Genomic DNA, 57671 nt, shown 5'->3' with positions numbered 1-57671 from the left:
TGCATCCATTGGTCTGTCCGGCGTTCAACGCCGACTTCGATGGCGACCAAATGGCCGTTCACGTTCCCCTCTCCATGGAGGCCCAAGCCGAAGCGCGGTTGTTGATGCTCGCGTGTAACAATATCCTCTCCCCGGCCACCGGTCGCCCGATCGTGACGCCGTCCCAGGATATGGTTCTCGGATGTTACTACCTGACGGCGGAAAATCCGGCTGCTGCGAGCGATCGCGAACGGACGTTCAGCAACCTCGAAGACGCGACGATCGCCTACGAGCAAAAGCAAATCCAGCTCCATACCTATGTTTGGGTGCGCTATGACGGTGACATTGACAGTGCCAACTCACACACCGAACCCTCCGAAGTACTCACCTCTGACGACGGCGTCGTCACCAAAATCTATGCCGACCGGCGGCAGCGCTGGGATGCAGACGGCAATCTCCTGAGCCAATACATTCGCACCACCCCCGGTCGGATTATTTACAACCAAGCGGTGGTCGAAGCCTTGAGCTAACAACGCGCAGTTCGATTTGAAGATATCTAGCTTGGGGAAGCCACCTCAAGCTAGTGAGCCCCCTGCGATCGCCCCCGCAGACATTCGCCCCCATTAGCCCTCAGCCATGAATACGATCTTTCGCAACCGAGTCGTCGATAAAAAACAACTTCGAGCCTTAATTGCTTGGGCGTTTACCAACTACGGAACCGCTCGCACTGCTAAAGTCGCCGATGCCCTCAAAGACTTGGGCTTCCGATACGCCACCCGCGCCGGCGTGTCCATCAGCGTGGAAGATTTACAAATTCCTCCGAGCAAACAGCAACTGCTCGCCACCGCTCAAGAAGAAATTGACGAGACCGAAGCCCGGTATACCCGTGGGGAAATCACTGCAGTGGAACGATTCCAGAAAGTCATCGATACCTGGAACATCACCAGCGAAGCCCTCAAAGATGAAGTGGTGACCAACTTCCGCAGCACCGATCCCCTGAACTCCGTCTATATGATGGCGTTTTCCGGCGCGCGGGGAAATATTTCTCAGGTGCGCCAACTCGTGGGAATGCGGGGTTTGATGGCCGATCCCCAGGGACAGATCATCGACCAGCCGATTAAAACCAACTTCCGGGAAGGGTTGACCGTCACCGAGTACATCATCTCCTCCTACGGTGCCCGTAAAGGTCTGGTGGATACAGCCTTGCGAACGGCCGACTCCGGATACCTCACCCGCCGCCTGGTGGACGTGTCTCAAGATACGATCGTCCGCGAAATCGACTGCGGCACCGAGCGCGGCATTAGTATTAAGGATATGACCAGCGGTTCAAAAGTCCTGATTCCCCTCAAAGATCGGCTTCTGGGTCGGGTGTTGGCTCGAGACGTGGAAATCGATGGCAAAACCATCGCCACGCGCAACCAAGCCATCTCCGAGGAGATGTGTTTGGAATTCGATCGCGTTGGAGTCGAAGAAGTGATCGTCCGCTCTCCCCTCACCTGCGAAGCTGCCCGCAGCGTTTGCCAGCATTGCTATGGCTGGAGTCTGGGTCACGCCAGTTTCGTAGACTTAGGGGAAGCCGTGGGGATTATTGCCGCTCAGAGTATCGGCGAACCCGGCACCCAGCTCACCATGCGCACCTTCCACACCGGGGGGGTGTTTACCGGGGAAGTGGCCAGCCAAGAGAAAGCCCCCTTCGATGGCACCGTCAAATACGCCAAAAACCTGCGGGTGCGACCCTTCCGCACCCGTCACGGCGATGAAGCCTTCACCATCGAACAAGGGGGCGAAATCGAAGTGATTCCCGCCAAAGGAAGTAAATCCGCTCGCTTTAGCGTATCTTCTGGGGGCACCCTCCTCGTGCGCGACGGTCAGAGCGTGGTCACCGAACAGGTGCTTTCCGAAGTCCCCGTGGGGGGAACGACCCGCAAAACCACCGAGAAAGCCACCAAAGACGTGGCGACCGACTTGGCTGGGGAAGTCAAATTTGCCGATATCGTCCCTGAAGAACGGCAAGACCGTCAGGGGAACACCACCACCATCGCCCAGCGAGGCGGACTGGTGTGGGTGCTTTCCGGGGAAGTCTACAACCTGCCCCCCGGTGCCGAACCCATGGTGCAAAACGGCGATGAGGTCAAAGGTGGGAGCGTCCTGGCGATTACCCAAACCGTCACCGAACATGGGGGGATCGTCCGGATTCCCCCGACCGATGAGTCTCGGTTGCGGGACGGCGAAGAGCCACCGACCATTCCTCGGGAAGTGGAAATCGTCACCGCCTCCGTCCTGCTCGGACGCGCCCAAATTCATACCCGAGGCTCTCAAGGGGAATCCCAATACACCATCGAAACCGATAACGGACAGCAGTTTGCCCTCACGGCAACTCCCAGCACGAAAGTGCGCCACAATCAAGTGGTCGCCGAATTACTCGACGACAGTTACCGCACCCAAACCGGGGGCTTGCTGCGCTACTCTGGTATCGAAGTCGCCAAACGGGGTAAAGGCTCCAAAGGTAGCTACGAAATTGTCAAAGGGGGAGCAATCCTCTGGATTCCTGAAGAAACTCACGAAATTAACAAAGATATCTCCCTGCTGGAAGTCGAAGACGGTCAGTTCGTCGAAGCGGGCACGGAAATCGTGAAAGATATCTTCTGTCAAAACGGCGGACTCGTGGAAGTCGTCCAGAAAAACGATATCCTGCGGGAAATTTGCATCAAACCTGGAACCCTTCACCTACTCGATAATCCCGGTAGCATCAAGTTAGAAACGGGAACCCTGGTCAATCCCGGTCAAGAAATTGCGCCAGATCTGGTCGCCGAAGAACTGTGCTACCTGGAGCAGGTGGAAACCCCAGAAGGCAATGGCGTTCTTCTGCGACCGATCGTCGAGTATGAAGTGCCCGATGCACCTGACGTTCCCAACCAGGGGTCGATGGCCGATCAGGAAAATGCCTTCCCCATCAGCTTGCGAGCCGTTCAGCGACTGCTCCCTTATAAAGATGGCGATCGCATCAAATCCGTCGACGGACTCGAACTGCTACGCACCCAACTGGTCTTAGAAATGGGGGATGATGGCTCCCAACTCGAAGCAGATATCGAACTCGTCCCCGAACCCGAGGATCCCGAGATCGTGCGGCTGCAACTGGTGGTGCTCGAATCCCTCACCATTCGCCGGGAGAATACCTCAGCAACCGACCCCCTGCTCGGTCACAGCACCACCACTCGTCTGCTGGTGGAAGAAGGACAAATGGTGGCCGCCGGAGAAACCATAGCCCGTACGGAAATTTGCTGTCGGGAAGTCAAAGATGGAGAAGTGCGCGGCGTACGCCTGGGAGAATCGAGTACCCGGCGGATTTTGGTGGTCAGCGATGGCGATCGCTTTGCCGTGGAAACCGGGGGCGAAAAACCCTCCGTCAAAATCGGCGACTTGCTCGTGGGAGGTAAAGATTTCGTGGCTCCCGGAACCGTTGCCCCCGAATCCGGTCAAGTGGTGCGCCTGAACGATGAAGGGGTTGTCATGCGGGTGGCTCGTCCCTATCGCGTCAGTGGCGGGGCCGTCCTCCACGTTGAAGATGGTTCCCTGGTACAACGGGGGGATAACCTGGTGCTGCTGGTGTTCGAGCGCGCCAAAACCGGGGATATCATTCAGGGTTTACCCCGGATCGAAGAACTCCTCGAAGCCCGCAAACCCAAAGAAGCTTGCATCCTCGCCAAAGGACCGGGAATGGCGCAGGTGTTCTACGAAGAAGACGATACCAGCGAGATTCGGGTTGTCGATAGCGACGGGACGATCGCCGAGTACCGACCCGGCCCCGGTCAAAACATCCTCGTCCTCGACGGTCAGGAAGTGGAAACCGCCGAGCGGCTCACCGACGGTCCGGCAAACCCCCACGAAATTCTCGAAGTGTGGTTCGACCACCTTCAACCCGAAGGTTGCTATAAAGCGGCTTTAGTCGCGTTCCAAAAAGTCCAGACTTTCCTGGTCAACGAAGTCCAATCCGTGTATCAATCCCAGGGCATCGATATTAGCGACAAACACATTGAAGTCATCGTCCGGCAGATGACGAATAAAGTGCGCATCGAAGATGGGGGCGATACCACCATGCTGCCTGGGGAGCTAATCGAACTGCGACAGGTGGAACAGGTTAACGAAGCCATGTCGATTACCGGCGGTGCGCCGGCTGAGTATACCCCCGTGCTGCTCGGAATTACCAAAGCCTCCCTGAATACGGATAGCTTCATCAGTGCGGCAAGTTTCCAAGAAACGACCCGCGTGCTCACCGAAGCGGCGATCGAAGGGAAGTCCGATTGGCTGCGGGGTCTGAAGGAAAACGTGATTATCGGTCGCTTGATTCCGGCAGGAACTGGATTTAACGCTTACGAAGACCTCAACTACATCTCCAGTCCCAGCCCCGACTTTAGCTCGGGTTACGGGATGGGTGATGAAGACGCAGAACTCAGCGATATGGTTCTCGACGATCGCACCGCTCGCACCTACAACGCAATCGACCTACCGATGTCGTCGGTTGATGGGGAAGGTATGAGTGCAGATAGCGATCCTCTGTCCTCTCCCTCGATTCTCGAAGAGGAAGAATAACACGCTCACAACCCAGAAATGAGGACGAGAAGTTTTACAGATGCTTTGACAAGCCCAATGTAAAAACTGCAACTCTCCCTCATTTCTGTGGTAGTAGAATAATCGTACCCATTGCCCGATCCTGCGCGATCGGGCAATTCTCCTTGACCGTTCGAGATAAAACCCGTGACTTTAAACATTCGATGGTTCCCGAGCGTTCGACCGATCGCTTTAACAGTAGCGGCCCTCGCGATTTGGAGTTGCTCGCCTAATCCACCGATTCAGGGTCAAACCCCAGAAGCGCTACCCCAGGATGCGGCACCAAAAGTCGAACGCGATCCCTTCGATCTAGCAGTCGAACGCGCCTTAGAAGCTTGGACGCTCACCCAAGCCGCCCGCTCTCCCGAAGATTGGGATCTCGTCGCCCGCACTTGGATCGATGCGGTTGCCCTCATGCAAGCCGTTCCCCCCGGCGACCCCAAACGAGCTTTCGCGCAAAAGAAAGTCATCGAGTACCTGCGCAACGCAGCCTATGCCATCTCTCGGGCATCCACGGCGGATTTGGGATTTTCCTATCCCACCTTGAACAGTCCTCTTTTGGACGAAAAACTGGTGTTGTATCGCTCCTACGTCCAGGCCATCGGTCCGGCCGATATCTTAATCGTCGGCAGCTCCCGCGCCGCCCAAGGCATCGATCCCCGAATGCTCCAATACGTGCTGGGAACGCGAGGGTATACCGGACTGAAAGTGTTTAACTTCGGCATCCATGGGGCAACGGCTCAGGTGGTGGATTTTATGGTGCGGGAATTGATTCCCCCCGACGAATTACCCAAATTAATTTTGTGGGTGGATGGGGTGCGCGCGTTCAATAGCGGTCGCGAAGATCGCACCTATGGCGAAATTGTCTCGTCGGCAGGCTATCGGTATTGGCGCAATGCCAAACAAATTTCATCGCCTGCAACTATCCTCGCTGCAGCCAAAGTCGCTTCTGCCAATGCCGAGCTCGAACCCCCTTTAATGGCAGACGTGCTGCAAAATGCGATCGACGCGGTGGGCAATCCTGTAGATGCTAACGGATTCGTTGCCGTTGACGAGCGTTACGATCCCAATACCTACTATCAAATCTATCCCTACGTACCGGGAGAATACGATCGCGACTACGAAGCCTTTAACCTCGGAGGCGTTCAGGCTGCTGCCATGGAATCGCTTTTGGGATACGCTCGCACCCGACAAATTCCAGTGGTGTTCGTTAACTTACCCCTAACTTCCGACTACCTGGATGCGGTGCGATATCAATACGAAAGTGAGTTTCGCCGTTACATGGAGCAACTGGCTTCCCAGAAGGGATTTTTCTGGCGAGATCTCTATGGAAAAGGACTCGATCGCAACGATTACTTTCAAGATCCGAGTCATTTAAATGCTTCGGGAGCAGCTGCCGTGGCGCGTCAAGTGGCCAGTGACAGTACGATTCCTTGGCCGCGTCCTTAACCCTCCCTCAGACTCGATCGAGTCTTGAATATTACTCAAATCTCCGAAAAAAATGTAAATTCTGGGCAAAATTCTCCGAGAATGAGCTGATGAGTATTTTTACCATTCGAACGAAATTTAGCGTGTTTCGAGGGAGGGAAAAAATATGCTGGTCAGCTCGAAAAAGAATCTTCGACTCAATTTCTCGGGTACTGAAAATTTTCTGGATCGATCGAGCTGAAAACCGTTGGGGATCGCGCATTAGTAAGCTATCATCCAGTAAAACGGTATCGCACAACCCGATCTAAACTGATTCGCTCTTGCCTCGATTTCTCGGTAAACTGGAAATGACTTTAAATTACGATCGTTCTCTTCCCTAAAAATCTCTCAGTCTTAATTCATTCGCCTTGTTTATTAAGCCGGCTTCACGATTTATTAGATAACTTAATAAAAAAAACAAGAAGCAAATGATAAGATTTTATGAAGACGAAGTATTAACGAATTCTATATTAGACAGTTGTCCGCTGTTTCCGAGTTAGGGAGTAGAAAAGCATCATGGAAAGTCATGGAAATAATGTAGAAGTTAAACCTGAAACGCGAAATCATCAAGGTTTTTTCGTGCGAGAAGGTTCTTATCAATTAATGGGGATTGATGAGTCAGGGTGGGCTTTAATTTGTATTGATGATGTGAGCTGCCACTATGTCGATCCCGATAATTTAGAACAAGTTGAAGAAAGTTAGTTAAAGTTATTACTCTTCTAAATTTACTGAAATTGAATCAGTTAAAATCAACGGACTGCCTTTTCAAAAGGCAGTCTTTTTTGGTTCGTCAGGTTTTGTCTAAACTCGAGTCATGAAGAATGCAGGTTCGGTGGTTGTCAATTTCAGGATGCAGAGAACGAGTTGGTCTGATCTCAACCGAAAATTGAGGGTTCAACATCCTTAACCCGAGCGTTAAACCCCAGTTGAGGACGGACTTAATCGCACGTTACTTCGCTGTTGCAACGATAGTCCGTATTCCAACCCTTCCACTACGGCTTGATAGGATGCATCGATAATATTTGTCGAGACTCCAACCGTGCGCCAACGTTGATGACCGTTGGTCGATTCCACCAAAACGCGCGTTTTAGCCTGGGTTCCCGCTTGGCTGTCGAGAATGCGAACTTTGTAATCCGCGAGGTTAAATTGGGCAATTTCCGGATAAAAATTCACCAACGCTTTGCGCAGTGCAGCATCCAAAGCCGAAACCGGACCGTTACCCTCTGCCGCGTCGAGGATATCCCGACCGTTAACCGCCAGCTTCACCGTTGCCAAAGCATAGCTGCGATCGCGATCTTGCTGGCAGTGGACTTGAAAGCCATCGATCTCGAAAAACCCGGAACGTTCCCCCAACGCCTCGAGCATGAGCAACTCGAAACTCGCTTCGGCCGCTTCAAACTGATAGCCCTGACTTTCCAACTCCTTCAACCGGACCAGGATATCTCGACAAACGGGATTTTGCTTCTCTAAATCGATGCCAAAACTGCGAGCTTTCACCAGCAAATTGCTCAATCCCGCCTGCTCGGAAATGACAATCCGGCGTTCGTTGCCTACGGTTTCCGGTGGCAGGTGCTCGTAGGTGAGCGGGTTGCGTTGCACCGCACTCACGTGAATCCCCCCCTTGTGCGCGAAAGCCGAACGTCCCACAAACGGGGCGCGATCGTCCGGGGCCAAATTCGCCACCTCGCTGACAAATCGACTGGTTTGGGTCAGACGGGTCATTTGTTCGCCGTCGATGCAGCGATAGCCCAGTTTGAGCTGGAGATTGGCAATCAAAGAGCAAAGGTTCGCATTGCCGCAGCGTTCGCCATAGCCGTTCATCGTCCCTTGTACCATCTGCGTCCCCTCCATCACCGCCGCGATCGCATTGGCAACAGCCGTATCCGAATCGTTGTGGGGGTGAATGCCCAGTTTCACTGGTTCTTCCCCAGGGGAATCGAGGGCTTCGCGAGTTTCGCGGACGATCTGGGCGATTTCGTGAGGTAACATTCCCCCATTGGTATCACATAGGGTCACCCACTCCGCCCCAGCAGCAATCGCCGTTTTTAGGGTTAAGAGGGCGTATTCGGGATGGTTGCGGTAGCCATCGAACCAATGTTCCGCATCGTAAATCACTTGGCGACCCTGGCTGCGGAAAAATTCGATCGTGTCTCGAATCATCGCCAGATTTTCGTCGAGGGTGGTTTTTAGCCCTTCAGTGACGTGGAGATCCCAAGACTTACCAAAAAGGGTCACCCAGTGAGTTCGAGCCGCTAAAATCGGTTGCAGCATCGGTTCTTCCGCTGCGATCCGACCGGGACGGCGAGTGGAACAGAATGCCACCACCTGAGCTTGAGTCAGGGGTTCTTCTTGCAATTGCCAGAAAAACTGTACGTCTTTTGGATTTGCACCCGGCCAACCCCCTTCAATAAACGGAATCCCCAAACGATCCAACTGGCGAGCGATTTGTAGCTTATCTTCGACCGAAAACGAGAGTCCCTCACTTTGGGCACCATCCCGTAAGGTCGTATCGTAAATGCAGAGTCGATTCATCTAAAACTCCAGTGAGTGGAAACCCCGATTTTTGAGTCGGGAGCAAACTGACAAGGGGAAAAGGAAAACGTAATGTGATGATGTCGGGATTGGATGTTGACAGCGGTTGACTCAAGACTTGCGTTTGCAGGGCTGGCAGGGTCGATATCGGAATGCAAGCCATCCCACGGTGCGCGCGCCAAGCTACGGATTACACAAATTTTCTCCCAGGCTTTTTCCCGTTGGCATACCCGCTTCCCGGCGGATCGAGGAATTCCATTCGCATACGGGAAATTTCCTGGTTTTTGCTTCCCAAGCCTCATTTCACCCGTGCCATTTCGGTCGTGAAGATTCCGTCAGATGGGGAAAATGGTAATGTTGGCTGCCGTAGGGAACCGCAATCGCGATCGCCCCAGTCCGTTATTGCTGTATTTAGGTTCCCGTCTTGCTGTAGGTAAGTCTGAGGTTTTCGATCGACATTATGAGACTAACACTCCAAAAACGGGTGAGATCGACGCCAATTCCAGTGAAAACTGGGGGGAGTGAATTAAAACAGCGCCAAACCCACCCGAAGGGAGATTAAGAATTAATTTAGGAATGACCGACAATTTAACCCGAAAACCGGGATAAATCTAGAAATGCGATGTGCCAAGAAATGCGACGTGCAACTTTAAGCCAAAGCCTGTCGCGAGCGAGCAGACGATATCCCCCTTACCCTTTCCCCAGGGACCTCGCTTTGTCAGGTTTTGGAGAATTTTGTTGCACGTGACGTTAGAAGTAGTATCGAATGTTGGTGACCATATCGCTGACGATCGCATTCGGTCCCGCCACGGCGAAAAACACCAAAGAACGATCGTTGAGGCAGCGAACGCTCGCCATGTAGTTGCCGCTCGTTGCAAACACCGACTCGCCAGCAACCTCTTGCACGTTTTCCGTAAATCCCGTGCGGTAGAGCACATCTCGCGCGCGTCCCAAACAGGTTTGGCTGTCGATTTTCTCTTCTCGCCACGCTGTTGCCATGGTGGTTCCCCATGCCTCGGCAATCGGAGTGACACTCATCAGGGCAGCGACGGACAAGACGTTGAATAGTTTAGATTTTAGTACCATGAGTTAAGCCTCCCGATCGAGACCGATCGAATCGAGTTGTAGAAATTGGATAGAAAAATGGGTAAGTGACCCGAGGGCGAAAATGCTCGCTTTGCAGAGGATAACAGAAGGATTTGCGATCGTGCGAACCAATTGATGGCAAACTTGTTACAGAGGTCCAAAAGACGAGCGATCGTTCGACGGTCATCCCGCCTCAGACTTGTATCGCCTTCAACGAGCGAAATCCATCAAAGCCATGCCATACGTGAGAGCTGAAGGTCAAACCATTCCCTGCGAGCGCGGCGCCAATCTGCGCAAGGTGTTACTTGCCGAGGGCATCGATTTGTACAATGGTCAGTCTTCCCTGATTAACTGTCGCGGTATTGGCAGCTGCGGGACTTGTGCCGTAGCGATTGAGGGGGAGGTTTCACCGGTGAATTGGCGCGATCGCACCCGACGATCTCTGCCCCCCCACGATCGAGAGCGAGATCTGCGCTTAGCCTGTCAAACGAAGGTACTCGGCGATATTCGCGTGACCAAATTCGATGGATTTTGGGGACAGGGAGAGCAAGAGGTGTGGACTCCCGATGGAGAAACCAATGCCGCCAGTGTCGATCGATCTTAAACCGATTTTCGAAGGTGAATGACTCCGATCGTCGAGAGGGAGACACGGACACAATGCGGACTCAATCGGTCTTTCGAGACCCGAACGCCCAACCTTGTTGACCTCAAACCCGGTCGCCATCCTCAAGAACCTTAGTTTTATTTATAGTTTTCGAGTTTATTATCTGTTTATTATCTTAAAGTGGGCAGGTTGAGAGTGGCCGTGCTGGCTGTCGCTCGTTAGCATCCCAAGCCACACCTGCAACTTCGCTCCTGGATTTCTCCTGCATCCAAAACAATTCAACGCTTGCATTTTCTCATCCACCTATGACCAATACACCTCCTCCTTCTCCAACTCCAACCCCCAGAGGCATCTGGATTTCTGGTTTGCTTCTCGGTGCGCTGGTGGGCTTAGTACCTTGGGCGATCGCTCAGTTTATCCCCAGAGACACTGCCGATAGCGAGACCCCAGCCGAAACGGCCGAGTTCAATCCCACCGCTCAAAGCTTTTCTGCCCCCGGCGGCACCCCAGTATTTACCGGACCCGGAGCCACCCAAGCTCCAGGGGAAACCACCCCTGGGGTCACCACCACTACTCCTGGAGTCACCACGACCACCCCTGGAGTCACCACGACACCTCCTGGAGTCATTACAACCACCCCTGGGGTAACCACAACACCTCCTGGAGTCATTACAACCACCCCCCGTCCGGTTACCCAACCCTCTGCTGGGGCAACGCAAACCCCAGGAACTCGTCCGGTGCAACGGCCCACGACGAATCAACCCGCCCCCACTTCCACGAGTGGGACGGCATCGAGCAACACCGACTCCAATCGCCAGCCGATTCGAGGTTTGTGGTAACGGTAGGTTTTTTGCCTCACCAACAGTAGCGGCTCGATTTCCCCGAACCGCCCAAGGCGACTCCACTCCCAAAATTTCGACCGGGAAATCCGGAGTGGGTCGCCAACCCGAGAAAATGCCGAGTCCTCCAAATTCGCAACAGCAAGATGACTCGTGGGGGATGGCGAAATTGCAGGCGAAATTGCAGATGATTCCCCGTTTCCCCAAAAGGCAAACATGACACAGGATATCTTAATTATTGGCGGTGGTGCGATCGGGTTGTCCTTAGCCGTAGAGTTACAACGGCGGGGAGCTTCGGTGACGGTGAAAAGCCGCAACTTCCGTGAAGGAGCCGTTCACGCCGCAGCGGGGATGATCGCCCCCCAAGCCGAAGGCATTCCCCCCGGTCCGATGCTGGAATTGTGCTTGCGATCGCGCCAGATGTACCCCGAATGGACGCGCCAACTCGCCGAGATTTCCGGATTGGCGATCGAGTATTGGTCTTGCGGGATTCTTGCACCGGTTTTGGAAGGACAAACCTGGGAATTCGATCGAATTCCTGCCCGAGAACCGACCCAATCCCGTGTCTCCGTTGCCCGTTCGGGAGTTCCCGCCTACTGGATGGATGGCGATGCCCTGAGGGAATATCAGCCGGGATTGGGGGAGCAGGTGACGGGGGGCTGGTGGTTTCCCGAAGACGGTCAGGTAGATAATCAACTGCTCGCGCGATCGCTGTGGATGGCGGCCCAAAAATTGGGAGTGAACCTGGAAGAAGGCAGTGCCGTGGAGTCCATCGAACGCCAGGATGGTAAAGTCGTGGGGGTTCGCACCCGAGATGGTATCGATCGCGCCGATATTTATATTTTGGCAACGGGGGCATGGCTGGAAGAATTACTGCCAGTTCCCGTCTTTCCCAAAAAAGGACAGATGCTGTCGGTACGGGTTCCCGAGGGTGAAGACTTACCGCTGCAACGGGTACTGTTCGGACCGGGGACTTACATCGTTCCCCGTCGCAACGGGCAAATTATTATCGGGGCTACCAGCGAAGATGTGGGCTTTACCCCCGGTAATACCCCCTCGGGGATGAAGGGATTGCTCGATCGAGCGATTCGGATGTACCCAGTATTGGAGAACTACCCCATTGAAGAGTTTTGGTGGGGATTTCGTCCGGCAACTCCCGACGAACTGCCGATTTTAGGGGCAAGCGATTGGAGCAATTTAACCCTGGCAACGGGACATTATCGCAACGGAATTTTACTCGCCCCAATTTCAGCGAAATTACTCGCCGACTCGATATTAGACGGTAAAACCGACTCGCTTTTAGAAACCTTTAGCCCCCGTCGATTCGATCGCCTCCCTAGCGAATCTAACGGGTTTGCCAGTTCAACCCATCATCCAAGCAATAACCATCGTGCCATGTCCCCAAATTTAACCGTCTCAAGCAGTTCGATCTCCTTTGCTACACCCTCTGCATTGGCAACCTCCTCAGAAGATCGCCTCACTATTGCCGGACGGCAATTCCACTCTCGATTGATGACGGGAAGCGGGAAATATAGCGATTTCGATCGAATGCGCCAAAGTATCGCCGCCAGTGGTTGCCAAATCGTCACAGTGGCAGTGCGTCGCGTCCAAACCAACGCACCGGGACATGAAGGACTCGCCGAAGCTTTAGATTGGTCGAAGCTGTGGATGCTGCCCAATACCGCCGGGTGCAAAACCGCCGAGGAAGCGATTCGGGTAGCGCGATTGGGTCGAGAAATGGCGAAATTATTGGGTCAGGAAGACAATAACTTCGTCAAATTAGAAGTAATTCCCGACCCCGACTACTTACTTCCCGATCCGATCGGGACTTTGGAAGCCGCCGAACAGTTGGTGAAAGAAGGCTTTGCGGTATTGCCCTATATCAATGCCGATCCGATGCTGGCGCGACGGTTGGAAGATGCCGGTTGCGCCACGGTGATGCCTTTAGGTTCTCCCATTGGTTCGGGACAGGGAATCCAAACTGCGGCTAACATCCGGATTATCGTCGAGAATGCAAAAGTGCCGGTGGTGGTAGATGCCGGAATTGGAACCCCTAGCGAAGCCGCCCAAGCGATGGAAATGGGGGCCGATGCGGTGTTGATTAACTCGGCGATCGCCCTGGCGCAGAATCCCCCAGCGATGGCAAAAGCGATGGGAATGGCGGTGGAAGCGGGACGGTTGGCGTATCAAGCAGGGCGGATTCCGGTGAAAGAACGGGCGATCGCGAGTTCGCCGCAAACGGGGACGATCGCTGCGGCAACGTAACCAGAAATGACAACTGGATGAAGATTTGATGTCGAGAATCTGAGTACTCTCGCTCTTGCAAAATCCATACTTCAATCGCAGCTAGATTGCCATCAGCTTTCCGAAGTGGTGAGTGTTGAAATCCGTGCGATCGACGAAATCTTGAAGGGTGCGGATTGTCTGGGGAAACTGCAATAACTAACTCACAGAAAAAGTCGCAATCCACCCTCGCTGCACGAATAATGGCAACAAAGTACTCACGTCAACTCGATCGGCTAATTGTTCGCAAACGACTTCAAATGGCTCGTGACTTTGAAATGCTTTCAGGAATTCCCATTCTGGATCGCTTGGCAAATCGATTCGCATATCGAAACCCTGGCGCCAGAGAAATATTTTAATTCCACCTTCATCCAAGCTGACGGTACGATCGCCTCGATCGTCATCTTGATTCACTTCCCAAATCCGATGTATGGGATAATTGGACTCTAAGGTAAAGCTGTTTTTAGGCAAGTCGAAAATTAGCTTTCCCCATTTTTCTTCGGGAATTTCAGCCAATCTCTGTAAATCTAATTCCGTTGTATCTTCACCGCAAAAAACTCGATGCCAGAACCACTCTAACCTAGCCACATCTGGCAGATAGGGTAAATCGGCAACCGCTTCAAAGTCAGCGAGAAAATCTGGGAATTGTTCGCCATACTCTCCTAAATTAGGGGACAAGCAAGGAAACTGATGAATAAATTTGACCGCAGTTGCCGAAAAAAAATTTTCTCCCACAAGCTGACAGCAAACTGGGTAGATTGACGTTAAGGCACTCGTCAAATTCCCAACAACATTTCCTCGATAAACGGCTAAGCCTTCGGCTGGTGTTAAGTTTCGAGCTGCTTTGATATGCTGGCTTAACTCATCGATGCTTGCAGAATCTCTTTCCCAAACTGCCCGATAAAATAAATTTTGCAGCGCTTCCATTAACGCACCTTTTCTAAAAACTGTTCGGCTTGGTTTGCTTGCGCCATCAAGACTTCAAAGCTGGGAATATTAGTATCCCATTCTATTAAAGTCGGTATAGCGCCAAACCTGGCTAATGCGGCTTGATATAATTCCCAAACTGGCGGATGTACGGGATAGCCATGAGTATCTAATAAATAATTTTCTCGCTCTTCATAACCGGCTAAGTGAATTTCTTTGACTCGGTTTTCTGGAATTCTATCTAGATAATTCAGCGGGTCAAATCTATTATTTATAGCATTCACATAAACATTATTAACATCGAGTAGCAAGTAGCAGTCCGCTTTTGTTACTAATCTCTCAACAAACTCCCATTCAGTCATGGTAGAGTCGGTAAACGTTAGATATGGAGAGGGATTCTCAATTAAAATCTGCTGACCGAGAAAATCCTGTACTTGCAAGATGCGCGCAGCCACATTCTCCAAGACTTCTTCAGTATAGAGCAGCGGAATCAAATCGTTGAGATAATGACCGTTAACCGATATCCAAGATAAATGCTCGGAAACCCAATCTGGTTCAATTCTTGCCGCTAATTTTTTTAACCGATTTAAATAAGTTTGATTTAATGGGTCTGTCGAACCCAGAGATAGTCCTACCCCATGCAGGTTTATTGGATAGTCTTGCCGAATTTTTTCTAAATAATATAGCGGTAAGCCACCCTCTCCTAAATAGTTGTCTGATATAACTTCAAACCAATTCACATTGGGTTTTTGAGTGATAATATATTGATAGTGGAGCGATCTTAAACCAATTCCAGCACCTTGGACTGAAATTTTTTTCGCTGAATACATAGATCAATTTATTTTTCTTAAAATTGTAATTCAGGCTTTATTTATCCTCAAAAAAATAGAAACCAAGTTGCACTGTCGAACTTAGAAATCATTCTTGAAATTAGAATTCGATCGAAGATCGTTGGTTTCTCCCATGCTTGTGGTAAAAACCTGGTTGACTGACAAGAGTCGATCGTTAAAGCGCTATAGCTTTTTTTGGATAAGGGTTTGAGCCCATCTGCTTCGAGCGGTTTCTCGCGGAGTGTTTCACCGACCCAGGAGAGTCGGTCCCGGCAACAGCTCAAACCCCTACCATATGGGTCATTCGCTCGCTAATGGCGAGCATCGCTCGACCCCGCATCTGACAAGGATTCTGGAAGTTTTGTCACTCAACCAAGACCCGTCCACCAACAATTTTCTGGCAAGTTCCTTCAGGAACGTAAATCCACTCATTCGGATCGCTATCTACTGTAGCCCCACCCGAACAGTCATGATTGTTAGCACCACAATCATTCATGCCAGCCTTAACAATGCCAGCGCATTTTTCCATGCCTTCTTCTCCGGCTAGGGCATCTCGATTATTAGTAACCACGCCAATTCCAGCAGTTAATACTCCTGTTAATGCTGTAGCTACGACTACTTTTGTTGTTACATTTTTCATATGTCGACTCCGATGAATTTTAATCTTCAAGCCTGAGTTTTGTTAACTTATACTCAGGGTAAAAAAACTGGCGCAAGAATGCTTTACATAGGGATCGAAACTCTCAATCGTAGAGGAGATTTACAACAATTTTTGCGTTTGTTTTTAATACAACTGAGAACATAGCCGTTCTACATGAATGTTTCATGAAATTAGCCTGTGATTTTCCTGAGACGTTACTGGAAAACCCGCATTTTTCCACTGCTGAACCTCGAACGGTCTAATTGAATCAATCTATATAATCCTCGCCGAAACGGTAGCGAAATTCCTCCTTACGATGCCCTCATTATTCTGCGATCGTCCGTGGTGCCTCCCACACCTTTCCCCATCAACCAATAGGTGGTCATTTTCCCTTTCCCTTTGATTAAAATTTGCCCCCGCTCTTGAAGTTCGTATCGGTCTTTGAGTCGTTCGTAGGTGGCTTGGGTGACTTGAATACTGCCCGGTTCTCCCGACGATTCCATTCGAGAGGCCACATTCACCGCATCTCCCCACAAATCGTAGATAAATTTCTTAATGCCAATTACCCCGGCAATCACCACACCGGTATTGATGCCGATCCGGATTTGGATATTTTCCCCCCGTTCCACTCGAAATTTCTCGACAGCTTCTTGCATCGCCAAAGCCATATCGGCGATCGCCGCAGCTCGATCGGGCATGGGAACTGGCAAGCCTCCAGCCACCATATAGGCATCCCCAATGGTTTTGATTTTCTCCAAACCGTGTTCTTCGGCAAGTCGATCGAAGGTGGAAAAAATATCGTTGAGCAAGTTCACCAGTTCCAGGGGTTGGAGGCGCGCCGAAAGCGGAGTAAATCCCACCAAATCCGCAAATAAAATCGTCACCTCGTCGAAATGCTCGGCTATCGCACCGCGATCGTCTTTTAACCGCGCGGCGATCGGTTCGGGCAAGATATTGAGCAGTAATTGCTCGGATTTTTCCTGTTCGGCTCTTAACAAAGTCTGAGCTTGCTTGCGTTCTTCGATTTCTTGTACCAGTTCGATCGTCCGCTGTTTAACTTTCTCTTCGAGGGTTTCGTTAGCTGCAATCAGTTGTTGTTTGGCTTCCCTCACCTGGGCCAGTGACGCTGAAAGTACCATTGTTTCCACAGAGATCGCGCCAATAAAGCCCTGTAACATCAGCAAAGTGGTATTCAAATTCTCGCTCGAAAGAGAACTGCGACCGTATAGGGTACCGCAAATAGAAATGACCGAGACGATCGCGATCGCCGCACTCGACCCCAATTGACCGAATCGAAATGCTGCCCAAACCATCAAGGGTATCAGCAGATATTCCAGCGTCCATCCTGCAATAAAGGTAACGTGACTGACGATCCAAACTAGGGTTAACCACAGTGCGATCTCGGTCAAACGCCACTGCTTGTGACGCCAAGATATCCGAGGTTGAGTTCGTTTTGACTGCCAATAGGCTCTCAGACCGAGTAAAAAAGGGGTGACGACTAAGACACCGATCAGATCCCCCAACCACCATGTCATCCAAATTTCACCGTATTCCCCCCAACTGGCAATGCGACCCAGGCACAAACTTAAAGACCCGAGGGTGGGAGAGATCGTGCAACACGGGATTTCGATGGCGACGAATCGAAAGACATTGGAGGTACGATCGAATACCTGGCGCCGACCCACCGCTCGCTGGATGAAGAAGTGACCGAGCAAAGCTTGCAATGTCGCTCCCAGACCCACACCGCAGCCCACGACGATCGAGATGGAGATCGATGCCGTGCTGGTGCGATCGAAAAACGCCCAGATGTTACCGATTAACTCTCCTAGAAAGATACCCGGCCAAACTCGATAGCCGAAGAGGGAAACCGCCGACAGTGCGAGTCCCGATGGCGGGTAAACCGGTGTGACGTTCCCCGGTGGAATCGCCGCGAGCTGTCCGAGCCTGCCGGCGTAGTAATATAGAACGGCAAAACCGCCGATGGCAAGCCATTGAACGAACCAACGCCGTGTAATGCGAGACTTAATAAACATGACTCGGTTTGTTGTTGTTTCTGGTGAGTGAATGGGTAACGATCGAGCTAAAAAAAGGTCGAGTCTGGCTTTCCTTAGCTTTAAAAATTAAGGAAATCGCTAACATATTCTATGCAATGTTGCTTGGAAAAAAAATGACACCCGTCACGCCAGAATTGTGTCACTCGACACCCGAATCGAATACCTGATTTTTCCTGCACCCACTTCTTAATTCTTCGTTCGATTCATCCGTTTGTCGGGAATATTACCGACAAACATCTATTTTTTTGCAGATTTTTGATGAGATAAAAATTAACTTTTGATTATTTATATAACGTAAAATAGGTTTCAATTATAATTGAATATAAATGAGACTGATTTTATTTTTGACTCTCACTTAAACTGATTCTATATTTATAGATATAAACTTATTTTTTACAGATTTACAACTATAGCTCAGACAGTCTTATTTCCTTATAGTTTCCGGTAAGAGTTTTTAAAAAACTGATAATCCGTTCGGTATCTTGTCTAGGAAGCTCTCTACCCAGTTGGTATTTTGCCATGATTTGAATCACTTCTTCTAAGGTTTTTGCCGAGCCATCATGCAGGTAGGGAGCTGTCAGTTCGATGTTGCGTAAGGTCGGGACTTTAAAGATGTATCGATCTCGAACATCTTTGGTGACATTATAACGCCCCAGGTCGGATTCAAGCAACTTCTTTTTTCGATTTGAGTAACTCTCAAAGATGCCAATTTTTTGAAACATATTGCCGCCAACATTCACCCCTTGATGACAACTCGCGCAACCATAGGATTTAAAAAGAGAGTATCCTTTTTTTTCCTCAGATGTAATTGCCGTTTTTTCGCCTCTCAAAAAACGATCGAAACGCGAATTCGGTGTAATCAAAGAACGCTCGAACGTAGCGATCGCATCCTTGATATGCTCGCGGGTAATATCATCACGATAGATCTGTTTGAATAACGCCGTATACTCTGGAGAGTTCTGGAGCTTGGCGATAATATCCGACCAACTCGAACCAAATTCTCGTAAGGAATTTGCCGGTCCCTCGATCTGGTCTTCGAGGGTATCCGCCCGACCGTCCCAAAACTGCTTAAAATTAAAACCACTGTTAAAAACGGTCGGAGCGTTCACCGTACCCAACTGTCCGTTCATGCCCACGGAAACCACTAATCCATCCGTGCCTCCCAAAGCCAGATCGTGACAACTGGCACAGGAAATCGTATTGTTGCTCGAGAGTTGGCGATCGTGGAACAATTTTTCCCCCAATTCCACCTTTCGCGGATCGAGAGCGAGTTGCAAGGGAATCGCTTGAATGGGTTCGTCAACAAGCTCGTCCGTTCGAGAGATCGGTAGTTGAGAGATTTCTGAGGGTTGGTTCAAGCGATCGAACTGCCAAGAACCAATGGCGACGAGAAAAAATAAGGCAATGGGAATTAACCAGACTCGAACGATCGCGCGATCGCACCAAACTTTTGTCATCTTAGCCATTAGACCTCGGCACGGAAAAGGGTTAAGGGTTAAGGGTTAAGGGGGAAAGCCAGGAGAAATTCATGACTTCGGCATCGAGCTCGAGCTGATTTTTGATTTCGACCCGATCTCTATAGAGTGCATCGAGTGTAGGGCGAGCAACAACAAAGCGAATCGTTAGTTAGCTTTTGGTATCCCGTGAAATGCGGAATTGGTACGGCAAATCTATCAAAACGGCTTTATCTTGTGGTTACTTGTGATGATACTCCCAGCATACAGCGTCAGCGTCGAACTCAGCCTCCACTCACCACAGGACTTCCGATCGTAGATTTTCCATCGAAATGGTATTCTAAAGCACGATATAGCTGTCTGGGATCTTCAAGATCGGGTCAAGCGAGGGTAGAATTTGGGGTCGGGACGAACCTCCCAAAGTTGATGTCCCATCGCAGTTCACCCAAATCTCGGTAAGCTGTCCCCAAGCGATTTAGTTTGGGCTTGGGTGCTGACTCAACCGACCGTCTCATCTTTTTGGGTCTTAATTTTGAGTGTTGAGCGATCGGGTCTGAAGTTTTTTGTATTCTTATCTTTCCAACCACCGAAAAATCAATCATGTCTACCTATTCCATTAGCGATCGCGATCGTCTTCAACTCTCCGGACTCGACATGCCCCCCCGCCTCTTACTCGGACCGGGTCCTTCCAATGCCGATCCTCGCGTCCTTGCTACCCTGGGAATGCGTCAAGTCGGCCATCTCGACCCCCGTTTCATCAACCTGATGAACGAAGTTCAAACTTTGTTGCGCTATGCGTGGCAGACCCAAAATCCCCTCACAATTCCCGTCAGCGGCACCGGTAGTGCTGCGATGGAAGCGACCCTCGCCAATGTCGTCGAACCGGGAGATGTGGTGGTTGTCGGCGTTAAAGGATATTTCGGACATCGCCTCGTGGATATGGCCGGTCGCTACGGGGCGGACGTCCAAAAACTGATGAAACCCTGGGGGGAAGTCTTCACCCTCGAAGAATTGCGGGCGGCCCTCGAAACCCACCGTCCGGCAGTCCTGGCCCTCGTCCACGCCGAAACCTCCACCGGAGCGCGTCAACCCTTGGAAGGTGTCGGTGAGTTGTGCCGCGAGTTTGGCTGTTTGCTGCTCGTCGATACCGTCACGAGCCTGGGAGGCGTACCCCTATTGTTAGATGAGTGGGGGGTCGATTTGGCCTACAGTTGCAGCCAAAAAGGTCTTGGGTGCCCGCCGGGAATCGCTCCCTTCACCATGAGTCCCCGCGCGGTGGAGAAACTTCATTCCCGTCGCACTCCCGTCTCCAACTGGTATTTGGATATGTCCCTCGTGAGTAAATATTGGGGACAAGAGCGCACTTACCACCATACCGCCCCGATTAATATGAACTACGCTCTGCGCGAAGCGTTGCGAATTGTCGCTGAAGAGGGATTGGCCGACCGTTGGGCGCGCCATCAAGCCAATGCCGAACTCCTATGGGATGGGCTCGAGCAAATCGGTCTCAAGTGCCACGTCGAGAAAGAATACCGCCTACCCACCCTGACGACGGTGCGCATTCCCGATGGGGTAGATGGAAAAGCGATCGCCGGTCGCTTACTGAACGATTACAATATCGAAATTGCCGGCGGCTTGGGCGAACTGGGCGGTAAAGTCTGGCGGATCGGACTGATGGGCTTTAACAGTCGCCGCGAGAATGTCATTACGCTACTCGAAGCCCTCGAACGAGTTCTGCGCTAAGAAGGCGCTCGGGTTTGGGAACCAACGGGTAGGAGGATACAGAGGGCAGAGGATCGATCTGTCCTCATCTATCTATTTTCATGCGATCGTCGCGTCAAATAGAGGAATGCTTTTCACAGTCAAGGTTGAATGTGTATTGAAAGCTCCAACCCCGACTGTCTTGTGATGTCTTACGAGCAGTTCGCCGTTCCCCATTCCCGATTCGCTATCCCAGGGAGGATTTTCGATCGTTCGCATCAGATGCAGTCATTCATGCGATCGCCATTTGAACTCACAGAAGATGTCAAGGGTTAGCAATCCCCCACTTTCGAGATTCCTTCAGCTCCGAAAACCCCCAAACCCGAGCCATCGCGAGTCGGGTTGCTCGTGAGCTATCATGAACCTAACTCGATCTTCGAGCGCATATTTGAGATGAAGTGGGGAAGAGATCGGTTATTTTTAAATTGGGAGAGAGGGCATTTCAAAAATTGGTGAGAACGCTCGCGCAGCTGAGTGTGAGAAACGCCAGACAGAACGATTGATAGCAATTTTGTGTGGCAAATCCCCCAATGCATAGAGGCGTGCGTTTCTTGCAGCAAAATGAGGTCGCCAAGTTTAGGGAAATTCATCTTTGCGGTTGCGTTTTTCGATGACTCGACCGGGATGGTCAACCTTGGTCTTCGACCTCGTGCATCTATAAACAAATTTTTATAAACCCAGTCTATAGATCTGAGCGAGTGAAGTTGGAGAGAGTTTGATGGATTGCGAAAAGGCTTACCAACAGTGTCTACACCGGTTAAAATGGGCGACTCAGACGTTAGAGATCGAGATTGAGACCGCTCAACTATTGTCGATCGCCGATCTGATCGTTCAACCGATGACGGGTCCCTGGCGCTATTTTCACACCCCCGAACATATTTTTGATGTGGGAGGCAAGGAAGATCCCATCGAGGTTCTGGCGGCTTTGTTTCACGATGTAGTTTACGTTCAAGTCGATCGCAGTATTAACTTCAATCTCAGCTACTATATTGCACCATTTGTCAAGGAATTTAAAGGAGAATTACAAATTCGACAGGTGGGAGAAGTTCCCTCCGATGCCGCCTTTGAGATGGTTTTGTCGGTTTTTGGGTTTGCACCGGGACGAGTTCTCTCCCCCATGGCAGGACAAAATGAATTTTTGAGCGCCCTGGTGGCGGTAAAAGCCCTCGAATCGAGCTTCCCGTTTCGTTACCTCACCGAAATTGCCGCTTGTATCGAGGCGACAATTCCCTTTCGCCCTCCCGGGGCGGATGGCACCACCGTCAGCGATCGTCTTTTCGATCGCCTCAAAGCCACGAACGCGCAGTTTAACTTAAACCTGACCGAAGCGAATACGATCGATGCCATCAAGCGGGCGGTGCAGGTTTCTAACCGCGACGTGATCGGATTTGCCCATCGGAGTTCGGCAATCTTCCTCGATAATACCTGGAATTTGCTCCCCGAAACCAATCACAATCTCGTCAACTCCAATTCTTACACCGTTCGTCAATATCGGTCTTCTCTGCAGAAGATGGAAGGCTTTATGAACTTTCTCACCCCCGAGGTGGTATTTCGGCAATTTCGAGGCGAACCCGATGATGCTACCTATCGCCAATGGGTGACTCGGGCGAAAGAAAATATCGAAGTGGCGCGGCTTTATCTGGGGAGTAAACTGTTCGCGATCGCCTTTTTGGAGGCACTTTCCTTGCGCGTCGGTTTGGATATTCCCCTCTCGACAATGATGGGTGAGTTACCATCTCAGTCTCCCGAAGGCGCTCATCTCGAAGACTACATTCCCTGTATTACCAACGTCCATCCCCTCAAAAACGATTTGGAACGGGAGGTCTTGACGTTGCTCCAAGAAGGTCGAAATCAAAGCTCAATTCACGATATCAAACATTCTCCCCTAGCCACGTTTATGGTCAAATCTATTGGGTTTGACGAGGTTCGAGGGAACCTCGATCGCGCTAAGGCATTTTTTAAAAAAGAGATCTCCCCGGAAGACTTTATTGCCGGTTGCGATGCCAAAGTGACGGAAGTCATTACCGATGGGGTTCTTAAGGTGTTCGATTGCCGGAAATCGGCATTGTGTCGTTGAGGGTTAAGGTTGGGTCTTTTGGGCGGGTTACTCCCGGTTTCACAATCCGATGGTATGAGTGCGATCGATCTGGAAATTTTGGGAGTCATGGGAACTTGAGGCGATCGAGGTCGGTGGAACAAATTCAATTTCGATCGCTTCAAGTTAAGAAAGGATAAAGGTTTCAGGGGTTGAGAGATCGCACTGCAGTAGCATCGCGGCACCAAATGAAGTTAGACTCTCCCTGAGACTTTTTCATCATCTTTACTACACCGGAATTTCCAGATGCCTCAACATCTGTATCATTTGCTGGCTTTTGTTGCTTCTTCCCTGGTTGTACTGGGGTCTACTCCGATCGTGAGGGCGATCGGTCTGAAAACGGGATTCGTCGATCGCCCGGGCGGACGCAAAGTTCACGACACTCCGATGGTTCGCCTGGGCGGAGTGTCGATTTTTTTAGGCACGTTAGTCGCTCTACTTCTGGTTTGGTGGACCGGTGGATTTCTCGATGGGAACGGTCAATTGCTCGGCCCGGAAGATGAATACGAGATGTGGGGCGTCACCATCGGCGGTTTGCTCTTTTTCCTGATTGGTTTGGCTGACGATTTGTTCAGTCTGCGGGCTTCATCGCGGCTGCTTCTCCAAGTCTTTGTCGCCGCACTGGCTTGGTGGATGGGTGGCGTGCAAATCGAATTTCTCTCGATTCCCTTTTTCGGTTTGACGGAAATTGGTCCCCTCAGCCTGCCGATTACCGTGATTTGGCTGGTGGGAATGGCGAATGCGATTAACTGGATTGACGGGTTGGACGGACTCGCTGCTGGGGTGTCGGGAATTGCCGCTACGGTGATGTTGGTGGTGTGTTTGTTTATGAACCAACCGGCAGCCGCATTGATTGCTGCAGCACTCGCGGGTGGTGCCCTGGGTTTCTTGCGCTATAACTTCAACCCCGCTCAGATTTTTATGGGAGATGGGGGTGCGTATTTTATGGGCTTTACCCTGGCTGGGGTTGGGGTTGTGGGTTTGGTCAAAAGTACGGCGGTAACGGCAGTGTTGCTGCCGTATTTGATTTTAGCGGTTCCAATTTTGGATATGTCGGCCGTGATTCTCGATCGACTTCGCAGCGGACTGTCTCCCTTTGCGGCGGATAAACGCCACCTCCACCACCGACTACTCAATGCCGGACTCTCCCATCGATTGGCGGTGCTGTTTATCTACGCCCTGACCCTGTGGGTGGGCAGTTTGGCAATGGCCTTTGCCGGTCTTCCCAGCGGGTTTATCTACGCGATGGCAGCCACCTCTCTTCTGGGATATACCAGTTGGAAGGTCTGGAAACACGCGCGGTAGTGCTACACCGCGAATTCAAGCGGGACTGGGCGGATTCGAACCGCCGACCTAGCGCTTAGGAGGCGCTTGCTCTATCCATCTGAGCCACAGCCCCAGGTAATGTAATATCGATAATAGCAGGTCGTCTGGCTCGCTCAACACTCGATCGCGCATCTTAACTATTGTGACGCCAGGTTTCATCCCAAGGTCCGCCACCAATTTCTAAGCCGCACATCGTACTGGTTGCCTCGATAATCGTTTCCCAACCTCGAGAGGACTTTTCTTTTAATTGCAACTCGAGTTGACCGTGCATCGTATCTCGACAGGCAAATATTAGCCCATCGTGGGTGGGGGCACGTAGGGGCGTACCCGGTCGATCGGTCGTTCCGGTCAATTCCACAGTAAAGCGATCGTTCGAGGCTTTCATCTGCCAAAATCCCCAGGGTTCGATCGTCCACTCCACCCGAGAATTCCAGGGGACGAACTCGTAAAACTTACCCCGGTAGTGAAGTCCCAGCATCGCCACGGATTCCATCCAAGTCAGGACTTCTCGCTTGCCGCCGCCAGCGGTTAGGGCTAAATCCGATTCTCCCTCAAAAGCGTTGCAGTTGAGCCAAAACCATTTTTGGGGGAAAGAACGTCCCCAATTCTTCTCCCCGTATGCCGGGGCTTTGGTCAATTCGTAGCGGCGATCGCCCCATTCGATCCAACCGGTGGCCAGACCGTGGGCCATCAAAATCTGCCATCCGGGTTCGAAGATCGGCAGAAATGACAGCCAACCCGCTGTCGACTGCTGGATACCATCGGCATCTCCCCAACCGTATACCGGTTGAATCTCGTACTGCCACCGACAGCGCGCGCCGGTTTCCGGGTCTTCGAGGTTGCCTTGATGCCAGGTTGCCGTTCCTTGGTACCCTTCTCGAACCTGGCGATCGAAAACCGATGCGTTCAAGAAGGTAGGGGAACTCGATAAGTTCGTCGTGCCCCAATGTCCTAAAGCGAGGCGATCGGGGTCGGCCCAAAACTGCTTCACATCCTCGAAGGTGCGGTACAAATACTCATCATCGGGTCCGAGTACCTGCGCTCCCCCCAAACTGTACGGACTCCCCCCGGCGGGGTCTTCGATAGAGTACATAAACGCAAAGGTCTGACGTTCTTCAGGCAGAGTCACCCGATAGTACCAGCCTTCAAAAAAACGCGGGCTAAAACCATCCCAGTGATAGCCGCTGTGGGGGGTTTGTTGGCGATCGAGTCCGGATTCGGACCAGAAGGGTTTTGGGAGGTCGGCAAACATCGTTTGGCAAAAATGGCGATAAAAAGAGGCAAGCCCTCTACAGACTTGCCTTCTATATTATCCGTTCTCAAAAGAGCGCGGGATTACCGTGGAATTTCCGAGGAAATTCCTTAACCGCCATAAGGTGCGACCGGTACGAAGCTGGGAACGACCACTTCGTCATTTTGCTTGGTCTGCTTGTTATAGAGACGTTCGGTGTTAGGGAAGTTCGCAGCCGGTAGCGTCGGGAAGCGTCGGTAGGGAACCGTATCTTCACCAAAGTTTTCTGCATATTCGGGGGTGCTGAGCATGGCATTGATAAATGCCCGCAGACCCTGAGTGGCAAGAATTTGGTTGTACTTGCGCAGTTCGGCTTGATCGCGAGTGGCACGACCGAGGAAGTGCTTGGTCCCTAACTCGATCACCTTGGTATTAGGATGGGGGGTATAGAACTCGCGGATGTAGAGTTCCGAACCGCCTAAACCTTCCATAAACTCCTTGACGGAAATCTCGCCGTTCCCCAAGCGACTTTCGAGAGAGGTAAACTCGGGCTTGGTGACGTAGGGATCGATATCCCGCTCGAAGACCTGACGGTAAGCGGCTTTGATAATCGTCTTGAGTGCCACCTTGTCCGTGGTATTGGTGAGCTTGAAGATCTTCGATTGCTCGCGACGCTTGCTGACCCCTTGCTTGACCCGGAATGCCATATCCGGTTCCGTGGACATCGCCTGGGCCGGTGCGCCCAACTCGACGAATCGAGGGGTGACTTCCGGACGCACGAACATTCCCGTGCTTTCCATGTTGCTCGGCTTCCGGTAGCGCATGGCTTGACCTGCTGGGGTGAGATAGCGCTCGTAGGGAATCGTATCTTCTCCAAAGGCTTCGCCGTACTCGGAAGTATCCAGAATCGCATCGACTAAGGCGTAGAAGCCTTTCTTGGCGCAGATATCGTAGTAGGCGTTCATTTCCGAGCGACCGTAGGTGGGACGACCCAGCAAGCGCCGATGGATGTATTCCACCGCCTTGCAGACGTACAAGTTATCCCAGTACAGCTTGCGGAAGGTTGGCGATTTGGCCAGAATTCGGACGAATTCCTTCATCGTAATCTCGCCGTTTTCCAGGCGGTTCTCCGCGCTCTCCAAACGTTGGTAGGCATAGACATCGCGACCGAAAACCTGGCGGTAGGCGGCGCGAATCAGCGTTTGGGTGTTGGCTTCCGAGAACTGAGTGCCCGTGTTTTGGTCGAGTTTGAAGACTTTGGGTCCCATGGTGGGAGCTTTACCCCGCGCGGCGGGATTGCTCAGTTGGTTCTCGATACCGGCTCCCTGACGGATGAGAACCCGACGGGTATCCTTGGCAAACGGTGCGGGAGCGGTTTTGGGATCGCGAGTTTCTTTGGGGAAGATCGCGCCGAACTGAATTTCGAGGGGATCGTTGCCGGTTCCGTAGACGTGGCGATCGGGTAAAGGCTGCTGATAGGCTGCGTACAGCGTAATCAGTTGCGGCACTTTGCGGAAAGGCGCGCTGAAGTTGAACAGGTCGAACTGAGGTCCCCAGTTGCGGCATTCTTGGGCTTCTTGACCGAATCCGCGCAGGTAGGGAACCGTCTCTTCACCGAAGTAGTCGGAATATTCCTGAGAATCGACGAGGGCATCGACCAGAGCCGGCAGACCGCCTTCAGATACGATCGAGAAATAGTTCTGTACTTCTTCGCGAGAACTGGGAGCGCGACCGAGGATGTGCCGGAAAGCCAACTCCAGAGCGCGGCTGTTGATAAACGGCTCGAAGAACTGCTTGCGGTACAAGGGGGTCTTGCACAGGCGGCGGATGAACTCCTTCATGGAGATTTCACCGTTTTTGACCTGGGATTCCAGATAAGAGACGCTCAAGCCGTAGGCACGGGTGATATCGCGCTCGAAAACTTGGCGATAGGCCGCTTTGACGATATCTTGCTTTTCCGTGCTCGACAGACCCGGCTTCATGGCGTACTTCACCCGCGCTTCGGAAGCGTTGAAGTAAATTTGGGGCAGTTCTAAACCTTGCAGGTCGCTACTGGGACGCTGCCGCAGCTTGTTGGAGGGGGTTGCCGCTTTAAATTCCGACAGGACGACATCGAAATATTGGGTGACAATTTCTTTGGCTTCTTCATCGCCGAAATAGCCGATGGAAGCTTGGCGCATGGCTTGCAGGGCAACGATGGTAGCCGCAGAAGAACAAGCGTTCTCGATAATTTCCCGCAATCCCCGCACGTTCACGGCGATAATATTGGGGTCGCCGGCAACGATGGCGTAGGTGACGTAGCGCAAGAACCAGCTCAAGTCCCGCAGCGACTTGGCCATGTTGCTCGGGCCGTAGCGGGTGACGTCGATCGGTCGAAACCCTGCCGGAATCGTGCCGCTACCAGGGGTGAGGAAGAGCTGCCGCAGACCGCCGAAGATACCGCCGCCGCCGCCGCCACCGCCGCCACTGCTACTTTCCGCGTAGGTAACGGTTCCCAAAGACATGCCTTTTTGGGTGTCCATGTTTTCGCCGGCCATGGTTTTCACCGGTTCTGCCGCTGCCGGACGTTCTAAAAATGCCATCGGAGAGCCACCGGTGAAAATTCGGTTGGCGGCTCTCGAGACGATCGTTTCTGAATTCTGAGTCAGAATCTGCGCGATCTCGGTGCGCTTGGTTCCAGAATTGAAAAAGGTTTGTAACTCGCTCAGTTCGGCTCTGCCGAGGAAGCGATCTTGCTGTTCGGCTTGAGAGATGGTTGAAACGGGAACGGTTCTATATATCTGTTGGCGAACCTGAGTAGTTCCACCACTGGCCTTAACACTCATTATGATTATTTTAGAAAAACGACAGGGATTGGAAGGGGCATGAGACAAGGACTAGACGGTGCTTGCCCAATACCCATCCTATTATTTTTAGGATTCAAACTTTCGGTCTTAAGGGATATCCAACGGTTAAGAAATGTATCAACGGAGTGGCTTCGATCTCCAATTCAGTTGGTTCTATTTCACGCAGACATGATACGAGATTTCGGGACGCTTTCTGAGAAAACGCAAAGTTTTGTTACGTTTTACGCCTTCAGATGGGGCGATCGAGGGGAGAGGGTAGAGCGATCGTTTTCCTGGAATCTCATGCTCATCTTCAGGAAGGATCGCCCTAGGTTGAGTTAGCCAGAATTTCGCCGCTTTTACTATTCCTGTATTAATGTCAAGTATTTGTATTTATTTTTTACAAATTAATGAGACCGCTCCTCTCAACCCGGAAATGTCTCAAGACTCGCTAGGATTAAGAATACTTGTTATCATTCGGGATTAAAAAATTTCGGGAGAATCTTTCATGGATCTGGTATCCCTTCAGAACGGACTCGACAATATTTCCTTCGTCATTCTGTTCGTCACGATGTTGGTGTATTGGGTGGGGGCAGCCTTTCCTGGCATCAGCTACCTCGCAGGGTTGGGAACTGCGGGAATGGCCGCCGGCAATCTTTGTATTGCAGCACTGTTAGGGGCACGGTGGATCGAGGCGGGTTACTTCCCCATCAGTAACTTATACGAATCCCTCTTCTTCCTCACCTGGGGATTGACGGCCGTGCACCTAATTGCCGAAGGGATGAGTCGATCGCGATTGGTGGGAACCGTGACAGCCCCCGTTGCCATGAGCATTACCGCCTTTGCCGCCCTCACCTTACCGGCGGATATGCGCGTATCCGAACCCCTCGTTCCCGCCCTCAAATCGAACTGGCTGATGATGCACGTCAGCGTGATGATGATTAGCTACGCGACGCTGATGGTGGGTTCGCTGCTGGCGATCGCTTTTTTGGTGGTGACGCGGGGGAAAAATATCGAACTGCGGGGGAGTTCTGTGGGCACTGGCAGTTTTCGCGATACTAAAGCCTACCAACTGCAACGGGCTGGAGAACCCATCCCGAGTGCTGATGGTTCCGATGCGATCGCATCGGGCAGTGGCGGTACAGCCGTTCTCGATCGCATTTCCACCTCAGCGGTGACTGAAACCTTATCCCCCCAGCGCCTGAGCTTAGCCGATACCTTGGATAACATCAGCTATCGCATCATCGGACTGGGCTTTCCCCTGCTGACGATTGGGATTATCGCTGGGGCCGTTTGGGCGAACGAAGCCTGGGGAACCTACTGGAGTTGGGACCCGAAAGAAACCTGGGCGCTCATTACCTGGTTGGTGTTTGCCGCTTACCTCCACGCTCGCATCACGCGCGGTTGGCAGGGTCGTCGTCCGGCTATTTTGGCCTCGACTGGATTTGCGGTGGTTTGGGTTTGCTATTTAGGAGTCAACTTACTCGGTAAAGGATTGCACTCCTACGGTTGGTTCTTTTAGGTTGAACCGGAGCATGGAATGTAGAATTCGTGCACTGTTCGGGTAATCTTTATCGTAGCTCGTCCATTTCTTTGCACTTTCTTTGACCAATCGCACAGAAACTCTCGAACACTAGAAATAGGCATGCTAGACTCTCCCCCCGTAGCTCTGCTGTGTGCAACGGGGGTTTTTTTATGGGAATTTTTAGGGAGTAGGGAATGGGGAACGGGGAACGGGGAATAGAATTCGGAATTAAGAGAACGTCAGTTCGGGATAATACAGTTACCGGCGAGGGTGGGGTGTGGGGTGTGGGGAATAGAAATGCATCATCATCGATTCTGGTGAATCCGAATTTGAGTATTCCATCGAACAGTTTCATCTCAAGGATCTCAAATCGCTCTTTTCCATTCACCTCCCATCGGGGAATTTCAGTCCCACTGGGCATTATCGCTACTCTGCTTAACCCGCGCTTCACGTTAAGAGAATGGGGAATGGTGAATGGGTATTGGTTAAATGCGCGTAGGAAGAATGAGGAATGGAAAAAACTGACGCACGCGCGATCGGGTAAATAAACTAGCGCGAAGCATTATATGTCTTTATTGAAATGAGGACTCCGAGCGTGACGAGTGTATTTCTCCCGTTTCCCCCCAGACTCTCCCCATCACGTACTGACCGTTGTGCTGGCAATTCCCGACCACTGGACGTTTTTCTCAGCGGTACGTCGGTAGGAAAAAAAGTATTCCGGCATTTGGTAGGTACAGTGGGGGGCGATCGCCACTTGTTCGGGATGCAAGCCAAGTCGATGGAGTTGCACGGCGATCGCCCGTCGGATATCCAACCGGATGCGCCCGGGGTCTGGGTCGGGCTCGACCACGCCATCAGGTAATCGATCGAGCTGTTCGGTTAAGGGTTTCCCATCCAAAACCCCCTCATCCACCACCGTCGCCACCACCTTTTCGGCAACCTCCAAAGACACTTGATACACGTCACCGGAAATGGCCGGTCCCATCGCAACGCGCAAATCTGCCAGTTGAGACCCCTGTTCGAGCAAGCGCGCGATCGCCTCACCGACGATACCCGCAGCGGTTCCCCGCCAGCCGGAATGGATGGCAGCCACTTGTCCGGTGCGCGCATCTCCGATCAAAACCGGCGTACAATCGGCAGTACACACCCAAACGGATAGATCGACTCCTTCGCTGATGATGCCATCGGCCGGCTGTAGTTTTGGCTCCGCTAGAGCCAGGGAACTGGGCGGTAGCGGCGAGATCTCCCTAGTGGAAACGACAACTTTACCGTGAACTTGTTTGGTGCGATAAACCGGGGTTTTAGGACGCAGCACCTTAACCAAGTCCACCAGATTTTGCGACGCGAATTGTTGGGTAAAAAAACCATGAGGCCACGGGTCGAGCAAGCTGCAGGTTAGGTAGGGTCGTTCTTCCCAAGTTTGCCAGTGCCAGTTGTGCATTCTTTCGGTCATCACAAGTACAAACTCATGGTAGCTTAGACCTTTAGCGCCGATCTGATTCCTTGAAACTCTTCTGGCCAGAACGACTCGACGCAGCCTTGCAGGTGGCGCGATCGAACCTTCCATCCAACCCCCATCTCCATCGATTCTGCATCCGTTACTTCGATTGCCTTCCGTCGACGAACTCAACCCTGTGGGAACTTGCAGAAGGGGGTGCGCCACCGGGAACCGTTGTTATCGCCACCGAACAATCTGCCGGACGGGGACAATGGGGGCGACAGTGGCAATCGAATCGGGGCGGACTCTACCTCTCGACCGACTGGCAACCCCACGCCCCGGCGACCCAAACCCATCTTCTAACGTTATGTAGCGGCTGGGGTATCGCGATTGCCCTGCGAGAACGCGGCGTTCCCGTGCAGCTCAAATGGCCCAATGACTTAATACTCAACCATCGCAAACTCGGCGGCATTCTTACAGAAACCCGCATTCGCAGGAGCAAAATCGATCGCGCCGTGGTGGGTGTGGGGATTAACTGGGAAAATCCCGTGCCAGAAACGGGGGTGAGTTTGCGCTCGTTCTGGCAATCCTCCGAGACCCAGAAAACATACCCAAATTTGACAGGAGATCTTCCATCCCTGGAAATGCTGGCCGCGATCGTTCTCGAAGGATTGGCAAGGGGCTGGCACTACTGGCAGCAGGAGGGCGTAGAGTCGTTGGTGAGGGCTTACGAAACCCTACTGGTGAATATCGGTCAGTCGGTGAAGATCGAGGGGCAATCCGGCACGGTGGTGGGGGTAGATGGTGATGGGAATCTGCGGGTTCGCCTCACGGCTAAAACTGGGGAAATTCTTTCGGAAATTTATCGAACGCCCGGTTCTATAAGCCTCGGGTATGGAGAGAATTATTAGAGATTTTAGCTAAATTTTCGTGCCAGGGATACTCGCAGCGATCGGTCAACTGGATTGACCTTCCTCCCCTGCCCCCTGTGCCCCCTTTCACGCAGTATCCGTGTTCTAACTGGTGAGTGAGATCGATGCAAAAAACAAGATTGCTTTAACATCCTGGGCAATTGCGTGAAGATCCATTAACATGAACAATGTTTTTATGACGTCGTTTGGGTTACGTGAATCTCGATCGCGTCGCTGGATCTACCTCTTATCGTTCACCTCTGTAGTCAATTATGCAAAGACGTTCGACCAATTCCGATTCGGGTCAAGCCCCTCTGGTAGTCCGCAGCGCGATTTCGATCGGGAGTCTGGGAATCTCCCTCGGGGGAATGATGTTCGCCCCACCCCAAACGACTCGCGCTCAAGTCGATCCCTCAATTGCCAAAACCAAGGTCAATCTTCAGGCCGTTCCCGTCGAATCTGTCTTTGAAGCGCCGATCGAGCCGAGCTACACGATTAAAGAGCCGATCGTCGAGTCCCAAACCTGGGAACCAGAATATATCGAACCTGAGTACGTCGAACCAGAATATACGGAACCCGCATATATCGAACCCGAGTACGTCGAAGAGGCGATCGAGCAACCAGAATTCGTACCAGCAGAGACCCAGGAACCGATCGAGGGCAGCCACAGCTATATCGATACCACCGATTACAGCCTCGGTGCGACGACCGCCTACGACGAACCCCCAGCAGTTGTCTTATCCGAACGTTCCACGGGCTGCGAAGCCACCGTCGCCGCAGGAGAAGGGGTTCCCGGTAGCGTCTGCGCTCGAGTCTCCCCCACGGCAACCAAGCCGACGGCTGCTACCGCAGCTGAGCCCTATCCAGGACAACCCGTCGCCGTCCCTAATGTCTCCGTACCGGCACTCGAAGTCCGGCCCCCCTATGTCGCTGCCGCGCCGGTGGGAGTCGAGTCTGTCGAGTATTCGGTGGCTGCCGTTCCCGATTACTATCCCGTGGCAGAGGTTCCCGCCCTCGATCTCAACGGAATTGTTCTGGGGGCGGCAGGATTTATTCCCAAACCTGGTGAAGACTCAGCGCAAATCTATAACTCCTACTACAACGTTGCCGCCCAAGCTTTGCGCGATCGCAGCGTCCGCCCGCAAGATTTAATCGCTCGGGTCAGTTCTCGTCTGGTCTTTCCGTTAAGCATTCCCGCCCCCATCACCTCTGCCTTTGGCTTGCGAGTTCACCCGGTTTTGGGAACGGCACAGATGCATACGGGAACCGATATCGGTGCCCCCATGGGAACCCCAGTGGTCGCAGCTCTGGCCGGTCGCGTAGCCATTTCCGACTTCTTGGGGGGCTACGGCTTAACAGTCGTTCTCGAACACGAGAAGGGAACTCAAGAAACCCTCTACGGTCACCTATCGGAAGTGTTCGTCAAAGCGGGCGATACGGTTAAAAAAGGCGACCCCATCGGTCGCGTTGGCAGCACTGGATTGTCAACCGGACCGCACCTCCACTTTGAAGTGCGCAAACTCACCAAAGAAGGTTGGGTCAATCTCGATCCGGGTCGGCAACTCGAATACGGTCTGGCTCAACTGGTGCGGAACTTGCGCACGATCGAGAACGCACCGGCAACTCCACCGACGGTTCTCGATACCCAAACCGCCGAAAGCGAAGTGTTGGATGAGATCTCCCAGGGACCCACCTCTTCCGAAGTGGTTGCGGATACGCCATCATCCTAGCCTCAGACCCAACATTGCCAGGGATTGGGACTCGCCGGACCTGTATAGAAGTTGCCATTGTCGTTAAGACACAACTGTTCTCATTATCTTAACGGCTCTGGCGGTTGCTCTAACTTCAAGTCTGAATCCCTTGATGGCTGTGGAAAATCGACCCAGAGATGAAAGAATGGTGCTGGGTTTGAAAATCCAACACCCCGTCCAGAGCGAACTTCGTCCGATCTCAAACTGAGGGTCCATATAAAAAACGCCTTCAGCTTTCTGATGGCGTTATCTCAATAGGGTGCATCTATTTCGTTTATCATAACCCAAAATGAGGGGCTAAACCCCTCACCTTGCTAGATAATACAAAGACTTCACGATCGCTTCACGATTCCGACCATCGCACTTTCCCGAGATGGGACCCAATGCGGCAGGCTAAACACATCCGAACTCAGGACGCTAGACTCAAACATCCAGGGTCGTGCTGGGAACTGCACATCCTCGGCGGCCAGAACCCGGCACGCAAGTGGCATCGCTACTGCCTCGATTTTGAGACATCAACGGGTTGCCATCGACTTCAACGGACGAACGAGCTGTCTGAGTCAGTTGAGGGGCAGACGCGCCGAGCGTTCCACCGGTCAACATGGAAGACAGTAGTAAAAGCAGCCAGAGGGTTCGGTTAGTATTCATACGCGATATGGTGATTCATTAAGTCTTTGAAAGCTTATAATTCCTAATACGCTGCTTCTGAGTCACTGTCGGGATAGTTTTTTCAATTTTTGGAACCCTTGAGGGTGATATTTGGGGGTCTATTCGATCCAAAAAGTGCACAATACATCGATCGAGGTTCCTAAAAAGTTAAATTTTATACTTTCTATGCCCCGTTTCCCATGACTGAAAATCTGTAAAGATACCAGCTCGCGATAAAAACATGACTCAATTAGAGGTTCGTGAAGGAGGCTGTCACTGCGGTGCAGTCAGATTTCGAGTTTCGATCGAAAAATACAAAGCGGTGCAGTGTAACTGTTCGATCTGTACCCAAAAAGGTTTTTTGCATCTCATCGTCCCACCAGAACGTTTTACCTTGCTAAAGGGAGCGCATGTGCTGACAACCTATACGTTTAATACGAACACGGCAAAACACACCTTTTGTTCAATTTGCGGCATCCACCCGTTTTATCGTCCCCGTTCTCATCCCAACGATTACGATGTGAATGTGAATTGTTTGGATGGTGACGTTCGTTCTCGGTTCGAGATCGTTCCCTTCAATGGTGCGAACTGGGAGGAAAATGTTGCTAATCTGCGATCGGATTTGAGCAGCTAAATGGAACTGTGCCATTGTAGTACTCTGTCAACTTTGAAATGAGAAATAAGTTTAGGCGGGGGGACTCGGAGATGGGGAGACGGGGAGACAATCTATTCCTCAAAACTAAATTGACAGAGTAGTAGGGAAGACAGAACGTAACACTGACTCTTTCCCAGTTCTCAGATGTGGGTGGGTTATCGCCCGTTCGATCCAGTGCCTTGTTGCATTTTCTGTCGGCGTTCGCTTGCTTTTCCCAAAACCCCCACTGCGAGTACCCCCAGAATTGATACCGGTTCGGGAACGGATGTCGGTTCGTGCAGAGCGTTCAAAGCTGCCGTCGCGATAATTTCGTGGGTGGCAGTGGTGGGATGAATGGCATCCCAGAAGAAGTGCTCGTCGGGATTATTGCACACCACTAAGGGCACGACACTGACCAAGCAAGACTCGGTAACATTGCTAAAACCGAATGAAGCTGGGTTGGTCACCACGTCATTAAAGATCGAATTCACGTCTAAGAGCGTCAGCTCGACTTCCGAACCGAGGGGTGGGTCTAAATTGTTGACAGTATCGAGCAAACTGGCATTGTGGGCTTGGGTCAGGGCGTTCAATCCGGCAGAGCCGACCGGATCGCCGTTCGTTAAGGGCAGCAAACCCAGAGAAGGTAGGTTAGCCACGAGAATATTTTGTGCGCCCACTCCAGCCAGGGTGGAAATCGCCATTTCTAAGTTACTCACCGGACCGCTGGCATCGGTGACGTTATTAAAAAGGTAATCGTTCGCCCCCGCCCAAATTGTATACAGCGCATCGGGGTCGGCACTGCTCCCAGTGGCTTGCAAACCCGCAATAAAACCGTTCACTTGTCCTAAAACCCCAGGAACGGGTACTTGAACTGGGGGATCGCTCACCATAAACAGGGCTTCTACAGCCGTAGTCGCACCACCAGTGGCGAAATTAGTGCTTGGGTTGGGGGTTAATCCCAAATCCGATGCGAGCAATTCAACCCAAATTGGACCGTTGGAAAAACGCCCGTTAAAGTAGGGCGGACTGGGGGGAATAAGCCCACCGGTGCCGGTAAAGGCATTACCCGTATCCGACAAACTATCACCAAACACGTAAATCTCGCTAAAGAGGTCGGCCGCCGTTGCCACGGAGGGATAGGCAAAGGCGGACAAGACAACGCTTGCCGTCAGCAGATAATTTTTCATCATCGACTCCTGAGTTGTTTGAAGTTGAAAACATCTATACTTACAAATTTCTAAGTGTAAATACGTAAGTATATTTGTACGTGTTTTTTTTTAGAATTACAAGAGTTCGAGGAAAATCTGAGTATAAATTTACACGATCTTTAAAAAACAAGATCGGCTAAGTAATGCGCTCGCTGTGGGAGTGCGTGAGGTCAATTCAATCGTCACGTTTTCTCAATTCATTAGAATTTGAGTCGTCAGTACTCAGCCATCAGAATTCAGCTTTCAGTAATCGAGGGCGAGAGCTGTATCGCTTCGGTATTTTGGCAACAAGCAATGACGATCGAAAACATCGAGGAATACTGCAAGATGATTCGTTTTTTCGGGTGAACTGATGGTCGCTCGCTAATATCTGAATCCTGACGTTGAGTCAATCAAAAAAAATACGATCGATCTAGTGAAATGGCGACGAATCCGATCGACCTTAATCTGATGACTTGGAAATTTTAAAATGAAGGCAGCATTCCAGAAAAAATTCTCAAAAAATTGAGATGTATCGAGAGATTTTTAATTAAAACGATCGCTCTCGTCAAATCGAAATTACGATATCTGTTTTTTTGTATGGGAGATCGAGATCGTGTTACGATTACTGCAAAATATAAACTTTTATATCTATTTAAAGTATTCAGGGTGCTTTCCCCATGAACGATTCCACCTCGATCGATCGCATTAGCGTTGAAGAACTCGCCGTTCGGCTGGCATCGGAACCGAACCCCTCGCGACAGCTCATCGACGTGCGCGAACCTCACGAAGTCGAAATCGCGGCTCTGGAGGGATTTGAGAATTTGCCCCTAAGCGAAGCCGAGCGATGGGCCCCCACTATTGGCGAGCGCTTCGATCCCAACGCCGAAACCCTCGTTCTGTGCCATCACGGAATGCGATCGGCTCAAATGTGTCACTGGCTGGCGAGTCAGGGGTTCACCAACGTCTACAACATTGAAGGGGGTATCGATGCCTATTCGATCGTTGTCGATCGTTCGGTACCGCGTTATTAATGTGCCCAGAGGGGAAAGGGAGCTTCGGAAGCGAGGGGAGGACACGGGAGCTTCGGAAATGGGGGAAGAAACGGGAGCAAGATGCTCCCACTGTTGACTTTTCCGAAACGCCCGAAGCCCCCGAAGCTGCCCAAGCCTACGCCAATCTGGCAAAATTAGCGCTGCATATGCCGCTCGAGCAGTTCCTTCGCCCGAGGTTTGTAAATCAGGTAGAAGAGCGCTTCGATATAGCGCAGTAAATCTTCCCGATTTTCCTTCGACGAGTAGTTCCAGAATCCGTAAATCTTCGCCATCGACAGCAGGCGCGACGTATGGATTTTCCAGGTATAGGTACTGTAAACCCGCTCGATTCCCGCTTTAGAAATGTGATGCCAGTAATCGGGATTTTTCTCGCACTCGCTAACAAATTCGATCAGTTTCGCGGCGGTTTCTTCTAAGTTCGTCGGGTTGATATAGAATCCATTCATCCGATCTTGAATAATTTCGAGCGGGCCGCCAAACTGAGTGCCGAAAGTGGGTAGCCCCGAAATCATCGCTTCGAGAATCGTTAAACCAAACGCCTCAAATAAGGCAGGCTGGACGAAAATCCCTTGGCGATCGGCAATGACGCGGTAGATTTCCCCAGAGTCGTCTTTGGGCAGGCGAATTCCCAACCAGCGAATCTTGCCATACAAATTGTACTGTTCGATCAGCTGGTACAGCTTCTGAATTTCGCTGACCTCTTCAGGATCGGAGGAGTCTTCCGTCCGCAGTTTTCCGGCGACTAAAATCAGATTGCAGTGCTGCTGCAACTCTTCCGAACGGCCGAAACATTCCACCAGTCCCGTCAAATTTTTAATGCGATCGAGACGTGCCATGGAAAAAATCGGTCGCTTGGTGGGGTCTTCGAGTTTGCCGTAGGCTTGTTCGGCATCTTCGAGGTGGAACAACAAATCCTCGAGGCGATCGCGATTGAAAGAAACCCGATCTTCGCTGCGAGTATAGGGGAAATAAACGCTTTCGTTCACCCCAGGGGGAACCACGTTAAATTTGGGAGAGAACAATTCGACACCGTTAAACACGTGGTACAGATCCGGCATCGTGAAGCATTGCAGGGACTCGTACTGACCGACGCTATCGGGTTTCCCGGCAATTTCTTGGTAAGTGCTGCTGATAATGCAATTAGCCGCATTCACCGCAATCAAATCCGCCGTAAACTGGAGTGAGAAGTGATACTGCTCTTCTAAGTCTTGCCAGTAAAGGTTGCTAAACAGATACTTCGACTTTTCGATAGCGTGGGCGACGTTAAACTGAGTCACGTTTAAGCGGCGAGAGAGCAAAAACGCCACCAAGTTACCATCGGAATAGTTCCCCACGATCAGATCGGGGTTACCTTGAAATTCAGCAACGAGTTCTTTTTCTGCGTCGATGGCGTAGGTTTCCAAATAGGGCCAGATTTCAAATCGCGAAATCCAGTTTTGGGTCATCTTGGGGTTGAATTCCCGGAAGGGAACCCGCAAAATCCAAGCATCGTCGGTTCCCCACACCTTTTCGAGGCGTTCGTTACAGCGGGTTCCGTCGGCATTGGGAATCAGGCGCGACAGGATGATCACTTTCGGGTGAACGCCGAGTACGTCGAGTCCGGCGAGGTTGAGATCTTCTTGCAAGCGTTTTTCTAAACTGCGGGCTTGATCGAGGACGTACACCACCTGTCCGCCAGTATCGGGTCGTCCGAGAACCCCCTCTTGTCCGAACCAACCGTGAACCGACACCAATACGATGCGGAAAATCATCGGGATTCGGGAAATAAAGTCTTCGAGAACGGCATCGTCAGGAGAATCGAGCAGTTCGTCGAGAACTTCGAGGGTTTCGCCCACTCGTTTGGCGGTATTTCCCCAACCGGGTTCAAAGCCCAAATCTTGGAACTCAAACCGAAATTTGCTGAAGGGTTCTTCAGGGGGACGGTTGCTGACAAAAGAGAGGGCACTTTTAACCCGATCGGAAAGTTGACGCCAGCTATCGATGCGTTCGTTGATGAGCAGTTTCATCCCTTTATAAGAATGAATGCTCAGAAACTGAAACAGGGCTTTTTGCCAGCGCAGGGGGTCTTGGAACAGTTTGCTCGAAAGATAGCGGTTGAGGAACTGAACCCCTTTCCCGATATTTTTGGAGTCGCGAATAATGGGAGAGTAATCGTAAAAAGGACCGAAATCTAGCTCGAAAACATCGCCTTCTTGAGGATGGTAATGGTTGACGAACCGATCGCGCGTATCTAACAAATCTTGAACGGACATCGATTGGACGTTGAGATCGTTCCAAATCCGAAAGGTTTCTTGAGAGGCGATTTTCGGTCGGACGATGAGACAAATACTTTCATCTTCAACGATCGCTTCTTGGGTATAGTAAATTAGCTTACCCAGATGAGACGTACGTGCAAAGTTCTCGGGCTTTTCGCGATTCTGGCAATATTCGGAAAAAGCTCGTTCGAGATCGTTGCGCAATAAATATCGATTTCCTTCAGCACGAAGTTCGCTGATAAATTGCCGCAAATCGCTTTTTTCATCGCTGTTGAGGACGGATTGAATTAGATTTGCCATTGCCACTCCTTCGATAAAAAATATTGAGGTTTCAAGCAAATAAGATGAGAAACTCAGCCCAAAATATTTAGCCAAGTGACGTTCGATCGAACCAGCTGTAAGAGAGAGTGTGACTCGATGGTGGGTGAGATCGCGACTCCACATCCGAGACCCGTCAATCGAGGGATCGAAGGGCTTTTGCGTTCGTCAGTCCACCACTGTCTCGATCGAATCGAAACCAGCACCCCATCCAACTATTCGGGATGGAATCCATTTAAGATTTTTCCAGCAGAAACATCCCAGCATCGATCTCAAGTGATTCAGCACAAATTTTTTTGGTTCTGGGTTTGCACTCTATCTTTTCAAGATTTACCCGTTGCGATCGCAAAAATTAATAACGTTGGGTGTAACTTTTTCCGAGATGTTGAATTTACGTGGTTTTAGCGACTCAGAATTGAAACGATTCAGTCAATCTGTACGAAAAGTCAAGGGGTCAGACTTGAAGTTACACGTTACGTTAATTGGAATTGGATTTTGGGAAAATTCTCGATCGGATCTTGAGAGCGATTGTTGGGGTTAACGATTTGGTCAGTCTATCAATGAGTAGATATTAAGTATGTATCTACTGCCCGCTCTTCATATTACCGAATCTTGGTTCTCAACTTGTCAATATTTGGTTATTTTTTATTTGATTTTTGTCTCGTTCTTGGAACGGTAGGTAACAAATTTATACAATTAGAAACGCTAGGGCGATCGCGCAAATGAATTGAGGACGAAGAACGAAACTGAAGATCTTATTCCGTAATAATACGGCAAATACAATAGAAGACGATGATTTTTTTACAAATCTTAAATCATTATTATGCGTATAAATATTGATGGTTGTGAAATTCAGACAGAAGTCTCGGTGAAAATGCTCAGAGTCTCGATAAAAATACTGAAGCCAATCCAGCGGCAACTGTCTTAAATATTTACAATTCAAACCAGTTACGTGGAATAACTCAGTATAAATACTTGTTTTCTCAATCGTTTAGCAGTGCGATCGCTTCAGAACTGGATCTTCAAAGCTATAGCAGTTCGCGCTGGTGTAATTACAAATTTTCAGTTATGGGGAACGGGGAATGGAAAAAACCTATGCGCGCGATCGTGTAAGTAAACCACAAGAAGCGCTATAAATATATTGGAGTTTAGATAAATTTAACGACTCAAACTGCAAAACCCTTATCCTGAGACGATTTGAGAGTTGTAAAATTCGGTGTCCGATCGATTTCCCAAAAATCTTACTGCATCGCCGGTTGTAGCCTTCTCAATCGAGATTTTGTCTAAACTCCAGTAAATATAGCCACGCGCTCCAGGACTTAGGACAGTCGATTTGGGGAGGTAATGGCTGTAGGGGTCTTAGCGCTAGCCATGCCGTTTCGCTTGCGCCACATGAAATGCGTAGCGTCTGGTGAAGGAGAAGGCTATAGGGCCGCATTCCCCCTAGGAAATTTTTGACAACTAAACCTGAATCTTTATCGTCAGCGCCTGCTATGCGCGCGAGCTATACACACCAAGCCAAGTCTTTTAGCTCTCGCCACCTTGAATCTCGAGGTTGAATGTATATTCCAGATGCGATCGTTATTTCAATCTCTTGTGTCGCTCTCCGATTAGACATGTGGAGCCAAAGAGGGAACAGGGGTAGAGAATTGATAGTTTCAAAGGAAAAATTGCATTCAAGTTTCATTTTTCCCCAATATCTATTTCAAGTTGGCAGCGCTATCAATAGTACTTCCTCGTATAGACTTATATATATAGTGTTTAAAAAATGACTTTTATAGCGGTTTGCGCCAAATATTGACCCCATACAGAATTTGCCGGAAAAATGTGAACAGCGTGCCGGGATTGCAACCTGGGGTCTACCTTTGTGAAAACCGCTGTAATGTTAAACTTTCTCGATTGAGATATCTAATCGCTCAGGGAATTTAAGCGAATTCTGAGGGAGCGATCGCATCCTCACCGCGAGAATTTTCAACGTTGACCATTCCTGCAAGTTCCTGGCAAATCGCCATAAAATCAGCGAGAGTCGGCGCTAAATTCTCTGCATCAAACAGGGGAACGTGAACGAAAAGACATGGGGTGGATAAGTGTCGCCGCTCTAAGTATTCCAAGACACTGTAGTACAGGTAATTGCAAACAAAGTCCCCCGCATCGTTGCTAATGGTTGTCACCGTGAGTTTAGCAACCAGCTTCTCGAGATTCACCGTTGTCGGTAAAGTATCTTTTCCTCGAGTTGCTTGAGATTCCACGGTCAGTTGCGATCGCTTCTCGGCCATACCGCAACTAATAATGGCCGTGGGTTGCAGCGTTTCAATTTCAGCCAGAACGCGAGCGCTTGCCAGTTGATTTTCCACCGGGAGTTTTCGCAACAGAGTACAGTTGGGAGGAAAAGATTCGAGTCTGGAAACCTCCCCTAAGAGATCGTCAGAGGTATTAGATGTTTGATGGGGTAGCCAAGTCTCGAAAGAAGTCAGTAAAAGTTTGGGATGCACGGTGACTCCAGAACGCTATATTTTGGATGGCTCTAGTCAGATGAGCGATCGCGCTCTCTCCATGTTCAATGGAGGAATCAGAGTCAGAGCATTTGGCTCCCGTTGCGATGGAAACCAGGTCTCACCACGCCGATTGGGTTCTCGCGATTGAAACAGGGCATCGTCACCCCGAGACTCGCCTGGAGTCCCCCTCCATTCAAACTTGACAGAGTCATCGATCGACCATTAGACTGCCAGTTTGATGGCAGGAAGATTCGGTCATGGCAATCATAGCAGTCGTAGACTACGATATGGGCAATTTGCACTCGGCGTGCAAGGGGCTAGAGAATGCGGGGGCAACTCCAAAAATCACCGATTCTCCCCAGGAAATCCATCGCGCCGATGCCGTTGTTTTACCGGGAGTCGGCGCATTCGATCCGGCAGTACAACACCTGCGCTCCCGAAATCTCGTCGAACCCATCAAAGAGGCGATTGCCAGCGGTAAGCCTTTTTTAGGGATTTGTCTGGGACTGCACATTCTCTTCGACGGTAGTGAAGAAGGCAAAGAAGCGGGTTTGGGGATCGTTCCGGGAAAGGTGCGCCGATTCGCTCCCGAACCGGGTTTGACGATTCCCCACATGGGTTGGAATACCCTCGAATTCACCCAACCCAATCTCCCCCTGTGGCAGCAGTTATCGAATCCGGCGTGGGTGTATTTCGTCCACTCCTACTACGTCGATCCGATCGACTCCGATGTGCGGGCTGCGACAATAACCCACGGAACCCAAACGGTGACGGCCGCCATCGCCCGCGAGAATCTGATGGCAGTGCAGTTTCACCCGGAAAAGTCTTCGACTGCCGGGTTGCAAATTTTAGCGAATTTTGTTGCATCGCTTTAGGTGCGATGGGAGTTTTTTCGAGGGGAGTATTGACAAAATATATATTTTATGTATTTAAATCTCGCTCGCAGTATCGGAGGTATCTTCGATGGCGATCGTCACCACAGTGATATTATCTCGTCCCCCTTCTTGCTTTGCTGCCTTCACGAGGGTCGAAACGGCCTCTTGAGAGGAGGAGACCGATTGTAGGTAATCGGAAATTACCTCGTCGGTTAATTCTTCCGTCAACCCATCGCTACACAGCAGCAATCGATCGCCCGGTTGGACATCCACGGCATCCACCTCGATCGCCCCTAAATCAGCTCGTCCCAGACACTGAGACAGGACGTGCCGCCACGGATGCATCCGTGCGTCTTCTTCAGAGAGAGCACCGGCTTTCACCGCCTGAGCGACCCAGGTATCATCTTCGCTCATCTGTTCCAACTTATCCTGACGCAAGCGATAGATTCTCGAATCTCCCAGGTTACCGTACCAGCTTGCCTCACTCATCGAACCGGTGACTTCGTCTTCCTGAGATCGGAAAATCACCGCCACGGCGGTCGTTCCCATATCCGCATTATCGGGATGAACCTGTTGGTCGTCGAGAATGGCTTGATTGGCCAGTAAAAACGCATTTTCGAGCAAAATGGGAGACGGCTCGGCCGAATCCCATTTTTCGCTAAGATACTTCTGAATGGCGTCCTTGGCAATCCGGCTGGCTTCTTGTCCGGCGGCATGACCGCCCATCCCATCGGCAACGATAAAAAATCGTCCCTCCGGATCGATATAGTAAGCATCCTGATTGACGGTGCGGACGAGTCCCGTATCCGTTAGACCTGCAAACTCAGCATTCATAGCATCTAGCATGAAAATTTAAAACGTGCGATCGTATCGATTGAGGCGCATCAGCAATCGAATTAAAGCGACCCCAAAGATTCCTGCTACTATACCAAACAGCAGTGCGACCCACCCCATCTGATTAACCAATAATATGGTAGCCGATATGGTGAAAGTACTCACGAGCAGAGCGTAGGTCGTGCCCACCTGCATCCCGATCGAACGGCGCAGCAAGCGATCGGTCTCCGAAGAGCGCACCCGCACTCGAATATCCCCCCGTTCGAGTTTGTCGAGGGTATCTTCGATCCGGCGCGGCAATCCCAATGCCGTGGTACTCACCTGGGCGGCTTGGCGGCTCAGCTCGCCGAAGATTCCATTGCCATTGACGTCCGTTACATTAGCCATAATATCTAACGCAAAGGGTTTTGCGACTTCCATAAAATTGAACTCGGGATCCAAGCCTTTCCCCACCCCTTCGATGGTGGAAAACGCTCGCATGACGAAGGTAAAGGTGGCCGGAAAGCGGAAGGGTTGGTCGTAGGCAATATCGTAGAGATCGTCGCTAATTTCGGCGACGGACTTTTCCTCGAAAGGTTGGTCCATTACCCGATCGAGAACGTATTGAATCGCCCGTCGCACCGGGGCTAAATCCTTCGTCGGCGCGATCGCCCCCAGCTCGATTAACGCGGCAATGGTGCGATCGGCATCTTTCTGAGCGATGCCGAAAAACACATCCATCAACCCTTCGCGCACCTTGGCGGTGATTTCCCCCATCATGCCGAAATCGTAGAAAATCAGCTCCCCTTCTGGGGTCACTGCCAAATTCCCCGGATGGGGGTCGGCATGGAAAAAGCCGTAATTGAGGAGTTGTTGCAAATAGGTCGTCGCCCCCAGTTGAGCGATTTCCTTGCGATCGAGTCCGGCCGCTTCGAGGGCTTCGTAGTTACTGATTTTAATCCCCGGAACGTATTCGAGGGTCAGCACCCGCGATGAGGTGTAGCGCCAGTAAATCCGGGGCACCTTCACCCAACTCACCTCGCGAAAATTGCGGCGGAATAAATCGGCGTTGCGACCTTCGTTGAGATAATCAATTTCCAGGTAGAGAATTCGGCAGCATTCGTCGTAAATGCCCATCCAGTCTCGACCCCGACCCCAGTTGGGATGATTTTGAAAATATCGAGCAATCCCTTTAAGAATCGCCAAATCGATATTAAACAATCGCCGCAGACCTCGGCGCTGCACTTTAACGACGATTTCCTCCCCCGAGTGGAGTTTGGCTTTGTGAACCTGACCCAAACTCGCGGCTGCCAGGGGCAGGGGATCGAAGTGACGATAGAGTTCGTCTACCCCCTTGCCGAAATCCTCCTCGATAATCGCGGCGGCTTCCTCGTAGCTAAAAGCAGGCACGCGATCTTGGAGTTTGGTGAGTTCTTCGACGTACTCGGCTGGAAACAGGTCGGCACGGGTGGAAAAAAGTTGACCCAGCTTAATAAACGTCGGACCCAGATCCAAAAATGTTTCTCGAATCCAAATCGCCTGTCGGCGTTGTCGGGCTTTTTTCTTCTCTTCGGTAAATCCTCCGACATAAGTCCAAGCTCGTTTATCTCGCCACTGTTCCCAAAGAAATCGGGACACGAACGCCCAAATTTCAATGCGACGTCGCCCGCGAGAATAGTTCTTGCGGTTCCAGCGATAGGACTTAGCCGTGGGGTAGGCTTCTGGTGGTTTAGACCCAATGCGCGCGAGACGGGAGCGCTCTACAGGTACAGATTTCACTGCAGATTTGACAGCGTAAGGGGTCTGGGCGATCGATTCATCCTGAAGTGCAGACACTCGAATTCCTAGGCTTTGGGTTGAACGGGGGCAGAAAAAGTCAATGAGTTAGTCGCAATCGCGCAGATTAAGCCGCACGGCTGCGGTAGCGCTGCAACTCGGTTCTGAGCTGAGCGATTTCCGCTCGCAAGTCGTCGATGGTCGCTTGCAAATCGAGATCTGACGAACTCGATAGATCGATGGAGATCGTGCTGCGATTCTCCATTGCCGCTTCTTCGGCGAGTTTAGCTCGCGACATCACCTCTTCGGTAAATTGACGCAGTTGTTCTCGTTGCTCGGCATCAAATTTACCAAGTTCGCTCAAACCATTGGTAAGAACTTTCTCGAAGGATTCACCGATACTTTCTGCTAGAACTCGACCCACAAAAAAGGAACGAACTAGAGAGTTACTCATGACGTTGCTGAATATTACGCTTCCGTTACAAATTATAACGTGCTAAATTCCCTCTCGATCCCTGGGTTCGGGGACGCGCGTCGAGGTCTTCAGTCCAAATCAGCAAGGGGCGATCGCTCCGGACCGGCTGCGGGAGTCGGGGAGCACGATCGATTTTCCCCTTCCCCCGAACCGCGACACATACGGCAGAACCGCTTCATCGTTCGCCAATACACCCTAAATGTGACCTACCGTGCCCCCAGATGACTTGCTAGATTTTTCCACCGGAAGCCGATCGAACTTAGAATCGGACAAATCCAGGGGAGCGGGAGATTCGATCGTGCCGGTTTGGGTTTTCACCGGGATATCCCAAGCGGGACTGGGAGCTTCCACCGCCCTCGACGGCAGCTCGGCTTCCGAGAGGGAGGATTGGGAGGATTCGATAAAGGTTTTTTGGGGAATCACCGCTTCCGGTTCGGGCGCGTACCCATCGTAGGCGGGTTGTTCCCATTCTCCCTGGGTTTCCCGATCGCTTTCGTATCGTTCGTAACGCTCGTAGGTGGGTTCTTGGTAATAGGATGCCGGTTCCGAGGAGTTGGAATATTCTCCATAGTCCGCAGGGTCGTCCGACGAATAGTCCGCCGGTCCATCCCAGGAATACCGTTCCGGTTCCGAGGGCGTGGCTTCCTCGACGAAATCCGGTTCTCGACCGGCGTCCTCTGTGCGAACGTGGGGTCGAAAACCTCGTCCGGGTAAAGATTTCCCAAGTTCGGGGCGATCGCTTTCGGTACGACTTGCCGCATTCGACTGCATCGAGAAGACGTAACTGGCACCACCGATTCCCGAAATCAGAGAGGTCGTGGCAAATAGAGCGGGTATCCAGGGACGCAAACCCGGTCGCCAGGTTTCTTGAATTTCGCTCTCGTCGGTGGCCTCGGAACTCGTCGTTCGATCGGCAACAACCGGTTGTGGGACTTCTGGTCTTTTCGCCGCCTTCGTCGCTTTCTTGGTTTTCCCGTCGATGGCTTGTTTGGAGAGCGAACCCTCTTCCACAGCCGGCGTGACGACCATTTCTCGGACGGCTGTCGATTCTCGAGGCAGCAGTTTTAACCAGGCTTCGATGGTGGGAACGCGCCGCTCGACATCGAGTTCTAAGCCGTCGAGGATTGCCCCCTCGATTTCCGAGCCGATGTCCTTTTGAAACTGCTTCGGATTCGGCAAGGGAATGCGATCTCGCAGGGGAGCCGTCACCGGAGCCTGTCCGGTAATCAGATGGTAGAGGGTCGCCGCCAGGGCGTATACGTCGGTAGCCGGCGTCCGCTTGCCTTGGGGATCGTACTGTTCTAGGGGCGCGTATCCCGCCGAGAGCAATCCGGCATGGGTTTGAGCGGCTCCCACGGTAAATCCTTGAGCGATGCCGAAGTCGATGGGAATCACGCGATGCCGACCGGAGCGGCGAATAATATTGTCGGGTTTAATATCGAGATGGAGGACGTTGTTGCGGTGTAAAACCCCCAGAGCGGCTCCCACCTGTCGAATGTAGTATAGAGCTAGAGGGATGGGTAATGGCTGACCTGCTCTCATCACCTGTGCCAGCGTCGGACCGGGAATGTAGTCCATCACAGCGAACACTTGACCGCGTTCGTAAAATAGGTCGAGAACCCGTGCCAAGTTAGCATGCTGGCATTGGGCGATCCGCTGAATTTGTTGGATAAAGCGTTGCTGAAATCGATCGAAATCAGCGTAGTGGCGCAAGCTTTCACTGAGGGTCTTAATGACCACGGGCTGCTCTAGATTGGCATGAACGGCCCGGTAGGTGGTACCGAAGTACCCCTGACCTAGGGTCGCACCGATGGCGTACTTGCCATTCTGAAGAACAGTTCCAGCCGTTAGGTTCATCTAAAAAACTCCGGGAGTTTGAAATCCTCGAACGTCTGGGTTCGGGATGTAAACAACGGGCGCGATGTGAATCGCCTCCTTGGAGGTCTGTTTTTGAGCGCGAACGCGCCGAGAACTGACCGAAAACTCGTTTTGGTCCCTGCGGACTGTCTCCTCGGGCAACCCAGATTCGAGTATCCGATGAGACCGAACTTTGGCATTCAAGCTGGCACGGGTCTAGACTCTCCCAGTCTTCCGTTCGGCCTGGCAGACACCTTGAGTACTCAGACGAGCAATCTAGTGCAACGCGGCAGAAAGAACTACCCAGCTTTCAACCGGTGAAAGTTATACACAGTAAGCATTTTAAATTTTTAGTTTTGCATTTTTAATTCTGCGTAGCAACACTAGGCTTTGACTTGATCGAGGACCCTCTCTTTATTTCTCAAACATTCCATCGGGAGATCGGAAATTTTTTGAGAACTTCAGTCAAAGGAATTTGTTTATATCCTAATCCCCGATCGACACTTTTTGGGTTCGGGCGATCGCATTCTCTTAAATTTCCGAGATTTTACTGAGTGTCATCCGAGTCGAAAAAGATTCCGCTACGATATATGGATATCGAGCGTAATATATGGATTTCGATGTTCGCAACTCGATGACTGACATCGTTCGATGTTCGTCTTCTACCTCAACTTTCCCATCCGAAATTGCCCCCTTGATGGTACGGTATCCCGAGCCAACCGATGGGGAATTCACGTTAAATTCCAACATCCCATGACAAATACCACACGAGCAATTGAAACCTTAGCGGCTGAAATTGGCGATCGCATCTATATGGATATCGCGAAATGGCATCTTTATCTCGAAAATGCCAAGCTGCACCAAACCCTTGCCGAGCAGTTATATCCCCTATTAGAAGGGAATTCTGTGGAGTCAAATCGCGTATTAGAAGTCTTACAAAGTATTCCCATTTCTTTGGGCGGGGGCAAGCGCGATCTTCCCCTGCTGGATTTACTTCCCTCACGATGCCAAACCGAATTAATGGACATCTTAGAAGATTTCCAACGTCAGATGTAATGGATGCCCCAGATACGCAGCCAAAAGGATACACGAAGATCTTGAAGGGCTTTAAGCGTTTTCCTAAACGCCCGGACGGACGGGTTCGCCACCGACCCCTCCCATGGCTGAGATTCTCGATTTCGGGTTGTTTAGCGAGTGCTCTATTTCTGAGCCATGCCCCAAATCTTGGAACATTTCCTCCGTTTTTGAGTCTCCGGTTTGAAGAAATGCTCGATCGACCCTCTGGGGTTGCGAGATCTTCAATCGATGAGTTGTTTCCATCCTCGACGCCTCCCCACGTCCTTGCGTTCACCGCCTCCTCACCTCCGAGCCTCCGAGAGTCTGTCCGAGGAACGACGATCGCTGCATCTGTAACCGAAGCCTCCGATGCCCCCCAAGCCTCCGATGCCCCACCACCCATGTTCGATGCGATCGCCACTTACAGCACCACCCTCGTAACGAGTGGCGATCCCGTCGATATTTACTATCCCGATCCCGCGACCTCGGACAGCACATCTCATGCTTTTCCCATTGCCCTGTTTCTCCAGGGAGCGAATGTGGATAAAGCCTACTACGCCCAATACGCCAAGGCTGTTGCTCGGTACGGGTTTATCGTTGTCGTACCCAACCATCGCACCTCGATTCTCGGTCGTGCCGCCCTGTTCGCTCAGGTGACCCAAGTTCCTGAAGCCCTAGCTAGTCTGAGAATGGCGAGCGATCGCGCGCCGTTTGCCGAGATGATGGACGCCGACAAACTCGTTTTGCTCGGTCACTCTCACGGCGGGATGATGGGTCTAGATGCCATTCGCGGTGCCTGCGACATTCCTTTTTGCGTCGGCGATTACAGCATTCCCGAAGAACTGGTCGCCGCCGCATTCTTCGGGACGTTTTTGTGGGAAGATGGCGAGTATCTTTCGATCGATAATGGTGACGTTCCCATCGCCTTGATTGCAGGCACTCGAGATAGTTTGATTACCCCTCAAGAAACCCTCGGAACCTACAAGAAAATCTACAATCCCCCCAAGATTTTTGCTTTGGTCAAGGGAAGCAATCATTACGGGATTACGGATGTGGATAATCCACCGGGTTCGCCCCAAGAACCGAATCGACAAACCCTCGATCGAAGTACTGGGATTGAGACCATTGCCCGTTGGAGCGCTCTGTTTTTACGAGCTCACGCTCTGGGAGATCGAGCCGCATTCGATTATATTTACAACACCAAAAACAACCAAGATACCAACGTTAAGGTCGTCAGTCAACCTTGAAAAATGCCAACTCTACTGCCCGGACAAAAACCGCGAAATTGGTTGGGAAATGGAACTCTTAGATGTAGACTATCTAAGAGCGAGCCGGCAAAAATTTAAGCGTCTTTGTGCCTAAGTATTTGTTTGGTAATCAAGTCCAATTCATCCGGATCGAATGACTTCCGAAAAGACCCCAACCCAGCCTTCAATTGGCTTGTTTACGGCAATTTGTCTGGTGGTGGCCAACATGGTCGGCACTGGTGTTTTCACAAGTTTGGGCTTCCAAGCGATCGATATCCAATCGGGTTTTTCGTTATTAATGTTGTGGATCGTGGGCGGGGTGTTTGCCCTGTGCGGCGCTTTATCTTACGGAGAACTGGGTGCGGCGATGCCCCGTTCGGGGGGAGAATATCACTACCTCACCAAGATTTACCATCCCGCCATCGGTTTCCTATCTGGATGGGTGTCGGTGACGGTGGGGTTTGCAGCGCCAATTGCCCTGGCAGCCATGGCTTTGGGAACCTATGCCGCCAGCGTCTTTCCCGGCTTGTCTCCTTTGGCGATTGCCGTCGTCGTCGTCATTGGCGTTTCTTTGATTCACACGCGCGATCTCAAATTCGGCAGTTCTTTTCAAGATATTGCCACGGTGGGAAAAGTCTCGCTGATTGTAATTTTAATCGTTTGCGGTTTTGCCCTGGCTCAACCTCAAGATATTAGTTTTCTCCCATCGATCGAAGATACGGGCTTGATTTTTAGCTCTCCGTTTGCCATTTCTTTGGTCTACGTCACCTATTCCTATTCCGGTTGGAACGCTGCGATTTATCTGGCAAGCGAAGTTAAAGAACCGGAAAAAAACGTGCCGCGCGCCCTATTTATCGGTACGGCGGCGGTGATGGTTTTATACGTTCTGATTAACTTTATTTTTCTGTATACTACGCCTATCGATCGATTAGCTGGAGAGTTGGAAGTCGGATATATTGCCGCCGAGTCTATTTTTGGTACCTCCGGGGCAAAAATTATGGGAATGCTGATTTCTTTCGGCTTAATTTCTTCGATTAGTTCGATGGTTTTAGCCGGACCGAGGGTGACTCAGGTCATCGGGGAAGATATGCCGGTGTTCCAGATTTTAGCTAAGAAAAATCGTAATGGCGTTCCCTACTATGCGATTTTGCTGCAGTTATCGATCGTGCTCGTTTTGTTAATCACCTCTTCCTTTGAAGCGGTGTTAACTTATCTGAGCTTTACCCTAACGCTTTCCTCATTTCTTACTGTTTTGGGTGTATTCATCTACCGATTCAGGTATCCCGAGGTTCCCAGACCTTACAAGACCTGGGGATATCCGATCGTCCCGATTATTTTCCTCGCCATTAGCCTGTGGATTCTGGTTTTTATTTTTAAAGATAAACCTGGGGAATCCCTGGCTGGCTTGGGAACGCTAGCCCTTGGACTGCCGATTTACTTTCTGGCGGTCAAAAATAAAGTCATTTCTTCAGATACTTGAGACCCAAGTATTTTTTTGATGTTGAGAATACTCCCTTCTGTCATGAAAAAGTTTTTCTTCGTTTTACTGGCAACGGTTTTACTCCCCATCGGACTATCGTCCTGTGCGAGCGAGACGCCGGGAAATGGAGCGTCAGAAGCCACCTCTGGCAATAGCCCAACCCAAGAGTCTGGGACATCTGAAGGGGGTAACGCTTCCACCTCCGAAGGGGCTTCGACCTCTCAAACCACCGCATCTAAACCCTCCGCGAACGATTTCGACCCAGAACGAGCTGCCCTGCTCACGGATTCATCTCGGTTCTTGGCGGGTTTAGACGTTGATGAAAATAGCCCCATCGCCCCCTTGCAAGATAGCGGTGCCTGGCTCGATCATGCCAATTTTCTCAACGGTGCCTGGTCGACCTTAGAAAGCCAACAGATTTCTCGCGCCCGAGCCTGGGGAGCGGAAGAACTTCAGGCTATCAACCAAACCGCGCCGCAAATTTTTTACCCCTTTAGCGGACCGGATATTTTGTACGGCTACACCTTCTTCCCCGAAGCCACCGATTACGTGATGGTGGGGTTGGAACCGGTCGGGGATATACCGGAAATTACCCCCGACACGAATATCGGGAACCGCCTGCAAGGGGTGAATCAATCCTTATATGCCATCTTGCAATATAGCTTTTTCCGCACGAAGGCGATGGCCGTCGATTTAAGTCAGAAGGGGGTATCGCCAATTCTCTTCGTCTTTTTGGCGCGCACGAACAATAACATTCTCGATGCCCAGTACGTGGGACTCGATAAAAATGCCCAACTGCAACCAATGGCCAGTCGCGACGAACTCATCGATTCCGGGTTGGTTCCGGGGGTAAAAATTTCCTTCGTGTCTGAAGGGGAATCTCAGGTCAAAACCCTCTATTACTTCTCCACGGATTTATCCAATACCGGCTTGGAAGGCACTCCTGAATTTATCGAATTCGTCAAAACGCTCAATACACCAACGACTTATCTGAAGGCAGCATCCTATCTGATGCATAACGAGAGTTTCTCTACCATTCGCGACTTGATTTTGAGCCAAAGCAGCAACGTTTTGCAGGATGACTCGGGCATGCCGGTGCGATATTTCGATCCCGAACAGTGGGAGCGGCAATTTTATGGAGCCTACGTCAGTCCCATCGACCTGTTTGCCCAGCGGTATCAAGGAGATTTGCGGGAGATCTATCAAACAGACCAGAATATCAAAGGGTTGGATTTTGGTATTGGCTACAAGTTTTACAACGACTCCAATTTGATGTTGGCGACATCCAAAGAGAGAGCCGGCAATTAATCCCCACCCTTGACATAGTCTCGGCGCAATCGCTCGAGCAGTTCCGGTCGTCTGTCGTATAGGCGTTTGAGCGATCGCCGAGGCGCACGATCGAGGGCGTAACCGGTCATAATCGGTAAGGCAATGGTACTATCGGCGTAACACACCACTGAATCGGGTAACTGGTTGGGTTCGACTTTTCCCCAACTGACGGCTTCCCCCGGTGTTGCGCCGCTGAGTCCTCCGGTATCGGGACGCGCGTCCGTCACCTGGATAAAATAATCGTGTCCCCGTTCTTCTAAGCCGCACACCTCATGTAGGTGGGGTTGCGTTTGCAAGATAAAGTTTTTCGGGGAACCCCCGCCTAAAATAACCACCGCACTTTTACCGCGATCGTCCTCCCCTCTCGCTCCATAGGCGATCGCCGCCGTTTCGTTCACATCTCGATTGGGATCGATAACCAGTTGCGAACCCTGGAGTGCCACTGCCGCGACGTTCATACCAATGGAACTATCTCCAGGGGAACTGGTATAGATCGGAACGCCGCAACGATAAGCGGTTGAAAGTAACCCCGAGGCAATGCCGAAACTTTGCTCGACTTTGTTGATATATTCCCCTAAATGGTGATGAAATTCGGCGCTCGACATGGGTTTTTGAAAGACTTCCCCTTGAATGATGCTCCGCAGAAATTCATCGGTTTTGAGCAACACTTCGTATTTAAAAACGATATCGTAAATGCGAATCGTCTCGTTTTTTCGCAGTTCGATATCATCGAGAAACGGTTGGGCGGCAAACAGCTCGAAATCGAGAGAATAGTGTAAATCGTGATAAAGATTGGCTCCGGTACTGACGATCCAATCAATAAATCCTGCTTCGATGAGGGGGGAAAGTAATGAAGTGCCAAACCCAGCAGGGGTTAAAGCACCGCTCAAACTCAGTCCGACGGTGACGTCGGGTTTGAGAATTTTTGTGACCAGCAGTTGACAAATTTCTCGCAATCGCGCCCCATTGTAAGCCGTAAAATAGTTATCGACTAAGTAAGAAATTCCCTCTAAACTGGATTGAGAAGCACCTAGGGGATTGGGAACAATTTTTTGTTTCATCTTGCGTCGAAATGGTGAGGGGTCTCCCGTTTTATGTGGAGCGATCGTTAAAGTTGAAACCGAGGGTCTGTTTCGGTTTCATCACTCAATTTAGATCGATAATTGAATTCCTTGCTACTACATTTTCGTGACTCAGTAGAGGTTTAGTATAACTTAATTGACATTCTCCCCGACAGCGAAGGTGCGGGGATTCCTAAGACTCACGACTTAGGTTTCTGTTTCTTTGCACCAGCCTTGACAGATTTACTCTGCTCGGGTCTTACAGTCGCTCCACAGACTGACACGGCAAGTCCGGCCGCCAAGATATTTTTACTCGCGTTCGCGTCTCGGTCATGGTGACTTCCACAACTCGGACACTTCCATTCGCGGACACCCAGAGGCATTTTTTCTGCAATATGTCCGCAGTTAGAACACCGCTTAGAGCTGGGGAACCATCGGTCGATTTTCACTAACTCCCGACCGTACCAGTCACACTTGTATTCAAGTTGTCTGGTGAGTTCTCCCCAACTCGCGTCACTAATTGCCCGAGCGAGTTGGTGGTTTTTCACCCTTACGGGTTCGGCACTTCCTCCTCGATAGGAACCACCAAGACCGGAGTGCCTCACCATATTCTTCACTGCTAAATCCTCAACAACGATTGTTTGGTTTTCGCGCACCAGTTGAGTGGTCAGCTTGTGAAGAAAATCTGTTCTGGCGTCGGTTATTTCTTGGTAGACTTTCGCCACCTTGAGTCGGGCTTTCTCTCGATTCTTCGAGCCTTTGAGCTTACGACTCAGAGCTTTCTGCGCCCTCGATAGTTTGGCATACTTCCCTTTGAACGTAGACGGATTGGCAATCTTCGTCCCATTGCTCAATGCCACCAAGCTAGTTATCCCCAAGTCGATGCCGACCTTTTTAGACGATTTCGGCAGTGGGTCGATTTGAACGTCCACCAGCAGGCTCACCGTCCATCGACCAGCAGAAGAAAGTTTGACTGTAATGCTCGACGGAATGGCTCCAATTGGCAGGGGTCGGCTCCATCGGATGGGGAGAGGGTCGGCACATTTAGCCAGATAGACTTGACCCTTGTTGAATTTAAACGCTGACTTCGTAAATTCAGCGCTGCCACCATTGCGTTTTTTCTTGAATTTTGGGTAGCTGCAGCGACCCGCAAAGAAGTTGGTAAACGCTTTTTGGAGGTGCCGCAATCCCTGCTGAAGAGGAACGCAGCTCACTTCAGACAAGAAAGAGAGTTCCTCTTCCTTCTTCCACAGAGTCAACATTGCGGATGTTTCACCATAGCCAACTCGCTTCTGGTCTTCATACCAAGCGCTCGTGCGGTAAGCCAAGGCTCGGTTGTAGACAAGACGAGTGCAACCCATTGTTCGCCTCAACAGGTTTTCCTGTTCGGGAGTTGGGTAAAAACGATACCGGAACGCTTTTTGGCTCATTCTTACATTATAGACGGTAAAATGTGAGAAATGTGAACGCGATGGACACTTGTAAAGCCGTCCGATTCGGACGGGGTTTCAAACCCAAGAAGTATTGATGAAAGATTACCAATACGTTGAGATTGTTGAGTGCGGCGAACCCCTCGTTCCCATCCCCCCCGATCGTTTTGCCTTCGAGTCTCCTCACCCCTACGAAAAAGTCGGCGCCCCTTACGGAGACCGATCGCCCTTTTTCCTGCGTCAGGGTGTCCTCGATCGCCTAGATGCCGCTCAAACGTTCCTCCAACAGCAGCAACGCGGTTGGCGCATCCAGATTTTTGATGCCTACCGTCCGGTGGAGGTGCAGCAGTATATGGTGGACTATACCTTCGAGGAAACGGTGCGATCGCGTGGGTTATCCTCCACGGAACTGACCCCAACCCAGCGAGACGGGATTTTAGAAGACGTGTATCAATTTTGGGCCGTTCCCAGCCTCGATCCGGCATTTCCCCCACCCCACAGTACCGGGTCGGCTATCGATGTCACCTTGGTGGATGAAGAGAGTCAAGTCGTCGATATGGGGTCTCCCATTGATGAGATGTCGCCCCGTTCCTACTCGAACCATTTTGCCGCCTCTAATGATGCGATCGGTCAGCAATACCATCGCCACCGTCAATTCCTGGCCAATGCGATGACGTCAGCTGGATTTATCCAACACCCCGGCGAGTGGTGGCATTTTAGCTTTGGCGACCAAATGTGGGTTTGGCTGACGAAAAGTACGGAGGCTGCCCGTTACGGGCGCATTTTTTAACGTCAGTTCGGGATAAGTCGCGATAAAAGTATCTGGCTGGAGTGGGGTGTAGCTGACAGGTGTAGGTTGTTGACAATCTGGTAATTGCCAGTGGTGACAACAACGAGAATTCAAGGGTTCGGCGATTGCCCGCTTCCCCTGCTCAAATCCACCCATTAAAAACCTACACTTGTGAGGTGGGGTGTAGGGGGAGAAAACTCATGGTTCGAGCCGTTCAGTCATCTGAGGCTATTTCATATCGAGCAGTACCGAATTGCACAAACTGCGATCGTCATCGCTCAGATTCGGATTCGTCCGTAAATAATCCCCCAGCCACTGACAGCTTTGGACGAGCAAATCGTCAAGATCGAGATTCCAAAAAATCACCGTGCGATCGTCACTGGCCGACACGATCGCATCGCTACGGGGACTAAAGCTGACCCCCAATACCCCCGACTCGTGTCCTTGTAAGGATTTAATCAACGTGCCATCTTCGAGACTCCACAGCCGCACCGTTCCATCCCAGCTCCCGGCGGCGATAAACTTGCCAGTGCGCTCGAAACTGACACTGTTGACGCTATCGCTATTGCTGAATTCTTGCAACAACTTGCCGTTGAGATCCCAAAGCTTGACTTCGTTATCCCAGCCGGCCGAAGCAATGGTCTGACTGTCGGGACTAAAGACCGTACTGGTGACGTAAGAATTATGTCCGTTATCGTTGTGGTCTTGACTTTCAATGATTTTG

42 protein-coding genes, 1 tRNA gene and 1 pseudogene (1 of these 44 running past the window's edge) are annotated in these 57671 nt (G+C 51.1%); 22 read left to right on the top strand and 22 right to left on the bottom strand.

Going from position 1 to position 57671, the window contains the following annotated elements:
- The 4 genes from AC2215_RS03975 to AC2215_RS03960 all read left to right on the top strand — a co-directional run.
- Positions 1 to 509, top strand: partial view of a DNA-directed RNA polymerase subunit gamma gene (locus AC2215_RS03975; RefSeq protein WP_486808654.1) — the final stretch only. It extends 1363 nt beyond the left edge of the window; 509 of the gene's 1872 nt are visible here — the last part of the coding sequence; the start codon falls outside the window, past its left edge; its stop codon occupies positions 507 to 509.
- A gap of 106 nt (positions 510 to 615) precedes the next feature.
- Positions 616 to 4569: a DNA-directed RNA polymerase subunit beta' gene (locus AC2215_RS03970; RefSeq protein WP_486808653.1), complete on the top strand. Its 3954-nt coding sequence runs from the start codon at positions 616 to 618 to the stop codon at positions 4567 to 4569.
- 165 nt (positions 4570 to 4734) lie between these two features.
- Entirely contained in the window at positions 4735 to 6036 is a 1302-nt protein-coding gene (locus AC2215_RS03965) for a hypothetical protein (RefSeq protein ID WP_486808652.1), read from the top strand.
- A gap of 534 nt (positions 6037 to 6570) precedes the next feature.
- The gene (locus tag AC2215_RS03960; RefSeq protein WP_486808651.1) at positions 6571 to 6756 is read left to right on the top strand and encodes a hypothetical protein; all 186 of its coding nucleotides are present in this window, start codon (positions 6571 to 6573) and stop codon (positions 6754 to 6756) included.
- A 213-nt stretch (positions 6757 to 6969) separates the two neighbouring features.
- Here AC2215_RS03960 and cimA read toward each other — a convergent pair whose 3' ends face one another.
- Complete coding sequence (gene cimA / locus AC2215_RS03955; RefSeq protein ID WP_486808650.1) at positions 6970 to 8586, bottom strand: citramalate synthase; 1617 nt, start codon at positions 8584 to 8586, stop codon at positions 6970 to 6972.
- Positions 8587 to 9336: 750 nt separating this feature from the next.
- Positions 9337 to 9672, bottom strand: coding sequence for a hypothetical protein (locus tag AC2215_RS03950; RefSeq protein ID WP_486808649.1), 336 nt, complete (start codon positions 9670 to 9672; stop codon positions 9337 to 9339).
- Between the two features lie 235 nt (positions 9673 to 9907).
- On the opposite strand from AC2215_RS03950, the gene AC2215_RS03945 reads away from it, so the two are divergent.
- From AC2215_RS03945 to AC2215_RS03930, 4 genes and pseudogenes are all read left to right on the top strand, one after another.
- Positions 9908 to 10276 carry a 2Fe-2S iron-sulfur cluster-binding protein gene (locus AC2215_RS03945; RefSeq protein ID WP_486808648.1) on the top strand — a complete coding sequence of 123 codons (369 nt, stop codon included), beginning with the start codon at positions 9908 to 9910 and terminating at the stop codon, positions 10274 to 10276.
- 305 nt (positions 10277 to 10581) lie between these two features.
- Complete coding sequence (locus AC2215_RS03940) at positions 10582 to 11115, top strand: hypothetical protein (protein WP_486808647.1); 534 nt, start codon at positions 10582 to 10584, stop codon at positions 11113 to 11115.
- 216 nt (positions 11116 to 11331) lie between these two features.
- Positions 11332 to 12339: pseudogene (gene thiO / locus AC2215_RS03935) on the top strand (glycine oxidase ThiO); the annotation flags it as partial.
- 171 nt (positions 12340 to 12510) lie between these two features.
- The gene (locus tag AC2215_RS03930) at positions 12511 to 13380 is read left to right on the top strand and encodes a thiazole synthase (RefSeq protein WP_486808666.1); all 870 of its coding nucleotides are present in this window, start codon (positions 12511 to 12513) and stop codon (positions 13378 to 13380) included.
- Between the two features lie 177 nt (positions 13381 to 13557).
- Here AC2215_RS03930 and AC2215_RS03925 read toward each other — a convergent pair whose 3' ends face one another.
- The 5 genes from AC2215_RS03925 to AC2215_RS03905 all read right to left on the bottom strand — a co-directional run bounded on the left by AC2215_RS03925 (position 13558) and on the right by AC2215_RS03905 (position 19315).
- Complete coding sequence (locus tag AC2215_RS03925; RefSeq protein ID WP_486808646.1) at positions 13558 to 14325, bottom strand: HvfC/BufC family peptide modification chaperone; 768 nt, start codon at positions 14323 to 14325, stop codon at positions 13558 to 13560.
- Positions 14325 to 15155: an MNIO family bufferin maturase gene (gene bufB / locus AC2215_RS03920; protein ID WP_486808645.1), complete on the bottom strand. Its 831-nt coding sequence runs from the start codon at positions 15153 to 15155 to the stop codon at positions 14325 to 14327. The genes AC2215_RS03925 and bufB overlap by 1 nt, the downstream gene beginning before the upstream one ends.
- Before the next feature lie 364 nt (positions 15156 to 15519).
- Positions 15520 to 15795, bottom strand: a complete 276-nt coding sequence (locus AC2215_RS03915; protein ID WP_486808644.1) for a BufA1 family periplasmic bufferin-type metallophore — start codon at positions 15793 to 15795, stop codon at positions 15520 to 15522.
- A gap of 311 nt (positions 15796 to 16106) precedes the next feature.
- Positions 16107 to 17828, bottom strand: a complete 1722-nt coding sequence (locus AC2215_RS03910; protein ID WP_486808643.1) for an adenylate/guanylate cyclase domain-containing protein — start codon at positions 17826 to 17828, stop codon at positions 16107 to 16109.
- Positions 17829 to 18256: 428 nt separating this feature from the next.
- Entirely contained in the window at positions 18257 to 19315 is a 1059-nt protein-coding gene (locus AC2215_RS03905) for a cytochrome-c peroxidase (RefSeq protein WP_486808642.1), read from the bottom strand.
- A 588-nt stretch (positions 19316 to 19903) separates the two neighbouring features.
- Here AC2215_RS03905 and AC2215_RS03900 point away from each other — a divergent pair.
- The 3 genes from AC2215_RS03900 to AC2215_RS03890 all read left to right on the top strand — a co-directional run bounded on the left by AC2215_RS03900 (position 19904) and on the right by AC2215_RS03890 (position 24464).
- Positions 19904 to 21046, top strand: coding sequence for a pyridoxal-phosphate-dependent aminotransferase family protein (locus AC2215_RS03900; RefSeq protein WP_486808641.1), 1143 nt, complete (start codon positions 19904 to 19906; stop codon positions 21044 to 21046).
- A 736-nt stretch (positions 21047 to 21782) separates the two neighbouring features.
- Entirely contained in the window at positions 21783 to 23141 is a 1359-nt protein-coding gene (locus tag AC2215_RS03895) for a hypothetical protein (protein ID WP_486808640.1), read from the top strand.
- A 264-nt stretch (positions 23142 to 23405) separates the two neighbouring features.
- On the top strand, positions 23406 to 24464 hold the full coding sequence (locus AC2215_RS03890) for a glycosyltransferase family 4 protein (protein WP_486808639.1): 1059 nt from the start codon (positions 23406 to 23408) through the stop codon (positions 24462 to 24464).
- Positions 24465 to 24484: 20 nt separating this feature from the next.
- On the opposite strand, the gene AC2215_RS03885 is transcribed toward AC2215_RS03890, so the two are convergent.
- From AC2215_RS03885 to AC2215_RS03875, 3 genes are all read right to left on the bottom strand, one after another.
- Positions 24485 to 24558: transfer RNA gene (locus AC2215_RS03885), tRNA-Arg, on the bottom strand.
- A 60-nt stretch (positions 24559 to 24618) separates the two neighbouring features.
- Positions 24619 to 25737 (bottom strand): tocopherol cyclase family protein, encoded by a 1119-nt coding sequence (locus AC2215_RS03880; protein WP_486808638.1) that lies wholly within the window; start codon positions 25735 to 25737, stop codon positions 24619 to 24621.
- Positions 25738 to 25847: 110 nt separating this feature from the next.
- A complete protein-coding gene (locus AC2215_RS03875) occupies positions 25848 to 28541 on the bottom strand; it encodes a phycobilisome rod-core linker polypeptide (protein WP_486808637.1) in 2694 nt (897 codons plus the stop codon).
- A gap of 508 nt (positions 28542 to 29049) precedes the next feature.
- On the opposite strand from AC2215_RS03875, the gene ccsB reads away from it, so the two are divergent.
- Positions 29050 to 30063 carry a c-type cytochrome biogenesis protein CcsB gene (gene ccsB / locus AC2215_RS03870; protein ID WP_486808636.1) on the top strand — a complete coding sequence of 338 codons (1014 nt, stop codon included), beginning with the start codon at positions 29050 to 29052 and terminating at the stop codon, positions 30061 to 30063.
- A gap of 640 nt (positions 30064 to 30703) precedes the next feature.
- On the opposite strand, the gene pgeF is transcribed toward ccsB, so the two are convergent.
- Positions 30704 to 31519: a peptidoglycan editing factor PgeF gene (gene pgeF / locus AC2215_RS03865; RefSeq protein WP_486808665.1), complete on the bottom strand. Its 816-nt coding sequence runs from the start codon at positions 31517 to 31519 to the stop codon at positions 30704 to 30706.
- Between the two features lie 50 nt (positions 31520 to 31569).
- Here pgeF and AC2215_RS03860 point away from each other — a divergent pair, with 50 nt between their 5' ends.
- Positions 31570 to 32415, top strand: coding sequence for a biotin--[acetyl-CoA-carboxylase] ligase (locus AC2215_RS03860; RefSeq protein ID WP_486808635.1), 846 nt, complete (start codon positions 31570 to 31572; stop codon positions 32413 to 32415).
- 272 nt (positions 32416 to 32687) lie between these two features.
- Positions 32688 to 34145: a M23 family metallopeptidase gene (locus tag AC2215_RS03855; RefSeq protein ID WP_486808634.1), complete on the top strand. Its 1458-nt coding sequence runs from the start codon at positions 32688 to 32690 to the stop codon at positions 34143 to 34145.
- A gap of 444 nt (positions 34146 to 34589) precedes the next feature.
- Here the strand turns inward: AC2215_RS03855 and AC2215_RS03850 are convergent, their stop codons facing one another.
- On the bottom strand, positions 34590 to 34814 hold the full coding sequence (locus AC2215_RS03850) for a hypothetical protein (RefSeq protein ID WP_486808633.1): 225 nt from the start codon (positions 34812 to 34814) through the stop codon (positions 34590 to 34592).
- A 241-nt stretch (positions 34815 to 35055) separates the two neighbouring features.
- Here AC2215_RS03850 and AC2215_RS03845 point away from each other — a divergent pair, with 241 nt between their 5' ends.
- Positions 35056 to 35448, top strand: a complete 393-nt coding sequence (locus tag AC2215_RS03845; protein WP_486808632.1) for a GFA family protein — start codon at positions 35056 to 35058, stop codon at positions 35446 to 35448.
- Between the two features lie 176 nt (positions 35449 to 35624).
- On the opposite strand, the gene AC2215_RS03840 is transcribed toward AC2215_RS03845, so the two are convergent.
- On the bottom strand, positions 35625 to 36638 hold the full coding sequence (locus tag AC2215_RS03840) for an SGNH/GDSL hydrolase family protein (RefSeq protein ID WP_486808631.1): 1014 nt from the start codon (positions 36636 to 36638) through the stop codon (positions 35625 to 35627).
- Positions 36639 to 37315: 677 nt separating this feature from the next.
- Between AC2215_RS03840 and AC2215_RS03835 the strand changes: the two genes are divergently transcribed.
- Positions 37316 to 37669: a rhodanese-like domain-containing protein gene (locus AC2215_RS03835; RefSeq protein WP_486808630.1), complete on the top strand. Its 354-nt coding sequence runs from the start codon at positions 37316 to 37318 to the stop codon at positions 37667 to 37669.
- Between the two features lie 155 nt (positions 37670 to 37824).
- Here AC2215_RS03835 and AC2215_RS03830 read toward each other — a convergent pair whose 3' ends face one another.
- Positions 37825 to 40245, bottom strand: coding sequence for a sucrose synthase (locus AC2215_RS03830; protein ID WP_486808629.1), 2421 nt, complete (start codon positions 40243 to 40245; stop codon positions 37825 to 37827).
- Positions 40246 to 42188: 1943 nt separating this feature from the next.
- A complete protein-coding gene (locus AC2215_RS03825; protein ID WP_486808628.1) occupies positions 42189 to 42755 on the bottom strand; it encodes a pyroglutamyl-peptidase I family protein in 567 nt (188 codons plus the stop codon).
- Between the two features lie 260 nt (positions 42756 to 43015).
- Between AC2215_RS03825 and hisH the strand changes: the two genes are divergently transcribed.
- On the top strand, positions 43016 to 43633 hold the full coding sequence (gene hisH, locus AC2215_RS03820) for an imidazole glycerol phosphate synthase subunit HisH (protein ID WP_486808627.1): 618 nt from the start codon (positions 43016 to 43018) through the stop codon (positions 43631 to 43633).
- A 54-nt stretch (positions 43634 to 43687) separates the two neighbouring features.
- Here the strand turns inward: hisH and AC2215_RS03815 are convergent, their stop codons facing one another.
- The 4 genes from AC2215_RS03815 to AC2215_RS03800 all read right to left on the bottom strand — a co-directional run bounded on the left by AC2215_RS03815 (position 43688) and on the right by AC2215_RS03800 (position 48554).
- Positions 43688 to 44467, bottom strand: coding sequence for a PP2C family protein-serine/threonine phosphatase (locus AC2215_RS03815; RefSeq protein ID WP_486808664.1), 780 nt, complete (start codon positions 44465 to 44467; stop codon positions 43688 to 43690).
- A gap of 18 nt (positions 44468 to 44485) precedes the next feature.
- A complete protein-coding gene (locus AC2215_RS03810; RefSeq protein ID WP_486808663.1) occupies positions 44486 to 46186 on the bottom strand; it encodes an ABC1 kinase family protein in 1701 nt (566 codons plus the stop codon).
- A 163-nt stretch (positions 46187 to 46349) separates the two neighbouring features.
- Positions 46350 to 46676, bottom strand: coding sequence for a DUF6825 family protein (locus AC2215_RS03805; protein ID WP_486808626.1), 327 nt, complete (start codon positions 46674 to 46676; stop codon positions 46350 to 46352).
- A gap of 216 nt (positions 46677 to 46892) precedes the next feature.
- Complete coding sequence (locus tag AC2215_RS03800; protein WP_486808625.1) at positions 46893 to 48554, bottom strand: serine/threonine protein kinase; 1662 nt, start codon at positions 48552 to 48554, stop codon at positions 46893 to 46895.
- A 753-nt stretch (positions 48555 to 49307) separates the two neighbouring features.
- Between AC2215_RS03800 and AC2215_RS03795 the strand changes: the two genes are divergently transcribed.
- From AC2215_RS03795 to AC2215_RS03780, 4 genes are all read left to right on the top strand, one after another.
- Entirely contained in the window at positions 49308 to 49610 is a 303-nt protein-coding gene (locus tag AC2215_RS03795) for a DUF3181 family protein (protein WP_486808624.1), read from the top strand.
- Between the two features lie 188 nt (positions 49611 to 49798).
- Complete coding sequence (locus AC2215_RS03790) at positions 49799 to 50857, top strand: alpha/beta hydrolase family protein (RefSeq protein WP_486808623.1); 1059 nt, start codon at positions 49799 to 49801, stop codon at positions 50855 to 50857.
- Positions 50858 to 51011: 154 nt separating this feature from the next.
- Positions 51012 to 52337, top strand: coding sequence for an APC family permease (locus tag AC2215_RS03785; RefSeq protein WP_486808622.1), 1326 nt, complete (start codon positions 51012 to 51014; stop codon positions 52335 to 52337).
- A 42-nt stretch (positions 52338 to 52379) separates the two neighbouring features.
- Entirely contained in the window at positions 52380 to 53645 is a 1266-nt protein-coding gene (locus AC2215_RS03780; protein WP_486808621.1) for a hypothetical protein, read from the top strand.
- Here AC2215_RS03780 and AC2215_RS03775 read toward each other — a convergent pair.
- Both AC2215_RS03775 and AC2215_RS03770 read right to left on the bottom strand, forming a co-directional pair.
- On the bottom strand, positions 53642 to 54727 hold the full coding sequence (locus tag AC2215_RS03775) for a homospermidine biosynthesis protein (RefSeq protein ID WP_486808620.1): 1086 nt from the start codon (positions 54725 to 54727) through the stop codon (positions 53642 to 53644). The genes AC2215_RS03780 and AC2215_RS03775 overlap by 4 nt on opposite strands.
- Before the next feature lie 200 nt (positions 54728 to 54927).
- Positions 54928 to 56157, bottom strand: coding sequence for an RNA-guided endonuclease InsQ/TnpB family protein (locus AC2215_RS03770; RefSeq protein ID WP_486808619.1), 1230 nt, complete (start codon positions 56155 to 56157; stop codon positions 54928 to 54930).
- A gap of 97 nt (positions 56158 to 56254) precedes the next feature.
- Between AC2215_RS03770 and AC2215_RS03765 the strand changes: the two genes are divergently transcribed.
- Positions 56255 to 56947 carry a M15 family metallopeptidase gene (locus AC2215_RS03765; RefSeq protein WP_486808618.1) on the top strand — a complete coding sequence of 231 codons (693 nt, stop codon included), beginning with the start codon at positions 56255 to 56257 and terminating at the stop codon, positions 56945 to 56947.
- 228 nt (positions 56948 to 57175) lie between these two features.
- On the opposite strand, the gene AC2215_RS03760 is transcribed toward AC2215_RS03765, so the two are convergent.
- Positions 57176 to 57671 (bottom strand): WD40 repeat domain-containing protein (locus tag AC2215_RS03760; protein ID WP_486808617.1); only part of this gene is annotated, 496 nt, incomplete at its 5' end.

This window comes from Zarconia sp. (assembly GCF_057467645.1).
Note: the sequence above shows the minus strand (reverse complement) of the source record. Positions and strands in the feature narration are given on the sequence as shown.

Excerpts from the sequence above, each read along its gene's own strand:
- cimA (WP_486808650.1), bottom strand. The coding sequence starts at position 8,586 with ATGAATCGACTCTGCATTTACGATACGACCTTACGGGATGGTGCCCAA.
- AC2215_RS03925 (WP_486808646.1), bottom strand. The coding sequence starts at position 14,325 with ATGGAAGCGCTGCAAAATTTATTTTATCGGGCAGTTTGGGAAAGAGAT.
- AC2215_RS03970 (WP_486808653.1), top strand. The coding sequence starts at position 616 with ATGAATACGATCTTTCGCAACCGAGTCGTCGATAAAAAACAACTTCGA.
- AC2215_RS03915 (WP_486808644.1), bottom strand. The coding sequence starts at position 15,795 with ATGAAAAATGTAACAACAAAAGTAGTCGTAGCTACAGCATTAACAGGA.
- AC2215_RS03800 (WP_486808625.1), bottom strand. The coding sequence starts at position 48,554 with ATGAACCTAACGGCTGGAACTGTTCTTCAGAATGGCAAGTACGCCATC.
- AC2215_RS03770 (WP_486808619.1), bottom strand. The coding sequence starts at position 56,157 with ATGAGCCAAAAAGCGTTCCGGTATCGTTTTTACCCAACTCCCGAACAG.
- AC2215_RS03895 (WP_486808640.1), top strand. The coding sequence starts at position 21,783 with ATGGATTGCGAAAAGGCTTACCAACAGTGTCTACACCGGTTAAAATGG.
- AC2215_RS03840 (WP_486808631.1), bottom strand. The coding sequence starts at position 36,638 with ATGATGAAAAATTATCTGCTGACGGCAAGCGTTGTCTTGTCCGCCTTT.
- AC2215_RS03785 (WP_486808622.1), top strand. The coding sequence starts at position 51,012 with ATGACTTCCGAAAAGACCCCAACCCAGCCTTCAATTGGCTTGTTTACG.
- AC2215_RS03910 (WP_486808643.1), bottom strand. The coding sequence starts at position 17,828 with ATGTTTATTAAGTCTCGCATTACACGGCGTTGGTTCGTTCAATGGCTT.
- AC2215_RS03855 (WP_486808634.1), top strand. The coding sequence starts at position 32,688 with ATGCAAAGACGTTCGACCAATTCCGATTCGGGTCAAGCCCCTCTGGTA.
- AC2215_RS03900 (WP_486808641.1), top strand. The coding sequence starts at position 19,904 with ATGTCTACCTATTCCATTAGCGATCGCGATCGTCTTCAACTCTCCGGA.
- AC2215_RS03780 (WP_486808621.1), top strand. The coding sequence starts at position 52,380 with ATGAAAAAGTTTTTCTTCGTTTTACTGGCAACGGTTTTACTCCCCATC.
- AC2215_RS03930 (WP_486808666.1), top strand. The coding sequence starts at position 12,511 with ATGTCCCCAAATTTAACCGTCTCAAGCAGTTCGATCTCCTTTGCTACA.
- bufB (WP_486808645.1), bottom strand. The coding sequence starts at position 15,155 with ATGTATTCAGCGAAAAAAATTTCAGTCCAAGGTGCTGGAATTGGTTTA.
- AC2215_RS03960 (WP_486808651.1), top strand. The coding sequence starts at position 6,571 with ATGGAAAGTCATGGAAATAATGTAGAAGTTAAACCTGAAACGCGAAAT.
- AC2215_RS03805 (WP_486808626.1), bottom strand. The coding sequence starts at position 46,676 with ATGAGTAACTCTCTAGTTCGTTCCTTTTTTGTGGGTCGAGTTCTAGCA.
- AC2215_RS03815 (WP_486808664.1), bottom strand. The coding sequence starts at position 44,467 with ATGAATGCTGAGTTTGCAGGTCTAACGGATACGGGACTCGTCCGCACC.
- ccsB (WP_486808636.1), top strand. The coding sequence starts at position 29,050 with ATGGATCTGGTATCCCTTCAGAACGGACTCGACAATATTTCCTTCGTC.
- AC2215_RS03850 (WP_486808633.1), bottom strand. The coding sequence starts at position 34,814 with ATGAATACTAACCGAACCCTCTGGCTGCTTTTACTACTGTCTTCCATG.
- AC2215_RS03775 (WP_486808620.1), bottom strand. The coding sequence starts at position 54,727 with ATGAAACAAAAAATTGTTCCCAATCCCCTAGGTGCTTCTCAATCCAGT.
- AC2215_RS03875 (WP_486808637.1), bottom strand. The coding sequence starts at position 28,541 with ATGAGTGTTAAGGCCAGTGGTGGAACTACTCAGGTTCGCCAACAGATA.
- AC2215_RS03845 (WP_486808632.1), top strand. The coding sequence starts at position 35,056 with ATGACTCAATTAGAGGTTCGTGAAGGAGGCTGTCACTGCGGTGCAGTC.
- hisH (WP_486808627.1), top strand. The coding sequence starts at position 43,016 with ATGGCAATCATAGCAGTCGTAGACTACGATATGGGCAATTTGCACTCG.
- AC2215_RS03765 (WP_486808618.1), top strand. The coding sequence starts at position 56,255 with ATGAAAGATTACCAATACGTTGAGATTGTTGAGTGCGGCGAACCCCTC.
- AC2215_RS03880 (WP_486808638.1), bottom strand. The coding sequence starts at position 25,737 with ATGTTTGCCGACCTCCCAAAACCCTTCTGGTCCGAATCCGGACTCGAT.
- AC2215_RS03940 (WP_486808647.1), top strand. The coding sequence starts at position 10,582 with ATGACCAATACACCTCCTCCTTCTCCAACTCCAACCCCCAGAGGCATC.
- pgeF (WP_486808665.1), bottom strand. The coding sequence starts at position 31,519 with ATGACCGAAAGAATGCACAACTGGCACTGGCAAACTTGGGAAGAACGA.
- AC2215_RS03950 (WP_486808649.1), bottom strand. The coding sequence starts at position 9,672 with ATGGTACTAAAATCTAAACTATTCAACGTCTTGTCCGTCGCTGCCCTG.
- AC2215_RS03890 (WP_486808639.1), top strand. The coding sequence starts at position 23,406 with ATGCCTCAACATCTGTATCATTTGCTGGCTTTTGTTGCTTCTTCCCTG.
- AC2215_RS03905 (WP_486808642.1), bottom strand. The coding sequence starts at position 19,315 with ATGGCTAAGATGACAAAAGTTTGGTGCGATCGCGCGATCGTTCGAGTC.
- AC2215_RS03795 (WP_486808624.1), top strand. The coding sequence starts at position 49,308 with ATGACAAATACCACACGAGCAATTGAAACCTTAGCGGCTGAAATTGGC.
- AC2215_RS03835 (WP_486808630.1), top strand. The coding sequence starts at position 37,316 with ATGAACGATTCCACCTCGATCGATCGCATTAGCGTTGAAGAACTCGCC.
- AC2215_RS03945 (WP_486808648.1), top strand. The coding sequence starts at position 9,908 with ATGCCATACGTGAGAGCTGAAGGTCAAACCATTCCCTGCGAGCGCGGC.
- AC2215_RS03830 (WP_486808629.1), bottom strand. The coding sequence starts at position 40,245 with ATGGCAAATCTAATTCAATCCGTCCTCAACAGCGATGAAAAAAGCGAT.